The organism is Streptomyces sp. A0592 (assembly GCF_004795115.1).
Lineage (GTDB): Bacteria > Actinomycetota > Actinomycetes > Streptomycetales > Streptomycetaceae > Streptomyces > Streptomyces erythrochromogenes.
Genome location: NZ_SSBM01000009.1, coordinates 1 through 55,891 on the forward strand (window position 1 = coordinate 1; position 55,891 = coordinate 55,891).

54 protein-coding genes, 1 tRNA gene and 1 riboswitch (1 of these 56 cut by a window edge) are annotated in these 55,891 nt (G+C 71.9%); of the genes, 31 read left to right on the forward strand and 24 right to left on the reverse strand.

The features are described 5' to 3' along the window. The 7 genes from E6U81_RS40490 to E6U81_RS15255 form a co-directional block, all read left to right on the forward strand. Positions 1–263 (forward strand): hypothetical protein (locus tag E6U81_RS40490; protein ID WP_206309938.1); only part of this gene is annotated, 263 nt, incomplete at its 5' end. A 198-nt stretch (positions 264–461) separates the two neighbouring features. After that, positions 462–782, forward strand: a complete 321-nt coding sequence (locus E6U81_RS15230) for a hypothetical protein (protein WP_136230631.1) — start codon at positions 462–464, stop codon at positions 780–782. A 22-nt stretch (positions 783–804) separates the two neighbouring features. Continuing rightward, positions 805–2,016 (forward strand): acyl-CoA dehydrogenase family protein, encoded by a 1,212-nt coding sequence (locus tag E6U81_RS15235; protein WP_136230632.1) that lies wholly within the window; start codon positions 805–807, stop codon positions 2,014–2,016. Further along, on the forward strand, positions 2,013–2,912 hold the full coding sequence (locus tag E6U81_RS15240) for a hypothetical protein (protein WP_136230633.1): 900 nt from the start codon (positions 2,013–2,015) through the stop codon (positions 2,910–2,912). Before E6U81_RS15235 ends, E6U81_RS15240 begins: the two co-directional genes overlap by 4 nt. Then, positions 2,909–3,904 (forward strand): ThiF family adenylyltransferase, encoded by a 996-nt coding sequence (locus E6U81_RS15245; RefSeq protein ID WP_136230634.1) that lies wholly within the window; start codon positions 2,909–2,911, stop codon positions 3,902–3,904. The genes E6U81_RS15240 and E6U81_RS15245 overlap by 4 nt, the downstream gene beginning before the upstream one ends. 30 nt (positions 3,905–3,934) lie before the next feature. Then, positions 3,935–4,981: a TauD/TfdA family dioxygenase gene (locus E6U81_RS15250; protein WP_136230635.1), complete on the forward strand. Its 1,047-nt coding sequence runs from the start codon at positions 3,935–3,937 to the stop codon at positions 4,979–4,981. 101 nt (positions 4,982–5,082) lie between these two features. Further along, positions 5,083–5,454, forward strand: coding sequence for a VOC family protein (locus tag E6U81_RS15255; RefSeq protein WP_136230636.1), 372 nt, complete (start codon positions 5,083–5,085; stop codon positions 5,452–5,454). Between the two features lie 57 nt (positions 5,455–5,511). Here E6U81_RS15255 and E6U81_RS15260 read toward each other — a convergent pair whose 3' ends face one another. Both E6U81_RS15260 and E6U81_RS15265 read right to left on the reverse strand, forming a co-directional pair. Then, entirely contained in the window at positions 5,512–5,745 is a 234-nt protein-coding gene (locus E6U81_RS15260; protein WP_031146059.1) for a ferredoxin, read from the reverse strand. Next, positions 5,745–7,208: an aldehyde dehydrogenase gene (locus E6U81_RS15265; RefSeq protein ID WP_136230637.1), complete on the reverse strand. Its 1,464-nt coding sequence runs from the start codon at positions 7,206–7,208 to the stop codon at positions 5,745–5,747. Before E6U81_RS15265 ends, E6U81_RS15260 begins: the two co-directional genes overlap by 1 nt. A 181-nt stretch (positions 7,209–7,389) precedes the next feature. Between E6U81_RS15265 and E6U81_RS15270 the strand changes: the two genes are divergently transcribed. From E6U81_RS15270 to E6U81_RS15300, 7 genes are all read left to right on the forward strand, one after another. After that, positions 7,390–8,439: an MBL fold metallo-hydrolase gene (locus E6U81_RS15270; protein WP_136230638.1), complete on the forward strand. Its 1,050-nt coding sequence runs from the start codon at positions 7,390–7,392 to the stop codon at positions 8,437–8,439. A 98-nt stretch (positions 8,440–8,537) separates the two neighbouring features. After that, a riboswitch (cobalamin riboswitch) is annotated at positions 8,538–8,618 on the forward strand. 128 nt (positions 8,619–8,746) lie between these two features. Beyond that, positions 8,747–10,021 (forward strand): prenyltransferase/squalene oxidase repeat-containing protein, encoded by a 1,275-nt coding sequence (locus E6U81_RS15275; protein WP_136230639.1) that lies wholly within the window; start codon positions 8,747–8,749, stop codon positions 10,019–10,021. Next, on the forward strand, positions 10,021–10,677 hold the full coding sequence (locus E6U81_RS15280) for an SCO2322 family protein (RefSeq protein ID WP_136230640.1): 657 nt from the start codon (positions 10,021–10,023) through the stop codon (positions 10,675–10,677). Before E6U81_RS15275 ends, E6U81_RS15280 begins: the two co-directional genes overlap by 1 nt. Further along, complete coding sequence (locus E6U81_RS15285) at positions 10,650–11,951, forward strand: energy-coupling factor transporter transmembrane protein EcfT (RefSeq protein WP_136230641.1); 1,302 nt, start codon at positions 10,650–10,652, stop codon at positions 11,949–11,951. Before E6U81_RS15280 ends, E6U81_RS15285 begins: the two co-directional genes overlap by 28 nt. Continuing rightward, a complete protein-coding gene (locus E6U81_RS15290; RefSeq protein WP_136230642.1) occupies positions 11,948–13,888 on the forward strand; it encodes an ABC transporter ATP-binding protein in 1,941 nt (646 codons plus the stop codon). The genes E6U81_RS15285 and E6U81_RS15290 overlap by 4 nt, the downstream gene beginning before the upstream one ends. Next, positions 13,885–14,766, forward strand: a complete 882-nt coding sequence (locus E6U81_RS15295) for an ECF transporter S component (RefSeq protein ID WP_136230643.1) — start codon at positions 13,885–13,887, stop codon at positions 14,764–14,766. The genes E6U81_RS15290 and E6U81_RS15295 overlap by 4 nt, the downstream gene beginning before the upstream one ends. A gap of 311 nt (positions 14,767–15,077) precedes the next feature. After that, entirely contained in the window at positions 15,078–15,482 is a 405-nt protein-coding gene (locus E6U81_RS15300; protein WP_136230644.1) for a transglycosylase SLT domain-containing protein, read from the forward strand. 144 nt (positions 15,483–15,626) lie between these two features. Here E6U81_RS15300 and E6U81_RS15305 read toward each other — a convergent pair whose 3' ends face one another. After that, positions 15,627–16,796, reverse strand: coding sequence for a steroid 3-ketoacyl-CoA thiolase (locus E6U81_RS15305; RefSeq protein WP_136230645.1), 1,170 nt, complete (start codon positions 16,794–16,796; stop codon positions 15,627–15,629). Positions 16,797–17,037: 241 nt separating this feature from the next. Between E6U81_RS15305 and E6U81_RS15310 the strand changes: the two genes are divergently transcribed. Continuing rightward, positions 17,038–18,282, forward strand: coding sequence for a cytochrome P450 (locus E6U81_RS15310; protein ID WP_136230646.1), 1,245 nt, complete (start codon positions 17,038–17,040; stop codon positions 18,280–18,282). 205 nt (positions 18,283–18,487) lie between these two features. On the opposite strand, the gene E6U81_RS15315 is transcribed toward E6U81_RS15310, so the two are convergent. Further along, a complete protein-coding gene (locus tag E6U81_RS15315; protein ID WP_136230647.1) occupies positions 18,488–19,021 on the reverse strand; it encodes a PaaI family thioesterase in 534 nt (177 codons plus the stop codon). 107 nt (positions 19,022–19,128) lie between these two features. On the opposite strand from E6U81_RS15315, the gene E6U81_RS41710 reads away from it, so the two are divergent. Next, complete coding sequence (locus E6U81_RS41710; protein ID WP_136230648.1) at positions 19,129–20,070, forward strand: helix-turn-helix domain-containing protein; 942 nt, start codon at positions 19,129–19,131, stop codon at positions 20,068–20,070. A 46-nt stretch (positions 20,071–20,116) separates the two neighbouring features. On the opposite strand, the gene E6U81_RS15325 is transcribed toward E6U81_RS41710, so the two are convergent. Further along, on the reverse strand, positions 20,117–22,195 hold the full coding sequence (locus tag E6U81_RS15325; RefSeq protein WP_136230649.1) for a phosphatase PAP2 family protein: 2,079 nt from the start codon (positions 22,193–22,195) through the stop codon (positions 20,117–20,119). A 107-nt stretch (positions 22,196–22,302) separates the two neighbouring features. Here E6U81_RS15325 and E6U81_RS15330 point away from each other — a divergent pair, with 107 nt between their 5' ends. Beyond that, a complete protein-coding gene (locus tag E6U81_RS15330; RefSeq protein WP_136230650.1) occupies positions 22,303–22,659 on the forward strand; it encodes an antibiotic biosynthesis monooxygenase in 357 nt (118 codons plus the stop codon). 70 nt (positions 22,660–22,729) lie between these two features. Here E6U81_RS15330 and E6U81_RS15335 read toward each other — a convergent pair whose 3' ends face one another. Continuing rightward, complete coding sequence (locus tag E6U81_RS15335; protein ID WP_136230651.1) at positions 22,730–23,125, reverse strand: nuclear transport factor 2 family protein; 396 nt, start codon at positions 23,123–23,125, stop codon at positions 22,730–22,732. Positions 23,126–23,232: 107 nt separating this feature from the next. Here E6U81_RS15335 and E6U81_RS15340 point away from each other — a divergent pair, with 107 nt between their 5' ends. Beyond that, a complete protein-coding gene (locus tag E6U81_RS15340; protein ID WP_136230652.1) occupies positions 23,233–23,787 on the forward strand; it encodes a GNAT family N-acetyltransferase in 555 nt (184 codons plus the stop codon). Here the strand turns inward: E6U81_RS15340 and E6U81_RS15345 are convergent. Further along, complete coding sequence (locus E6U81_RS15345; protein WP_136230653.1) at positions 23,784–25,853, reverse strand: MFS transporter; 2,070 nt, start codon at positions 25,851–25,853, stop codon at positions 23,784–23,786. The genes E6U81_RS15340 and E6U81_RS15345 overlap by 4 nt on opposite strands. Before the next feature lie 191 nt (positions 25,854–26,044). Between E6U81_RS15345 and E6U81_RS39820 the strand changes: the two genes are divergently transcribed. Beyond that, on the forward strand, positions 26,045–26,947 hold the full coding sequence (locus E6U81_RS39820; protein ID WP_168714636.1) for a peptidoglycan-binding domain-containing protein: 903 nt from the start codon (positions 26,045–26,047) through the stop codon (positions 26,945–26,947). 159 nt (positions 26,948–27,106) lie between these two features. Continuing rightward, entirely contained in the window at positions 27,107–27,817 is a 711-nt protein-coding gene (locus E6U81_RS15360; protein WP_136230656.1) for an HAD-IA family hydrolase, read from the forward strand. A 24-nt stretch (positions 27,818–27,841) separates the two neighbouring features. Here E6U81_RS15360 and E6U81_RS15365 read toward each other — a convergent pair whose 3' ends face one another. After that, complete coding sequence (locus E6U81_RS15365; RefSeq protein WP_136230809.1) at positions 27,842–28,363, reverse strand: DinB family protein; 522 nt, start codon at positions 28,361–28,363, stop codon at positions 27,842–27,844. Positions 28,364–28,558: 195 nt separating this feature from the next. Beyond that, on the reverse strand, positions 28,559–29,140 hold the full coding sequence (locus E6U81_RS15370) for a TMEM165/GDT1 family protein (protein ID WP_136230657.1): 582 nt from the start codon (positions 29,138–29,140) through the stop codon (positions 28,559–28,561). Positions 29,141–29,682: 542 nt separating this feature from the next. Here E6U81_RS15370 and E6U81_RS15375 point away from each other — a divergent pair. The 4 genes from E6U81_RS15375 to E6U81_RS15390 all read left to right on the forward strand — a co-directional run bounded on the left by E6U81_RS15375 (position 29,683) and on the right by E6U81_RS15390 (position 33,729). After that, positions 29,683–30,327 carry an HNH endonuclease family protein gene (locus tag E6U81_RS15375; protein ID WP_136230810.1) on the forward strand — a complete coding sequence of 215 codons (645 nt, stop codon included), beginning with the start codon at positions 29,683–29,685 and terminating at the stop codon, positions 30,325–30,327. Positions 30,328–30,445: 118 nt separating this feature from the next. After that, positions 30,446–32,116, forward strand: a complete 1,671-nt coding sequence (locus E6U81_RS15380; RefSeq protein ID WP_136230658.1) for an alkaline phosphatase D family protein — start codon at positions 30,446–30,448, stop codon at positions 32,114–32,116. A 206-nt stretch (positions 32,117–32,322) separates the two neighbouring features. Next, on the forward strand, positions 32,323–32,964 hold the full coding sequence (locus E6U81_RS15385) for a VTT domain-containing protein (protein WP_136230659.1): 642 nt from the start codon (positions 32,323–32,325) through the stop codon (positions 32,962–32,964). 234 nt (positions 32,965–33,198) lie between these two features. Next, a complete protein-coding gene (locus tag E6U81_RS15390) occupies positions 33,199–33,729 on the forward strand; it encodes a hypothetical protein (RefSeq protein ID WP_240803825.1) in 531 nt (176 codons plus the stop codon). 95 nt (positions 33,730–33,824) lie between these two features. Here E6U81_RS15390 and E6U81_RS15395 read toward each other — a convergent pair whose 3' ends face one another. Both E6U81_RS15395 and E6U81_RS15400 read right to left on the reverse strand, forming a co-directional pair. Continuing rightward, positions 33,825–34,049, reverse strand: a complete 225-nt coding sequence (locus E6U81_RS15395) for a DUF2277 domain-containing protein (protein WP_046775049.1) — start codon at positions 34,047–34,049, stop codon at positions 33,825–33,827. A 16-nt stretch (positions 34,050–34,065) separates the two neighbouring features. Then, a complete protein-coding gene (locus E6U81_RS15400) occupies positions 34,066–34,728 on the reverse strand; it encodes a hypothetical protein (RefSeq protein ID WP_240803826.1) in 663 nt (220 codons plus the stop codon). A gap of 400 nt (positions 34,729–35,128) precedes the next feature. On the opposite strand from E6U81_RS15400, the gene E6U81_RS15410 reads away from it, so the two are divergent. Continuing rightward, entirely contained in the window at positions 35,129–35,791 is a 663-nt protein-coding gene (locus tag E6U81_RS15410) for a DUF4389 domain-containing protein (RefSeq protein WP_136230660.1), read from the forward strand. A gap of 18 nt (positions 35,792–35,809) precedes the next feature. On the opposite strand, the gene E6U81_RS15415 is transcribed toward E6U81_RS15410, so the two are convergent. Together E6U81_RS15415 and E6U81_RS15420 are read right to left on the reverse strand one after the other, a co-directional pair. Continuing rightward, a complete protein-coding gene (locus tag E6U81_RS15415) occupies positions 35,810–36,100 on the reverse strand; it encodes a hypothetical protein (protein WP_206309939.1) in 291 nt (96 codons plus the stop codon). 583 nt (positions 36,101–36,683) lie between these two features. Beyond that, entirely contained in the window at positions 36,684–38,003 is a 1,320-nt protein-coding gene (locus tag E6U81_RS15420) for a UDP-glucose/GDP-mannose dehydrogenase family protein (protein ID WP_136230661.1), read from the reverse strand. Positions 38,004–38,433: 430 nt separating this feature from the next. Between E6U81_RS15420 and E6U81_RS15425 the strand changes: the two genes are divergently transcribed. Together E6U81_RS15425 and E6U81_RS15430 are read left to right on the forward strand one after the other, a co-directional pair. Next, on the forward strand, positions 38,434–39,678 hold the full coding sequence (locus E6U81_RS15425) for a glycosyltransferase family 2 protein (RefSeq protein ID WP_240803827.1): 1,245 nt from the start codon (positions 38,434–38,436) through the stop codon (positions 39,676–39,678). Continuing rightward, positions 39,671–40,813: a glycosyl hydrolase gene (locus E6U81_RS15430; RefSeq protein WP_240803828.1), complete on the forward strand. Its 1,143-nt coding sequence runs from the start codon at positions 39,671–39,673 to the stop codon at positions 40,811–40,813. The genes E6U81_RS15425 and E6U81_RS15430 overlap by 8 nt, the downstream gene beginning before the upstream one ends. 168 nt (positions 40,814–40,981) lie before the next feature. On the opposite strand, the gene E6U81_RS15435 is transcribed toward E6U81_RS15430, so the two are convergent. The 3 genes from E6U81_RS15435 to E6U81_RS15445 form a co-directional block, all read right to left on the reverse strand. Continuing rightward, on the reverse strand, positions 40,982–42,100 hold the full coding sequence (locus E6U81_RS15435; RefSeq protein ID WP_240803829.1) for a glycosyl hydrolase: 1,119 nt from the start codon (positions 42,098–42,100) through the stop codon (positions 40,982–40,984). 281 nt (positions 42,101–42,381) lie between these two features. After that, entirely contained in the window at positions 42,382–43,383 is a 1,002-nt protein-coding gene (locus E6U81_RS15440; protein WP_136230663.1) for a hypothetical protein, read from the reverse strand. A 560-nt stretch (positions 43,384–43,943) separates the two neighbouring features. Beyond that, positions 43,944–44,018: transfer RNA gene (locus tag E6U81_RS15445), tRNA-Val, on the reverse strand. Between the two features lie 65 nt (positions 44,019–44,083). On the opposite strand from E6U81_RS15445, the gene E6U81_RS15450 reads away from it, so the two are divergent. The 3 genes from E6U81_RS15450 to E6U81_RS15460 all read left to right on the forward strand — a co-directional run bounded on the left by E6U81_RS15450 (position 44,084) and on the right by E6U81_RS15460 (position 46,656). Further along, positions 44,084–45,367 carry a hypothetical protein gene (locus E6U81_RS15450; RefSeq protein ID WP_136230664.1) on the forward strand — a complete coding sequence of 428 codons (1,284 nt, stop codon included), beginning with the start codon at positions 44,084–44,086 and terminating at the stop codon, positions 45,365–45,367. Positions 45,368–45,691: 324 nt separating this feature from the next. Further along, positions 45,692–46,243 carry a DUF4383 domain-containing protein gene (locus E6U81_RS15455; protein ID WP_136230816.1) on the forward strand — a complete coding sequence of 184 codons (552 nt, stop codon included), beginning with the start codon at positions 45,692–45,694 and terminating at the stop codon, positions 46,241–46,243. Between the two features lie 188 nt (positions 46,244–46,431). Continuing rightward, positions 46,432–46,656: a zinc ribbon domain-containing protein gene (locus tag E6U81_RS15460; protein ID WP_031145967.1), complete on the forward strand. Its 225-nt coding sequence runs from the start codon at positions 46,432–46,434 to the stop codon at positions 46,654–46,656. Between the two features lie 21 nt (positions 46,657–46,677). Here the strand turns inward: E6U81_RS15460 and E6U81_RS15465 are convergent, their stop codons facing one another. The 4 genes from E6U81_RS15465 to E6U81_RS15480 are packed head-to-tail and all read right to left on the reverse strand — an operon-like array spanning position 46,678 to position 51,942. Next, entirely contained in the window at positions 46,678–47,337 is a 660-nt protein-coding gene (locus E6U81_RS15465) for an O-methyltransferase (RefSeq protein ID WP_136230665.1), read from the reverse strand. Then, the gene (locus E6U81_RS15470; protein ID WP_136230666.1) at positions 47,334–48,164 is read right to left on the reverse strand and encodes an HAD family hydrolase; all 831 of its coding nucleotides are present in this window, start codon (positions 48,162–48,164) and stop codon (positions 47,334–47,336) included. Before E6U81_RS15470 ends, E6U81_RS15465 begins: the two co-directional genes overlap by 4 nt. Beyond that, on the reverse strand, positions 48,161–50,758 hold the full coding sequence (locus E6U81_RS15475) for a phosphoribosyltransferase (protein ID WP_240803830.1): 2,598 nt from the start codon (positions 50,756–50,758) through the stop codon (positions 48,161–48,163). Before E6U81_RS15475 ends, E6U81_RS15470 begins: the two co-directional genes overlap by 4 nt. An 8-nt stretch (positions 50,759–50,766) precedes the next feature. Further along, on the reverse strand, positions 50,767–51,942 hold the full coding sequence (locus tag E6U81_RS15480; protein ID WP_136230667.1) for an HpcH/HpaI aldolase/citrate lyase family protein: 1,176 nt from the start codon (positions 51,940–51,942) through the stop codon (positions 50,767–50,769). Between the two features lie 194 nt (positions 51,943–52,136). Here E6U81_RS15480 and E6U81_RS15485 point away from each other — a divergent pair, with 194 nt between their 5' ends. Further along, positions 52,137–52,898 carry a TerD family protein gene (locus E6U81_RS15485; protein WP_136230668.1) on the forward strand — a complete coding sequence of 254 codons (762 nt, stop codon included), beginning with the start codon at positions 52,137–52,139 and terminating at the stop codon, positions 52,896–52,898. A gap of 30 nt (positions 52,899–52,928) precedes the next feature. Here E6U81_RS15485 and E6U81_RS15490 read toward each other — a convergent pair whose 3' ends face one another. The 4 genes from E6U81_RS15490 to E6U81_RS15505 form a co-directional block, all read right to left on the reverse strand. Further along, entirely contained in the window at positions 52,929–53,669 is a 741-nt protein-coding gene (locus E6U81_RS15490; protein ID WP_136230669.1) for a Tellurium resistance, read from the reverse strand. Between the two features lie 122 nt (positions 53,670–53,791). Beyond that, a complete protein-coding gene (locus tag E6U81_RS15495) occupies positions 53,792–54,904 on the reverse strand; it encodes a DUF475 domain-containing protein (RefSeq protein ID WP_136230670.1) in 1,113 nt (370 codons plus the stop codon). Positions 54,905–54,937: 33 nt separating this feature from the next. After that, complete coding sequence (locus E6U81_RS15500; RefSeq protein WP_136230671.1) at positions 54,938–55,513, reverse strand: TerD family protein; 576 nt, start codon at positions 55,511–55,513, stop codon at positions 54,938–54,940. Positions 55,514–55,640: 127 nt separating this feature from the next. Then, on the reverse strand, positions 55,641–55,891 hold the 3' end of the coding sequence (locus E6U81_RS15505) for a TerD family protein (RefSeq protein ID WP_030657021.1). 325 nt of this gene lie beyond the right edge of the window; the window shows 251 of its 576 coding nt (coding positions 326–576); the start codon falls outside the window, past its right edge — the gene reads right to left on this strand; its stop codon occupies positions 55,641–55,643.

Sequence of the window (55,891 nt, forward strand, 5' to 3'; positions counted from 1 at the left end):
CGGGAACCGGCGTACGCACCCCGGTTCCCGCCGCGAACAACCACACATCCCCTGAACGTGGGCTTGCAGACACCCCCGACTGCAAGCCCACTTCGCGTTTTCCGGAAACCTTGCGCACGACGCCCCGCGAGTGGCCGCGCATTCCGTTCCACCAGCCGTTTCCAGCCTCCGATGGACGGCCGATTACCGCCCGCTGGACCGTCCGTTCCATTCGCATGGAGCGGCAATTGAATTCTTGGACAAGGCATCAGGAATATCTGTAGCTTGATGATCACCGCACGGCCGGCGCCGCGAACGAAGAAGCCCGAGCCGAATCCACCCGGCTCCCCTTCGGAAACGCTTTCATTCCCCACGGATCATGTTTCCGACGGTAACCCCGCAGATTCGCCGCACATTGCGCTCACCGGCCCGCCGTCCGGCACTCACACACCATTTCGACCCCGAACGCGAAGGAAATCCGCATGGCCCTCTCGTCCGAAGAAATCCCGACCGCGCTGGCCGCCGCCGCGCAGTCCGCTCCCGCCTGGGAGGCCGCGGGTGCCACAGTCCGCTTCGTGGTCACCGAGCCCGCGGCCGAATTCACGCTGGACCCCCGGGGCGCCCTCACCGACGCGAAGCCCACCCACGTGTTCCGCATCGCCTCCGCGGACCTCGACGCCCTGACCGCGGGACGCCGCACCTTCCTGCGGACCGTCACCAGCCGCCGCGTCGCCGCCCATGGCCCGGTCATGCAGACGTTCGCCGTCGGGCAGGCCCTGACGACCTTCGCCATCCAGCACTGACCCCATCGGACAAGGAACCACCATGACGTACGCGCACAACCCCGCCGCCCACCCGCTGCTCGACTCCGTCGAGGCCGCCTTCCTGGAACAGGTCGTCGCCTTCGCCCGCGAGGAGGTCGCCCCCGGTGCCGCCGAGCGCGACCGGATCGAGAAGGGCCAGATCGACTGGGACACCGTCCGCCAGGGCCACGCGCTCGGCCTGCTGCGGATGGCCATCCCGCGCGACTTCGGCGGCCTCGGGCTGAGCCAGCTCGCCATCGCACTGACCCTGGAGGAGCTGGCCTCCGCCGACCCGGGCATGGCCCTGGTCTTCGGTGCCACCGGCCTGTTCCAGACCCCGCTGCTGATCTGCGAGAACCCGCGCCTCCAGGAGAAGTACCTCCCCGCCTTCCTCGGCCCGGAGCCGGTCCTCGCCTGCAACGCGGTCGCCGAGGAGCGCAACGGCACCGACCTGGTCCTGCCGCAACAGGCGGCCCACGCCCAGGACATGACGGTCGCCCGCCGGTCCGGCGGCGAGTACCTGCTGACCGGCACCAAGCGCTACATCACCAACGCCCCCGTCGCCACGTACGCCACCGTCATGGCGAACCTGGACGGCGCCCCCGGTTCGACCGGACTGACCTGCTTCGTCACCGAGCTCGAACAGGACGGCGTCACCCGCGGCGAGATCCACGACAAGGTGGGCTACCGCACCGCCCCCGCCGGCGAACTCATCCTCGACAACGCCCGCGTGCCCGAAGAGAACGTCATAGGTGACGAGAACGGCGGCTGGGACCTCAACGTCGCCATCGGCAACCTCACCCGCGTCACCTGCGCCGCGGTCGCCACCGGCATCGCGCGCCACGCCCTCGACCGCGCCGTCGCGTGGGCCGGCACCCGCCGGCAGGGCGGCCGGCTGCTCTTCGAGCACCAGATGTCCGCCCGCAAGCTCGCGGACATGTCCGCGCGGGTGTCCGCCGCGCGCGCCCTGTACCTGGACGCGGTGCTGAAGGCCGACACCGTCATCCCGACCCCTGCCTACGAACCCGCCGTCGCGAAGCTGGTGGCCGACCGCGCCGCGATCGACAACGCCGACGCCGCCATGAGCCTCATCGGCGCCGCGGCCTTCCAGCGGGAGGACGGGATGGACCGCGTCCTGCGCGACGCCTACGGCCCCCGCATCTACGAAGGCAGCCCGGAAGCGCTCGCGCTGGTCATCACCGGCGAGCTGTTCGGCGTCCCGGAGGTCCGGTGACCACAGCCACCCCCACGGGGTACGCCACCGCCTCCTACCGGGAGCGCGTCCTGCGGGACACCGCCGCGATCCGGCTGCCCGACCTCGACAGCCGCGTGGACGGCGAACCGCTGTTCCGCTCCGCCAGCCCCGAGGGCCTGCTGACCCTCACCGTGCGGGGCGCGCAGCTGCCCCCCGCGTACCTCCACGACATCTACCGGTTCCGGCTGGCCCAGTACCTCAAGCGGGGCTGGCTCAACGAGGGGCTCGCCGCCGCCGCGGACCTCGCCGCCGAGCCGTACGACGCCCACGCCCTCCAGGACCAGCACACCCTGGTGGTGGAGGAGGACACCTGGCGGCTGCGCGGCTACGGCACCCTGGCCCGCACCCGCAGCCCCGAGCACACCCTCCTCGGCGACGACGCCCACCGGCCGTTCGTCGTGGAGCGCGACTACGGCCTGCGGCTCGCCGACGAACTCGGCCCGGCCACCCCGGCGGACCGGGTCTGGGAGGGCAAGCGGCTCATGCGCGACTACGCCATGGACCGTTCGCAGGCCGCCGTCTCCGTCCCCTGGTGGGTCTACCGGGGCTGGGCCGAGGGCTGTCTGCAGGCGCTGGCCGTCGACGGCGCGGCGATCGTCGGCGACGGCAAGCCGAACGGGGCCGTCCTCCAGCTGGCGATGCTCGGCTTCCGCACACGGACCCTCGACGTACCCGCACTGCCGGCCGACCCCACCGACCTGTTCGCACCCATGTGGGACCAGCAGCAGCGCTCGTACCCCTTCGTCCTCACCCACGGGGACGCGCTGCGCCCCACCATGAACCACCTCGACGCGATCCTCGCCTCCGGGGAGACCGGATCGGTCGCGGCCCGGCTGAGCGCGTTCCAGGAAGCACGGAAGGAGCCACGGACATGAGTACGGGCATGAGCACGGACCCGAGCGGCCCGCCCGACGTGGGCACCCCCTCGGAAGCGCGCGAACTGGGCGAGGAGCTCTACTACGCCTCCCTCACCCAGCGCAACCGCGGCCTGATCCCCGCGGCGCTCCAGGAGCAGATCCGGCACACCCCCCTGCTCATCGCGGGGTGCGGCTCCATCGGCGGCGCCACCGTGCAGCCCCTGGGCCGCATGGGGTACCGGGACTTCGTCCTCGCGGACGTCGGCACCTACGAGCTGAACAACCTCAACCGGCAGAACGCCACGGTCGACGACCTCGGCCGCAACAAGGCCGAGGTGGGCGCCGACGCCCTGCGCGCCATCAACCCGCACGTCCGGGCCGAGGTGGTGCCCGTCGGCATCACCCGGGACAACGTCCGGGAACTGGTCCGCCGCGCCGAGGTCGTCATCGACGGGGTCGACGTGACCACCCCGTCGGGGCTGCGCGCGAAGATCGCCCTGCACCAGGAGGCGTGCCGCCAGCGCAAGCCCCTCGTCACCGGCTGGGACATGGCCGGCATGCTGGCCGCCCAGTGCTTCGACTACCGGCTGGTCCGCAGGATCTTCGACGGCCAGCTCCTGGCCGAGGACGCCGACGTGCTGAGCACCTGGGAAGTGATCTTCCGTATCGCCCCCAGGTCTCACATCCCGGGCGAGATGTACCGCGAACTCCGCAGGGGCCTCGGACGTCCCGACTACAGCGTGCCGCAACTCACCGAGGCGGCGACCCAGTTCGGCTCGCTCGCGGTCCACATGGTCAACCAGCTGGTGGCGGGCGAGGACGTGCCGCGCACCGTCGCCGTCGACGTCCACCACATCGCCCTGAAGCCGGGGCGCCGGGTCGTGGACCGGGTCGCCCGGCACTGGGAGCGGGCCCGCTTCCTGAACCACCTCCCGCGCGAGCAGGCCTGGCGCGGCTTCAGCCCCGCCGCCGTCTACCGCCTCGGCCGCCGTCCCGCCCCGGCCGCATAGCCGAGCCGACCCGCTGAAAGGAAAGCCCTCATGAGAAAAGAATTCTCGTACGCCGACGCGCGCCCGTCCGGGATCGTGCTGAGCGAGACCGAGTCCGACATCATCGAGGCCGCCGCACTGAAGCTGGCCGCCCAGTACGCGGACTACTCACTGCACAGCACCGACCTCCTCCACGCCGTGGAACTCGCCGCCGCGGCCCTGCCCAGCCGGGTCCGGCGCGCGCTGATCGCCTTCCGCGACGCGAGCAACACCGCCGGCACCCTCCTGCTGCGAGGCCTCCCGCTGGGCAGCCTGCCGGCCACCCCGGACCGCGTGGAGGACGAGCCGGCCTGGAGCGAGGTCCCGGTGGCGACGCTCGGCCAGCTGATGGTGATGTCGGTCCTGGGCCGGTCGATCTCGTACAGCGACGAGAAGAGCGGCAACCTGGTGCAGGACGTCAGCCCCAAGCGCGGGGCCGAGACACGCCAGGAGAACAGCGGCTCCATCCTGCTGGAACTCCACACGGAGGACGGCTTCCACCCCGCCGCCCCGCACTTCCTGAGCCTGATCTGCCTGCGCGGCGACCGCGACGGACGCGCCGCCACCGTGACCGGCGGGATCGGGGACGTGCTGCCGCACCTGGACGGGGAGACCGTCGCCGCCCTGCGCCGGCCGGAGTTCAGGACCAGGTTCAGCACCTCCTTCGTCCACGACACGGACGAGGAGGTACTGACCCCGCCCGTGCCGGTGCTCTCCGGCCCGGTGGGCCGGCCCGACCTCCGGGTGGACTTCCACGGCACGGTCGGCACCACCCCGGCGGCCCGGGTCGCGCTCGCCGAGTTGGAGGACGCCGTACTCGGTTCCCTGCGCGGCATCGTGCTGCGGCCCGGCGAACTGATCATCCTCGACAACCGCCGTACGGTGCACGGGCGGACGGGCTTCACCCCGCGCTACGACGGCGCGGACCGCTGGCTGCGCCGCTCCTTCGCCCTGGCCGACCTGCGCCCGGTCCTCGACGACCTCGGCGAGGGCCGCAGCCACAACGCGATCACCGCGCGGCGGCCCGCCCGCGGGCTGGCAGCGGCGGCTGCGGCCTGACGGACGCCCGGGGTCCGGCCCGGCCTCCCCGGCCGGCCGGACCCGGACCGGCCCCCATTTTCGGTGGACAGCGGTCACTGGCGCGTTCGATAGTGCGCCCCATGGCTTCTCTCGTACGACACATCACAGTTGACTGTTCCGACGCCTACCGACTGGGTCAGTTCTGGGCCGCCGTTCTGGACGGCTCGCTCGCCGACGACGACTTCCCCGGGGACCCCGAAGCGCTGGTCACGGCGCCCGGGTCGACGCTGCTGTTCGTGACCGTTCCCGACGCCAAGAGCGTCAAGAACCGCGTGCACGTGGACCTTCAGCCGCAGGACCGCACCCGCGACGAGGAGGTCGAGCGCATCCTCGCCCTCGGCGCCACCGTCGCCGGCGACCACCGCCGGCCCGACGGCACCGGGTGGGTGACCCTCGCCGACCCCGAGGGCAACGAGTTCTGCGTCGAGCGGAGCGCCGCCGAGCGGAAGTGATCGGCAGCGGCCGGGGGCGGGGCCGACGACCCCGCCCCCGGCTGCTCCTCTACTCCCCTACTCCTCCGGCGGAAAGACCGGTTCGCCGGTGACGGCCAGCGTGATCATGATGGCCTCCACCGGGCAGCCCTCCGCCGCCGTGAGGACCGGTTCGCTCGCGTCCGACTGCGGGCTGCGGGGGTGGGACTGGCGCGCCGAGTCCAGGACGAAGCCGTCCGGGGCGTGGTTCACGCACATGCCCGAGCCGATGCAGACCCCCCGGTCCACCTCGACCTGCCAGCGGTCGCCCATCAGGCACCCGCCTCGTAGCCCGCCGGCAGGTGGATCATCTTGTGCTCCAGGTACTCGCCCAGCCCCTCGGGGCCGAACTCCCGTCCGAGACCGCTGTTCTTGTAGCCGCCGAACGGCCCCAGCATGTCCAGGCTGAAGGTGTTCACGTTGAAGGTGCCGGTGCGGATCTGCCGGGCGAAGTCGATGCCGTGCTCGACGTCGCCGGTCCAGACGCTGCCGCTGAGGCCGAACTCCGAGTCGTTGGCGACCCGTACGGCCTCCGCCTCGTCCCCGTAGGGGATCAGGCAGACGACCGGGCCGAAGATCTCCTCGCGGGCGATCCGCATGGAGTTGTCGACGTCGCCGAAGAGCGTGGGCTCCACGTACCAGCCGCGGTCGAGGCCGGCCGGGCGGCCGCCGCCCGCCAGGACCTTCGCGCCCTCCTCCTGACCGATCCGGATGTAGTCCAGGGAGCGCTGCTGCTGGCGCTGCGCGACGAGCGGGCCGAGCTGCGTCGCCGGGTCGAGCGGGTCGCCCACGACGAGCGCGCCGGCCGCCGCCGCGAGGGCCTCGGCGACCTCCTCGTACCGGCTGCGGGGGGCGAGGATCCGGGTCTGCGCCACGCAGGCCTGGCCGTTGTTCATCCAGGCGGCAGGCACGATCCCGGCGACCGCGGTCTCGATGTCGGCATCGGGGAGGACGACGGCGGCGGACTTGCCGCCGAGTTCGAGGGTGACCCGGGTGAGGTTGCGCGCGGCGACCTCCATCACGCGCCTGCCGGCGGCCACGGAACCGGTGAAGGCCACCTTGTCGATGCCGGGGTGGCCGACGAGGTACTCGCTGACCTCGCGGTCGGCGGGCAGGATCGACAGCACGCCCTCGGGCACTCCGGCCTCGCGCGCGATGTCGGCGAGGATGTAGGAGTCCAGCGGCGCTTCCGGGGAGGGCTTGAGGATCACGGTGGAGCCGGACAGCAGGGCCGGGGCCAGCTTGGCGGCCGCGACGAACTGCGGGACGTTCCACGGGATCACGGCGGCGACGACGCCCACGGGCTCGCGGCGCACCAGGATCGGGCCGAGCACGCCCTGGCGGTGCTCCTCGTACGGGTAGGCGCGCGCGACGGTGATCGCGGCGTCGTAGACCATCATCGGGCCGAGCGCCTGGGCCAGGACGCTCCAGGAGTACGGGGAGCCGTTCTGGGAGCTGATCGAACGGGCTATCTCCTCGTGGCGGACGGCGATGGCGTCCTTGATGCGGGAGACGACCGCGATGCGCTCCTCCAGCGTCATCCGCGGCCAGGGTCCTTCGTCGAAGGCCTTGCGCGCGAGCGCGACGGCGCGGTCGACGTCGGCCTCGGAGGCGTGCGGGACGGAGCCGATGACCTGCTCGGTGTGGGGGGAGACGATCCGGATGGTGTCGGTGCCCAGCGGATCCGTCCACTCACCGCCGATGAACAGTTTTCCGTGTTCCACGAGCTCCGTCATGGCTGAGGCCTCCTGCGGCTTGGCGTTCCCGAACTGATACCAGTTCTAGTTCCAGGAGTCCACGGCCAGGACGGAAGAGTGGAGAAGATCCAACGACTAGCCAGAAAGCCGCCCAGATGGTCGACTTGGGCTACTACTGGAACGCGTTCTCGTCCGAGGACGGCCGACAGGCGGAGGGCTCATGCCGCAGGACACGTCACAGGTCACCGATCACGGCGGAGGCGTGTGGGGGATCAAGGTGCCCATCCCCGACAACCCCCTCGGCCACACCCTCGTCCACGTCCTCGACACCGACCGCGGCCCGGTCCTCGTCGACACCGGCTGGGACGACCCCGAATCCTGGGACACCCTCGTCGCCGGCCTCGACGTGCTCGGCATCGCGATCGCCGACATCCACGGCGTGGCCATCACCCACCACCACCCCGACCACCACGGACTGTCCGGCAAGGTCCGCGAGGCGTCCGGCGCATGGATCGCCATGCACGCCGCCGACACCGAGGTCGTCGTCCGCACCCGCTCCTCCGAGCCCGGCGTGTGGTTCGACTACATGAGCGCGAAGCTCGCCGCCGCCGGAGCCCCCGAGGAGCACATCGCCCCGCTGCGCGCCGCCCGCGCGAGCGGCCGTATGCGGACCCTGCCCGGACTGCGCGCCGCCGTCCCCGACCGGGAGATCGTCCCCGCCGAGCTGCTGCCCCTCGCCGGGCGCCGGCTGAGGGCGATCTGGACCCCCGGCCACACCCCCGGCCACGTCTGCCTGCACCTGGAGGAACAGCATCCGGCGAACCTCCCCGGCAACGGCCGCCTCTTCTCCGGCGACCACCTGCTGCCCGGGATCTCCCCGCACATCGGCCTCTACGAGGCGCCCGAGGACACCCGCGTCACCGACCCCCTCGGCGACTACCTCGACTCCCTCGAACGCATCGGCCGCCTGGCACCGGCCGAGGTGCTCCCGGCCCACCAGCACGCCTTCACCGACGCACCCGCCCGCGTACGGGAGCTCCTGGACCACCACGAGGAGCGCCTGTCGGGGCTGTGGGAGCTGCTGGCCGAGCCGCTGACCCCGTGGGGCCTCGCCGAGCGGATGGAGTGGAACCGGCCCTGGGCGCAGATCCCGTACGGCTCCCGCAACATCGCCGTCTCGGAAGCGGAAGCGCACCTGCGGCGGCTGGTGAAACAGGGCCGCGCCGAGGCGGTCCCGGGGACCGACCCGGTGACGTACCGGGCGCTGTGACGGCGGAGGGGCGGAGCCCCGGCATGATCCGGCGCACACCGCCCGGACCCGGGAGCTACGGGCCGGTAGAGTGAGGCGGTCGTCCACGCCCCGCGCGGGGGGAAGCCGGTGCGAATCCGGCGCTGACCCGCAACCGTGACCCGCCCCCGGCACCAGCCCGGCGGGGAGCCGGAATGCCCCGTACCGGAGTGAGCGGCTCGTGCCGCCGGACCTTCCCGGCGGCCGGCACCGTCGAGGAAAACGGAGCCGGAGCCCGGTGCCCGCGCGTGCCTGCCCCGGTTCCCCAGCAGGAGAGGCACCCTCCCCCATGACCGTCCGCCGCAGCGCCGCCGCGCTCGCCGCCTCCGCCGTGCTCTGCGTGGGTGTCGCCCCCGCAGCCCTCGCCGACACCGCGCCGCCCTCCCCCTCCGCACCCCCGGTCATCCCCTCCGGGCTCTACGGCAAGAACGACCCCACCTACGACGGCGTGTGGCGGCAGTCCTTCGCGCTGCTCGCCCAGGACACCGTCGGCGTCAAGCCCGCGGCGCAGGCCGTGGACTGGCTGGTCGGCCAGCAGTGCGCGAACGGCTCCTTCCCCGCCTTCCGCGCGGACACCACCAAGGACTGCGACGCGACGGCGTACATCGACTCGAACGCGACGGCCGCGGCCGTTCAGGCGCTGACCGCCCTCGGCGGCCACGACGACAGCGTCAAGAAGGCCGTGGGCTGGCTGAAGTCCGTACAGAACGAGGACGGCGGCTGGAGCTCCAACCCCGGCGGCGCCATGGACAGCGGCACCGACGCCAACTCGACCGCCATCGTGATCAGCGCCCTGACCACGGCGGGCGTGAAGCCGGCCGAGACGAAGTCGAAGGCGGGCAAGTCCCCGTACGAGGCTCTCCTCTCCTTCCAGCTGGGCTGCGACGCCGAGCCGGCCGCGGACCGGGGCGCCTTCGCGTTCCAGCCGGTCGGCGGCAAGCTCGTCGCCAACGCCGACGCCACGGCCGCGGCGACGCTGGCCGGCCTCGGCAAGGGAACGGCCGTCGTCCCGTCCGGTACGGACACCCCCGCGACCGCGCTGGCCTGCCCGGCTCCGGCCGCCGCGGACCCGGCGGCCGGAGCCGCGGCCGCCGCCCAGGGCGCTGCCGGCCACCTGGCCGAGGCCCTCAAGAAGGACGGCCACCTGACCGCCCTCACCCCGGGTGCGGACCAGCCGACCGCGGACACCGGCAACACCGCGGACGCGGTGATCGCGCTCGCCGCGGCCGGGCACAAGCAGTCGGCGGCCAGCGCGCTGGAGTGGCTGAAGGGCAACTCCGCCGACTGGGCCAAGGGCTCCCCGGCCGCCCTGGGCACCCTGGTCCTCGCCGCGCACGCCACGGGCACCGACCCGAAGGCCTTCGGCGGCACCGACCTCGTGGCCGCGCTGAACGCGACGGGCCCGGCCCCGCAGGGTGCGGACACCGCCGCGACGGAGGTGGACGGCGAGAAGGAGGAGCCGTCCGGCGGCCAGAACCTCTGGTGGATCATCGGTGCGGGCGCCGCGGCCGGTATCGGCATCGGCATCCTGCTGAGCGGCCGCCGGAAGAAGAACCAGCTCTGATGCGCCGCCGCCTGCCCGCCGCGGCCCTCGCCCTCGGCATCGTCCTGGCCCTGCTGGCCGCCGCTCCGGCGCTGGCGGCCGGCTACCGCTACTGGTCGTTCTGGGACGGCGCGGCGGGCGGCCAGTGGTCGTACGCCTCGCAGGGGCCGTCGCTGGCCCGCCCCGCGGACGGCTCCGTCCAGGGCTTCCGCTTCGCGGTGAGCAAGGACGCGGCGACGGAGGCGGCGAAGCCGCGGGCCGCGGCCGATTTCGAGGCCGTGTGCGGGGCGACCGCCCCGGCGGAGGGCCGCAAGCGGGTGGCCCTCGTCATCGACTTCGGTGTGCAGGCGGACGCCCCGTCGGGCGAGGTGGTCCCGCAGGAGGCCCCGCGCACGGCCTGTGCGCAGGTGGCGCCGGAGGCCACGACCGCCGAGGCGCTGGCGGCGGTCGCGAAGCCGCTGCGCTACAACAGTGCGGCGCTGCTGTGCGCCATCTCGGGCTACCCGCAGCACGGTTGCGGGGAGCAGATCGCGGAGACCGGCGCGGCGCAGGCGTCCGCCGAGCCGTCCGGGTCCGCCCCGGGCGGCGGCCCGTCCGCCGGCCTGCTGGTGGGCATCGCCGCGGTCGCCGTCCTGGCCGCCGCGGGCGTGTGGCAGTCCCGCCGCCGGGGCCGATGACCCACCCCGCGTCCCGCCCCACGTCCCTCCGCGCCGGAGCACCCGCACCAGCACCCGCACCCGCACCCGCAGGAGCAGGCACGGGAGCGCCCACCGGAGCCGCACCCGGCGACGTGCCCCCGGCCCGGCGGAGCGCGCCCGGGGCGGCTGACGCCCCGCGCCGGTCGGCGTACGAACGCTTCAGGCCCCCGCAGGCCGGCCGGGCCACCGCCCTGCACGCGGGGGCCTGGTGGCTGTGGGCCCTCGGGCTCGCCACCGCCGCGTCCCGCACCACCAACCCGCTGCTCCTCGGGCTGATCGTCGGCGTCGCCGGTTTCGTGGTGGCGGCCCGCCGCACGGACGCGCCCTGGGCCCGCTCCTACGGCGCCTTCCTCAAGCTCGGCCTGGTCGTCGTCGGCCTGCGCCTGGTCTTCTCGATGCTCCTGGGCTCGCCCATCCCCGGCTCGCACACCCTCTTCGTCCTCCCGGAGGTCCCGCTGCCCGCGTGGGCGCAGGGCATCCGGTTCGGCGGGAGGGTCACCGCCGAACAGCTCGTCTTCGCCTTCTACGACGGCGCCAAGCTGGCCGCGCTCCTGGTCTGCGTGGGCGCGGCGAACGCCCTCGCCAATCCGGCCCGGCTGCTGAAGTCCCTGCCGGCCGCCCTGTACGAGGCAGGGGTGGCCGTCGTCGTCGCCATGACCTTCGCGCCGAACATGGTCGCCGACGTCGTGCGCCTGCGCACCGCCCGCCGGCTGCGGGGCCGCCCCACCGGCGGGGTCAAGGCCGTCCTGCAGATCGGCCTGCCGGTACTGGAGGGCGCCCTGGAGCGCTCGGTCGCGGTCGCCGCCTCGATGGACGCCCGCGGCTACGGCCGTACGGCCGAGGTCCCGCCGGCCGTCCGGCACACCACCACCGTCCTCACGCTGGGCGGCCTGCTGGGCATGTGCGCCGGCACGTACGGGCTGCTGGCAGCGCAGGGCGCCGCGTATGGGCTGCCCGTGCTCGGCATCGGCGCGGCCCTGGCCCTGGCGGGCCTGCGGCTCGGCGGGCGCCGGTCGGTGCGCACCCGCTACCGGCCCGACCGGTGGGGTGTGCGCGCCTGGCTGGTCGCCGGTTCCGGGGCGGCCGTCGCCGGCCTGCTCATCCACGCCGGCAGTGTCGATCCGGCCGGTCTGCATCCGGGGGTGGTCCCGCTGGTGGCCCCCGCGCTGCCGTTGTGGCCGGCGGCCGCGGTCCTGATCGGCCTGCTGCCCGCCTTCGTGGCACCCGTACCGCCCAAGGAGGCGTCGCTGTGATCCGCTTCGAGCAGGTGTCGGTCACCTACGACGGCGCCTCCGCCCCCTCGCTGGCGGGCGTCGACCTGGAGATCCCGGAGGGCGAGCTGACGCTGCTGGTCGGCCCGTCCGGGGTCGGCAAGTCCACCCTGCTGGGGACGGTGAGCGGGCTGGTCCCGCACTTCACGGGCGGCACCCTGCGCGGCCGGGTCACGGTCGCGGGCCGCGACACGCGTACGCACCGGCCGCGGGAGCTCGCGGACGTGGTGGGGACGGTGGGCCAAGACCCGCTGGCCCACTTCGTGACGGACGTGGTGGAGGACGAGCTGGCCTACGGGATGGAGTCGCTGGGCCTGCCGCCCGCGGTGATGCGCCGCCGGGTGGAGGAGACCCTCGACCTGCTGGGCCTGAACGAGCTGCGCGACCGGCCGATCGCGACGCTTTCGGGCGGCCAGCAGCAGCGGGTGGCGATCGGCTCGGTGCTGACGACGCACCCGAAGGTGCTGGTGCTGGACGAGCCGACGTCCGCGCTGGACCCGGCGGCGGCCGAGGAGGTCCTGGCGGTCCTCCAGCGGCTGGTCCACGACCTGGGCACGACCGTGCTGATGGCGGAGCACCGGCTGGAGCGGGTGGTGCAGTACGCCGACCGCGTCCTGCTGCTGCCCGCGCGCGGCGCGGCGCCGGTCCTGGGCTCCCCGGCCGAGGTGATGGCCGTCTCGCCGGTCTGCCCGCCGGTGGTCTCCCTGGGCCGCCTCGCAGGCTGGTCCCCGCTCCCCCTCTCGGTCCGCGACGCCCGCCGCCGGGCCGCGCCGCTCCGCAGCCGCCTCTCGCCTGCGGCGGGCTCCGCACCGGGCAACCCCTCGCCCCCTCTGACCGGGCCCGCCATCCCAGCCCCGCCGGCGTTTGAGGCGCGGGGGTCCGCCATTCCAGCCCCGCCGGCGTTTGAGGCGCGGGGGTCCGCCGTCCCAGCCCCGCCGGCGTTTGAGGCGCGGGGGTCCGCCGTCCCAGCCCCGCCGGCGTTTGAGGCGCGGGGGTCCGCCATTCCAGCCCCGCCGGCGTTTGAGGCGCGGGGGTCCGGGGGCGGCGCCCCCGGCAGCGGCGCCGCACCCGGTCTGCTCGGCCGCCTGCTGCGCCGCGGCAGGCCGGAGCCCGCCGAGCCCGCCGCAGGCGACTCCGCAGGCGACACGACAAAAGACACCGCCCGCACCCGGAACCTCGGCCTCCGCCGCGCCCGCACCGAGGTGCTGCGGGGCATCGACCTCACGGTGGCGCCCGGCGAGACCATCGCCCTGATGGGCCGCAACGGCGCCGGCAAATCCACGCTGCTCTCCACCCTCGTCGGTACGCTCGCCCCCACTACCGGCGAGGTGACCGTCGGCGGCCGGACCCCGCACCGCACGGCGCCGCCCGAGATGGTGCGCCATGTCGGCCTCGTCCCGCAGGAGCCCCGCGACCTGCTCTACGCCGACACGGTCGCCGCCGAGTGCGCCGCCGCCGACGCGGACGCCGGAGCGGCTCCCGGTACCTGCCGCGACCTGGTCTCCGGGCTGCTGCCGGGCGTCCCCGACGACACCCACCCCCGTGACCTGTCCGAGGGCCAGCGCCTGGCCCTGGCCCTGGCGCTGGTCCTCACCGGCCGGCCCGCCCTGCTCCTGCTCGACGAGCCGACCCGCGGCCTGGACTACGCCGCCAAGGCCCGCCTGATCGACATCCTGCGCGGCCTGGCCGCCGACGGGCACGCCGTCGTGCTGGCCACCCACGACGTGGAGCTGGCCGCCGAGCTGGCCGACCGCGTGGTGATCCTGGCGGGCGGGGAGGTCGTGGCGGACGGCCCGACGGCGGAGGTCGTGGTGTCCTCACCGGCCTTCGCGCCGCAGGTGGCGAAGGTGCTGGCGCCGGGCCACTGGCTCACCGTGGGCCAGGTCGCCGAGGCCCTCGACGCGGCGGCGGGCCGATGACCGGCCCGGCGGACCGCCCGACGAGACGCCCGGTCCGGATCAGCCCCCGGGCCGCCGCCGCCCTCGCGCTGGTGACCCTCATCGGCATCGCGGCCTTCGGCTGGCCGCTCCTCGCCGACCGGCAGTCGGGGCTGCTCGCGCACTCCCAGGACGCGCCGTGGCTGTTCGCGGCGCTGCTGCCCCTGCTGGTCGCCGTCGTGGTGGCGACGATCGCCGACAACGGCATGGACGCGAAGGCGGTGGCGATGCTCGGCGTGCTCGCGGCCGTCGGGGCGGCGCTGCGACCACTGGGCGCGGGCACGGCCGGCCTGGAGCCGATGTTCTTCCTGATGGTGCTGGCCGGCCGGGTGCTCGGACCGGGCTTCGGGTTCGTCCTGGGATCGGTGACGATGTTCGCCTCCGCCCTGCTGACGGGCGGCGTCGGGCCGTGGATGCCGTTCCAGATGCTGACGATGGGCTGGTTCTCGCTGGGCGCGGGCCTGCTGCCGGGCCCGGAGCGGATCCGCGGCCGGGCGGAGCTGCTGATGCTGGCCGCGTACGGCTTCGCGGGCGCCTTCGCGTACGGCGCGGTCATGAACCTGCAGGGGTGGACGATCATCCCGGGCATGAACGACGGCATCTCCTTCCATGCGGGGGAGCCGCTGGCCGCGAACCTGGCGCGGTTCGTCGCGTACTACCTGGCGACCTCGCTGGGCTGGGACCTGGGCCGGGCGGTGCTCACGGTCGTCCTGACACTCACGCTCGGCGGCACACTGCTGAGGGCGTTGCGGCGGGCGACGCGCAAAGCCGCGTTCGATGCGCCCGTGTCCTTCGCATCCGGGGGCCCGGACGTCCGTGAACCTGCCACGGACGGGTGCCCGTCCGGCCACCGAGGGTGAGTTCGGGGGCCGTCTCCGGTGAGGCGGCCCACAGGACCCAGGTCACATACGAGGGTGGGTAGTAGACCTTTCGACGACCCATAAGGGCCTGCTTGTCCCTTTTGAGGTGCGCTCGGTGGGCCGGGGTGTGCGAGGCGGGCTAGTAGACGGGGCCTTTGCCAGGGCGTCGGGGCGTCTGTAGAACTGAATGTGTCGCAAGGCGGCAGGGGTGCTTCACCCCCCGCCGACGAACCCCTCTCCCTCGCGTGAGTGGCTCACGCACGTCTTCGGCATGCGTGCGACCGCCCTTGTCCCCTTCGGAAGGTTCATCCGTGTCCAACGCTGTCATCCGCCGCATCGCCGCTTCCAAGAAGACCCTCGTCGGTTCCGTCCTCGCCCTGGGCGTCGCCGGTTCCATGCTGGCCGCGGTTCCCGCGCAGGCCGCCCCGACGGGTGCGAAGGCGATCGCGCAGCAGATGATCAAGGACCCGGCGCAGTTCGCGGCCTTCGACAAGATCGTCTCGCACGAGAGCGGCTGGAACCACACCGCGACCAACTCTTCTTCCGGCGCGTACGGCCTGGTCCAGGCCCTGCCGGCGTCGAAGATGTCCTCCGCGGGCGCCGACTGGAAGACCAACCCGGCCACCCAGATCAAGTGGGGTCTGGACTACATGAACGAGCGCTACGGCAGCCCGGTCCAGGCCTGGAACTTCTGGCAGGCCAACCACTGGTACTGAGCCGCGGCACCGCCTGCAGCAGTAGCAGCAAGACATTCGAAGGCCCCGGTGGCCGGCCTCCCCAGGTCCGGCCACCGGGGCCTTCTGCATCCCATCCCACGGGATCACTTGCACCCTGCGCGCGGGGTGTGCGCGCGGGCGCGGTCAGAGGCGCTGGATGATCGTCCCGGTCGCCAGTGCGCCGCCGGCGCACATGGTGATCAGGGCGAACTCCTTGTCGCGGCGTTCCAGCTCGTGCAGTGCGGTGGTGATCAGGCGGGCGCCGGTGGCGCCGACGGGGTGGCCCAGGGCGATGCCGCCGCCGTTGACGTTGACCTTCTCCAGGTCCTGGTCGAAGACCTTGGCCCAGCTGAGGACGACGGAGGCGAAGGCCTCGTTGATCTCGACGAGGTCGATGTCCCTGAGGGACATGCCGGCCTTGCCGAGCACGGCCCGCGTCGCGTCGATCGGACCGTCGAGGTGGTAGTGGGGGTCGGCGCCGACGAGCGTCTGGGCGACGATCCGGGCGCGCGGCTTGAGCTTGAGGGCGCGGGCCATCTTGCGCGAGGCCCACATCACGGCGGCGGCGCCGTCGGATATCTGCGAGGAGTTGCCCGCGGTGTGCACGGCGGTGGGCATGACCGGCTTGAGCCGGGCCAGCGCCTCCATGCTCGTGTCGCGCAGGCCCTCGTCCCGGTCGACCAGGCGCCACATGCCCTGGCCGGCGGCCTGTTCCTCCTCCGTGGTCGGCACCTGCACGGCGAAGGTCTCGCGCTTGAAGCGCTCCTCGGCCCAGGCGGCCTGGGCCCGTTCCTGCGAGAGCAGCCCGAGGCGGTCGACGTCCTCGCGGGTCAGGCCCCGGTTGCGGGCGATGCGCTCGGCGGCCTCGAACTGGTTGGGGAGGTCGACGTTCCACTCGTCCGGGAAGGGCTTGCCCGGGCCGTGCTTGGAGCCCGAGCCCAGCGGTACGCGGCTCATGGCCTCGACCCCGCAGGCGATGCCGATGTCCATGACGCCGCCGGAGATCATGTTGGCGACCATGTGGTTGGCCTGCTGCGAGCTGCCGCACTGACAGTCCACGGTCGTCGCGGCGGTCTCGTACGGGAGTCCCATGGCGAGCCAGGCGTTGCGGGCGGGGTTCATGGACTGCTCGCCGGCATGGGTGACGGTGCCGCCGACAATCTGCTCGACGCAGTCCGGCTGGATTCCGGTACGGGCGAGGAGTTCGCGGTAGGTCTCACCGAGCAGGTAGGCGGGATGGAGGTTGGCGAGCGCGCCTCCACGCTTGCCGATGGGGGTGCGTACGGCTTCGACGATGACGGGTTCCGCGGCCATGAGCTCGTCCTCTCCTGCACAGCGCCAGCGCGGCGGGCCGTCCCGGCGCCCCGCCCCGAACTAGTACGCGTTCTAGTTCTATCCGCAGTCTTATGACCTGGGGCCCCGCACGCAAGGGTCTTGCACGCGCCCTGCACGGATTCCACACGCAACAGTTGGCGCTTCGACCCTTGTCACTTCTGGAACTCGTTACTACCTTCAAGCCAACTTCTGATGGTCCGTCAGACTTTGGAGTTGCCCGATGTCCTGCCCCGCGCTCCCCGATGGCTTCGACGCCACCGACCCCGACCTCCTCCAGAGCCGGGTCCCCTACCCGGAGTTCGCCCGGCTGCGGCAGACCGCCCCCGTGTGGTGGTGCCCGCAGCGGCGGGGGGTCACCGGTTTCGACGACGAGGGCTACTGGGCCGTGACCCGGCACGCGGACGTCAAGTACGTCTCCACGCACCCCGAGCTGTTCTCCTCGACCACCAACACCGCGATCATCCGCTTCAACGAGCACATCCAGCGTGATGCGATTGATGCCCAGCGGCTGATCATGCTGAACATGGATCCGCCGGAGCACTCCCGCGTACGCCAGATCGTGCAGCGCGGTTTCACCCCGCGGGCCATCCGCGGACTGGAGGAGGCCCTGCGCGACCGGGCGCGGAAGATCGTCGAGGAGGCCTCGGCGGCAGCGGCCGACGGAAGCTTCGACTTCGTCACGCAGGTGGCGTGCGAGCTCCCGCTGCAGGCCATCGCCGAGCTGATCGGCGTACCGCAGAAGGACCGCTCCAAGATCTTCGACTGGTCGAACAAGATGATCGCCTACGACGACCCGGAGTACGCGATCACCGCCGAGGTCGGCTCCAACGCCGCCATGGAGCTCATCGGCTACGCGATGAACCTCTCGGCGCAGCGCAAGGAGTGTCCGGCCCAGGACATCGTCACCCAGCTGGTGGCCGCCGAGGGCCAGGGCAACCTCGGCTCCGACGAGTTCGGCTTCTTCGTGCTGCTGCTCGCGGTCGCGGGCAACGAGACCACGCGCAACGCCATCAGCCACGGCATGCACGCCTTCCTGACCCACCCCGAGCAGTGGGAGCTCTACAAGGCGACCCGGCCGTCCACCGCCGCGGAGGAGATCGTCCGCTGGGCCACCCCGGTCGTGTCCTTCCAGCGCACGGCCACCCAGGACACCGAGCTGGGCGGCCAGAAGATCAAGGCGGGAGACCGGGTGGGGATGTTCTACTCCTCCGCCAACCACGACCCCGAGGTCTTCGAGAACCCGGAGGTCTTCGACATCACCCGCGACCCGAACCCGCACCTCGGCTTCGGCGGCGGCGGTCCGCACTTCTGCCTCGGCAAGTCCCTGGCCGTGATGGAGATCGACCTGATCTTCAACGCCCTGGCCGATGCGCTGCCCGACCTGCGGCTGGCCGGCGAGGGCCCTCGCCGGCTGCGGGCCGCCTGGCTCAACGGCATCAAGGAGCTGCGGGTCAGCCACGGCTGACCCGTGACCCAGGACGGCAGGGGCCGCTTCTCCCACGCCCCGGCCCCTGCCGTCCGCCGGCCGCTCCCGACCCCCCGTTCGAGTGGCGGCCCCACCCGAACGGGGTGATCCTTACTCACAGCGGCGATCCAGCCGAAGGGGCGCCGGGGCGATGTGCGCCCCGGCGCCCCTTCGGCCTGCGCGGCCCGCAGCGGGCCGGCGCGCGTCAGGCCGCGCGCAGGATCGCGCAGGTCGTGGTGGCGTGGGCGTAGAGCTTGCCGTCGTGCGTGCCGGTCACCCGGGCCTCGGCGGTGGCGGTGGTCCGGCCCACGTGCAGGGCGGTTCCCTCGCAGCGCAGGGTGGGGGTGTCCGCCATGACCGGCCGGATCATGTGCACCCCGAGCTGCACCGTGGTGTAGGCGGTGCCGGCCGGGAGCAGGGTCATCACGGACGAGCCGAGCGCCGAGTCGAGCAGGGTGGCCAGGAAGCCGCCGTGCACCGTCCCCATGGGGTTGAGCAGGTGGTCGCCCGGGTCTCCCTCGAAGACGGCGACGCCCTCGGCGGCTTCGGTGAGCCGGAAGCCCAGGGTGCTCATCATCGACGCGCCGGGCAGTTCGCCCTTGAGGCTCGCCCGGAGGATCTCCAGTCCGCTCATGCCGAGGATCTCCGGGGTCGTCTCCGGGCGCGGCTGCCAGGTGTGCGTGCGGCTGCGGAGTGCGGCGCCGGTCGCGGGCGGGGCGCTGGTCTCATACGTGGTCATGCCAACGACCCTAGGCAGGGTCCGGGCCGATCGGGAGTGTCGGATCCGGCAGCTTCCGCACGGATTCCGACAACCGTGCCGAGGCCGTCCGGCGCTACCGTGGAGCGGTGAAAGTCGCCGTACTGGCCCTCGACGGGGTCTTCGACTCGGGCATCTCGGCCGTCCTGGACGTGCTGCACACCGCCGACGTGCTGCGCGGCCGGGTGGCCGGCGCCCCGCCGCCCGCCTTCGACATCCGTACGGTCGGCGTGCGGCGGCGGGTGCGCACCGGGCTCGGCCACCGCATCGACACCGAGCCGGTCTCCGTCGCCGAGGACGCCGACCTGCTGGTGGTGCCCGCACTGATGGAGCGCCGCCCGGAGGCCCTGGTCGAGGCCGTCGCGTCGGCGGCGTACCGCCCGGCCCGCCGGGTCCTGGACGGGGCCCGCGAGCGCGGCACCCCGCTCGCCACCTCCTGCACCGGAACGTTCCTGCTGGCCGAGGCGGGGGTGCTGGACGGCCGGCGGGCGACGACCAGCTGGTGGCTGGCCCCCATCTTCCGGGACCGCTACCGCCGGGTCACGCTCGACGAGACCCGGATGGTCGTCAGCTCCGGCGGGGTCACCACGGCGGGCGCCGCGTTCGGCCACCTCGACCTGGCCCTGTCCATCGTCGGTACGCGCAGCCCCGCTCTCGCGGACCTGGTCCGGCACTACCTCGTCGTCGACGACCGGGCCTCTCAGGCGGCGTACGCCATTCCCAGCGCCCTGGCCCGCCACGACCCGCTCGTCGCGGCCTTCGAGCAGTGGGCGCGGACCCGGCTCGCGGACCCGGCGCCGATCGCGGACGCGGCCCGGGAGCTCGGCGTCAGCGAGCGGACCCTCCAGCGCGCGGTCGCCCGTACCCTCGGCCGCACACCCGTCGGGCTCATCCAGGACCTGCGGGTGGAGCAGGCCGAACACCTGCTGCGCACCACGGACCTCCCCCTGGCGGACGTCGCCCGCCGGGTCGGGTACGAGAGCCCGGGACCCCTGCGAATCCTGCTGCGCAGGCGGCGCGGCGGGAGCTGACGGGGGCAGCGACGGGACCCCGGCTGGCAGCGGCGGGGACCCCGGCTCAGGGGCGCGACCGCGATCCTGCGACGGGCTCGACCGTCGTCGCCGTCACCGGGACGTCGGCGGCCGAGGCCGGTTCCCCGCCCTCCCCGCTCTGTTGCGCCGGGAGGTGCAGCTGCAGGCGGCGCGGCCCGGACAGGACGTGCACGAGCCCGAAGCCCGCGGTCACGACGACCGCGCCGCCGACCGCGTCCAGCACCCAGTGGTTGGCGGTGGCGACGATCGCGCACACCGTGATCAGCGGGTGCAGTGCCCCCAGCAGCTTCTGCCAGCCCTTCGGGGCGAGCACCACGATCACGATCCCGCACCACAGCGACCAGCCGAAGTGCAGCGAGGGCATCGCCGCGTACTGGTTGGAGATCGCGGTCATGGCCCCGTACGACGGGTTGGCCAGGTCCTGCGGGCCGTGCACGGTGTCGACGAAGCCGAGGCCGGGCATCAGGCGCGGCGGAGCGAGCGGGTACAGCCAGAATCCGGCGAGGGCGAGGACGGTGGCCAGGCCCAGGGAGGCCCGGGCCCAGCGGTAGTCGCCGGGGCGCCGCCAGTACAGGACCGCCAGGATCGTCAGCGGGACCACGAAGTGGAAGGAGGTGTAGTAGAAGTTGAAGAAGGCCTCCAGCCAGGGCGTCGCCACCACGGCGTGGTTCACGGCATGCTCGATGTCGAGGCCCAGCGCCTTCTCGATCCCGAGGATCTGGCTGCCGTTGCCCTCGGCGAGGGAGCGGCTGGTGGGGGCGGCCGCACGGATGTGGGAGTAGAGCGAGTAGCCGACCCGTATCAGCAGCAGCTCCAGCAGCAGGTTCGGGCGGGACAGCACGCGCCGCCAGAACGGCAGCAGTGGCACGCGCGACCAGCGGGCCGCCGCCGGCCGCCCGTAGTCCGTCGGTACGGGATCGCGCCAGTACGGGGACGAGCGGGGCAGGAACGGCACCGCGCAGGCCGCCGCCACCGCGGTGAGCAGCAGCACGTTGTCGCGTACGGGCGCCAGCGCGCTCATGTTCGGCAGCAGTACCGCGCTCGGCAGGGTCATGGCGAGGACCACGGCCACCGGCCACACGCGCCGGTCGGCGGCGCGCTCGCCCACCTTGCCGGCGACGGCGAGCAGCACCCACAGCAGCTGGTGGCGCCAGCCGGTCGGGGACACGGCGACGGCCACGCAGCCGGTGACGGCGACGGCGAGCAGCAACTGGCCGTCGCGGGCGTAGCGGACCGCGCGGCGCAGGCCGAACCAGACGATGGCGCCCGCGAGGGCGGCGTAGAGCAGGACTTCGGCCGGTCCGGTCAGGCCGAGGCGCAGCAGCGCGCCGTGCACGGACTGGTTGGCGAGGCCGTCGGGGGCGCCGCCGAGGCCGGTGCCGGCCAGGTGGTGCACCCAGTACGTCCAGGAGTCGCGCGGCAGGGCCGCCCACGACAGGGCGGTGGCTGCGGCGAAGGTCACGGCGGCCGTTCGGGCGGCGGGACGGCGTCCGGTCAGCCACAGCAGCGGGGCGAAGAGCAGCAGCGCCGGCTGGAGCGCGGCGGCGAGGCCGGCGAGGAGGCCGGCGGGCCGGTCGCCGGGTACCCGGAAGACCGCGAGGAGCAGCAGCAGGACGGGGACGACGGCCGTCCGGCCGGGTGAGGCGGCCTCGCGGACGGGCAGCGAGACCATCATCAGGGCCGTCAGGACGGGCGCGGCGAGCAGCGCGGTGCGGCGCGGCACGGGGTCGGGCAGGCCGCGGGCGGCGACGAGCCCGATGGCGGCGACGAACAGCAGCGTCACGCAGGTCCAGGCGACCTCCAGGGAGGGGGCGGCGAGACCGGCGAGGGGCTTGAGGACCAGCCCGGCGAAGGGGGTGCCGGCGAACTGTCCGACGTCGTAGACCGAGCCGGCGGCCGGGCCGCCCGAGCCCGGGAGGGTGCCGGGGAGGTGGAAGCCGCCCAGCCACTCGGCCGGCGGCACGCGCAGCACCGCGACGGCCTGTCTGACGGCGAGGGCGCCGGCGAGCGCCCACAGGACGAGCCGCGCCGCGCCGAGCCTGCTGCTGCCGCCTATGACCCCGGCATGTCCGTTCGCTGTGCTGTGCTCCGCCGCGTCAGCCACGCCTCGCCGGCCTCCCACCCTGTTGACCGCAACCCCGACTTCGCCTGGCTGCCGCGCTCCATTACCCGCACGACGATATCCCCCGCAGGATCCCTAGGATGGCTCCCATGAGCATCGTGAAGATCAACGCACTGACGGTTCCCGCCGAGCAGCGGGAGGTCCTGGAGCGGCGCTTCGCCTCGCGGGCCGGCGCGGTGGAGGGCTCGGACGGGTTCGAGTGGTTCGAGCTGCTGCGCCCCGTGGAGGGCACCGACCAGTACCTCGTCTACACGCGGTGGCGTTCGGAGGAGGACTTCCAGGCGTGGATGGAGGGGCCGATGAAGGCCGCTCACCAGGGTGGCGGCGGCGAGGGCGGGGCGGCCGGCGCGGCCGGCGCGGGCGCGGAGCGGCCGAAGCCGGCGGCCTCGGCCTCGACGGTGTGGTCGTTCGAGGTCGTGCAGCAGGCGGCGCCGAAGAAGGCCTGACCGGTCAGCGCTCGGACCGGGCCCCGGGCGTTGTCCCGGGGTCCGGACGGCGGGGGCGATCGGAGTCGGGTCAGCTCCAGAAAGCGTCTTCCTCGTCGATGTCCGCGGTGCACTGGTCGATGTCGGTGATCTTGTGGCCGACGATCGTGAAGAAGAGGCCCTGGCGGATCTCGATGCCGCGGTCGCCGCGGTCACCGCGTGCCGTGTGGAAGCTCATCACGTGCCCCCGCCCGTCCACGAGCACCGATTCCAGGTGCACCTGGAAGGTCCCCTTCGTCTCCTCGCCGAGCCGGCGGTAGAAGTCGAGGACGTGCTCCCGGCCCTTGTGGTGGCCGGACATGGGGTTGCTGCCGGGTACGTGGTGGATGACGTCGGCGGTCATGAGCGCGCCCAGCGCCTCCATGTCGCCCTTGCCGAAGGCCTCGTAACCGCGGCGGATCAGGGCACAGTCCGGATGCTCTGCCATGGCGTTTCACACCCTCCGGGTAGGCGGGATGGTCGTTTTTCCTATCATCAGCCCGCCCATGTGGATATTCCACGCGGGAGTTCGCGCGCCGACTCCACAATGACGCCATGACGACACACAGCGAACACCGCACACCACAGTCCACGCCCTCTCCCGCTCCCGCTCCCGGCCCCGCGGTCGCCAGGTCGTGGAGCGTGTGCCCCGAGCCGTTCACGACGGGCGACGCCACCCGGCTGCGCCGCGCCTACTACGCCGAGGTCGCCGGCCGGTACTGGAAACGCGAGGTCACCGAGGCCGAGATCGACCAGGGGCTGCTGGACTTCCCGGACGACGGCCTGGCACCGCCGACGGGGCAGTTCGTCGTGGGCCGTCTCGACGGCGCGGCGCTCGCGTGCGGCGGGGTCCGGCTGCTCGACGGGGTGACCGCCGAGCTCACCAGGGTGTACGTCGACCGGCGCGCCCGCGGTACCGGCGGCGGGGCGGCTCTGCTCGGGGCTCTGGAGGCGGAGAGCCGTGCGCTGGGCGCCGAGCGGGTCCGGCTGGACACCCGGTCGGATCTCGTGGAGGCCCGCGCGTTGTATGCGCGTCACGGCTACGGCGAGATACCCGCGTACAACTCCGGCCCGTATGCGGAGCACTGGTTCGAGAAGCGCCTGGTCTAGGGCGCGGCGTGGTCGCGCCGCGGCTCGGCGTCGTAGGGCTCTTCGGCGTCGGATCCGCACAGCTCCGTGTTGATCTCCTCGACCAGCTTGACCAGGTCGGTCGGCCGGTCCGGCCCCCACCAGTCGCCGAGGAGTTCGGCGAGGGATTCCTGGCGGGCCGCGCTGAGCTTCGCGGCGGCCTCGCTGCCCCGCTCGGTCAGCACCAGCGGCAGCCCGTCCCGGACGGCGAGCCCGCGCTCCTCGACCTGGCGGGCGGCGTCCGTGATCACCTTCACCGGCACGTTGACGCGTTCGGCGAGCAGTGCCGGTTCCGCCGAGCCGTATTTGTTGATCCGCAGCAGCAGCCAGCTGGAGGCGGGCAGCAGGTCGTAGCCGGCCTTCTCGGTGATCTTCTCGTAGACGTGGCGTCGGCCCTCGCGGGTGCCGAGGACGGACAGCGCGCGGGCGACCTCGTCGTGGGAGGAGCGCTGGACGGGGTTGGAGGCCAGGGTCTCGGTCACGTCGGGTGCGGTGACGGAGGCGCGGAGCTTGTCCTCCTTCAGGAAGCAGGCGAGGACGAAGGCGACCAGGACGACGGGGACGGCGTAGAGGAAGACGTCGGTGATGGCGGTGGCGTACGCATCGAGCACGCGGGGGCGGAGGTCCGCGGGGAGCGCGCTGATGGCCCGGGGATCCGCCTCGAGCTGGGGGATGCCGGCGTCGGCGGGCAGGCTGACGCCGGCCAGGGAAGCGGCCAGTTTGTCGTCGAGCTGGTTGGTGAAGACCGTGCCGAAGATCGCGACGCCGAAGGAGGCGCCGATGGAGCGGAAGAAGGTGGCACCGGAGGTGGCGACGCCGAGGTCGGCGTAGCTGACGGCGTTCTGCACGACGAGGACGAGGACCTGCATGACCAGGCCGAGTCCGGCGCCGAAGACGAAGAAGTAGACGCTCATCTCCCAGGTGGAGCTGGTGCGGTGCAGCTGGTGGAGGAGGAGCAGGCCGATGGCGGTGACGGCGGTGCCGGCGATCGGGAAGACCTTCCAGCGGCCGGTCCGGCTGACGATCTGGCCGGAGGCGGTGGAGGAGATCAGCATGCCGATGACCATCGGCAGCATGTGGACGCCGGACATGGTCGGTGAGACGCCCTGGACGATCTGGAGGAAGGTCGGCAGGTAGACCATCGCCCCGAACATCGCGAAGCCGACGACGAAGCTGATCGCCGAGCAGAGGCTGAAGGTGCGGATCCGGAAGAGCGTCAGTGGCAGGACGGGTTCGGCGGCCTTGCGCTCGACGAGGAGGAAGGCGGCGAGCAGCACGACGCCGAGGACGGCGACCCCGATGATCCGGGCCGACGCCCAGCCCCAGGTGGCGCCGAGGGAGGCGACGAGGACGAGGCAGGTGGCGACGCACGCGATGAGGAAGGTGCCGAGGTAGTCGATGGTGTGCTTCGAGGGGCGCGCCGGGATGTGGAGTGCGGCGGCGATGACGACGAGGGCGACGAGGCCGATGGGGAGGTTGATGTAGAAGACCCAGCGCCAGGAGAGGTTGTCGACGAACAGGCCGCCCAGCAGGGGGCCCAGCACGCTGGTGGCGCCGAAGACACCGCCGAAGAGGCCCTGGTACCGGCCTCGGTCGCGGGGCGGGACGATATCGCCGACGATCGCCATCGACAGCACGATCAGTCCTCCGCCGCCCAGGCCCTGCAGGGCGCGGAAGCCGATGAGCTGGGGCATGTCCTGGGCCAGTCCGCACAGCGCCGACCCGATCAGGAAGAGGACGATGGCGTACTGGAAGAGCTTCTTGCGGCCGTACTGGTCGCCGAGCTTGCCCCACAGGGGCGTGGCTGCGGTCGCGGCGAGCATGTAGGCGGTGACGACCCAGGACAGGTGGGCCATGCCGCCGAGGTCGCTGACGATGGTCGGCAGGGCGGTGGAGACGATGGTCTGGTCGAGCGCGGCGATCAGCAGGCCCAGGAGCAGGGCGCCGATGGGGACGAGCACCTCGCGGGAGTTGTGCTCGCCTGCGGGGCCGGACTTCTGCGGGCCGGGGACGGGGTCCACGGCACCTTTGGTCGCATCCTGAGCCATCGATTCCTCCTCCGGCCGGATCAACATTTCCATCCTGAGCGGTGTGTCCGGTTATGGCCTCTCGGGCGGTTGGGAGGGTTGCGGCGGGTCTGCATAATCGCAGGCAATGGCCAGGGAGGGAGTCCCCAGTGAACGGTGAGCACTGTCCGAATTGCGACGCTGCCGGCGCCGCCTGCGGGTGTGCACCGGGTGTGGCTTTCAACCCTCTGCGCATCCGTCCGTACGTGACGTTGCCCGATCCCGGCGAACTTGCCGCCGAGCCCGCGCCGCCGTCCCCGCAGCCGGTGTCCGGGGTGGTCACCCCCTCGCCGGCCGCGCCGCAGCCGGCGGACGCGGAGGACGACACCCCGGCGTACGGGATACCCGTGGCGCCCGCGGCCGGGCCGTGGCAGGACGGCCCGTGGCAGGCAGGACCGGCGCACGCGCCGCAGCACCCTGCGGAGACGGTCCGGCTCCGCGCGGTCGCGGCGCCCGCACCTGCGACCGGAGGAGGAGGGGGCGGGGGCGGGGGCCCGGAGGAGCGGTCCGGCTCGGCTTCCCGCCGCCGGCCCCTGGCCCTGCTGGTGGGGGCCGCGGCGGCGGTGGCCTTCAGCGGCACGGCCGTGGCGGTGTGGGTGCTGCCCGCTTCCCCGGAGAGCGACACGACCCTGCTGGACGCGAAGGCGTCGGCGCCCGCGGTGAGCGCGGCTCCGGTCGCGCCGTCGGGCAGCCCGAGCCGGGGCAGTGCGTCCCCGTCGGCTTCCGCGTCGCCGAGCGCCTCGAAGTCGCCGTCTCCCTCCGCGTCCCCGTCGCCGAGCGCGTCACGTTCCCCTTCCTCGGCGCCCCCGTCGCCGAGCGGGTCGCCCAGCGCGAGCCGTTCCGCCAGTACGCCGCCGCCCGCGCAGGCCCCGGTCCTGCGCTACGGGGATTCGGGTCCGGAGGTGGAGAAGCTCCAGCGGCTGCTGGCGGGACAGGGTCTCTACCGGGGCAGGTTCCACGGAAAGTTCGACTCGAAGGTCGAGAACGCGCTGTCGACGTTCCAGTACTACAACGGCATCGACCACGAGGAGTGGGGCGTGTACGGGCCCCTCACCCGCCAGGCGCTGGAGGGATAGGGGTGACCGGGCGGCGGGGCGACGGGGGTCACACGTCCGCGAGTGGCGCAGACCGCCCCACGTTTTGTATCGTGAGGGAACAAAGTGGTTCCGTCCTCTCTCCCTGACCGGTGGACGGAACCACTTGTTCTCTTTTCCCGCCCGTCTGGAGCCCCGTCAATGTCGGCCAGCACCTCCACCGCCACCTCCGAACGCGTAGCCCTCACCGCCAAGGCCCTGCTCCTTGACATGGACGGCACGATCGTCAACTCCGACGCGGTGGTCGAACGCTGCTGGCGCGACTGGGCCCTCTCCCACGGGCTGGACCCACAGGAAGCCCTGAAGGTGGTCCACGGCCGCCAGGGCTACGCCACCATGGCCGTGCTCCTGCCCGAGCGCCCCATGGAGATCAACCTCGCCGAGAACGCGGAGATGCTGGCGCGCGAGACGGCCGACACCGACGGCGTGGTCCCGGTCGCGGGCGCACCGGCCTTCATGGCCGCGATCGGCGGTCTGCCGCACGCCCTGGTCACGTCCGCCGATGCCGCGCTGGCCACCGCCCGGATGACGGCCGCCGCGCTCCCGATGCCCGAGGTGCGGATCACCGCCGAGTCCGTCGGAGCCAGCAAGCCGGACCCCGAGGGCTTCCTCAAGGGCGCCGCCACACTGGGAGTGGACCCGGCCGACTGCATCGTCTTCGAGGACTCGGGCGCGGGCATTACCGCCGGCCGGGCGGCGGGCATGCGCGTGATCGGCGTGGGCCCCCGCGCCGCGGCCCACGGCCCCACGGTGCACGTCCCGGACCTGACGTCCCTCGACATCACGACCGACGCCGACGGCTCGATCCGCATCACGCTGCGGCCGGAGCCCCAGGACGCGCCCGCGCAGTAGCGCGCACCCGAAGGCCCGGGGCCCCTACTGCCCCACGCGCCCGTCGATGCGTTCCCGCAGGAAGTCCGCGTGGCCGTTGTGGCGGGCGTACTCCTCGATCATGTGGACCAGCACCTCGCGGAGCTCCATCGGCTCACCGGCGCATTCGCCCGTCACGTCCACGCCGAGAGCCTGCGCGACGAGCTGCTCCGCGAAGGCGACCTCGGACCGCCAGGTCGCCCACGCGTGCGCGACGAGCTCCGGGTCGGCCACCGCGCCCGTGAACTCCCCGGCCGGCTCCTCCTCCGAGCGGTAGTGCCGGCGTATGTCCTGGCCCGCCATCACCTGCCGGAACCAGTACTGCTCGACACCCGCGAGGTGGCGCAGGAGTCCCAGCAGGGACAGGTCGGACGGCTCCACGGAGCGGCGCGCGAGGGCTTCGGCGTCGAGGCCCTGGCACTTGAGCTCCAGGGTCAGCCGCTGGTCGTTGAGGTAGCCGACGAGCACGTCCCGCTCACCGCGGAAACCCCCGTCGGTGCGCGGGTCCGCGTCCGGGTCGACGAACATGTTGGACCAGCCGAAACGACGGTCCGGGGCGGGCGCGGAGCCGGAGCCGGTGGCGGAGGGGGCGGCGGGGGAGGTCGAATCGATCACGCGCCGAGCGTGCCGCTCGGGCGCACCGCCCGCAACGGAGTATCCACCGCCGGAGCCCGGGCCGCCCCCGCACCCCCTCCGCTCCCCTCCCTCCCCCTCCCCTGCCGATCAGCCCGCGATCGCCTCGTACAGCGAGAACACGGCCAGCGCTGCCATCACGGCGGCCGCGATCTTGGTGATGAGCCGCAGCGGCACGTACTTCATCAGGGTGCGGCCGCCCAGGATGCCGATGCCCGCGACCGCCCACAGCGCCAGGACGGCGCCGATGCCCACGGAGACGGGGTCGTCGTACCGTGCCGCCAGGTTGGCGGTCATGATCTGGGTCAGGTCACCGAACTCCGCCACCAGGATCAGCATGAAGCCGGCCCCGGAGACCTTCCAGAAGGACTGGTCGGCGGGCGGCTTGACCTCCTCGTCCCCGTCGTCCTTCTTCAGGAGCAGCATGGCCGCGCCCAGGAGGAAGAGGACGCCGACGACCGCCTGGACGAGGCGGTGCGGGAGCAGGGTGAGCACGCTGCCGGCGGCGATGGCGAGGGCGACGTGCACGGCGAAGGCGGCGGCGACGCCCGCGAAGACGTAGGAGGCGCGGTAGCGCGTGCCGAGCATCAGGCCGGCGAGGGCCGTCTTGTCGGGGAGTTCGGCAAGGAAGACAACGCCGAAGGCGATTGCCGTGATGCTGAAGCTGAACACGGAGGTGGAACCTCAATCGGTCGGGCAGGACGCCGTCGGTACCGAGAGACCTGGGGTGCTTCAGGGGTCGCTTCGGCTCAGCGGCGCCCTGGCGTGCGCGTGCGCGTACGGAACGCGCCCACGACGGGACAGGACACTGCGGCCGAAGGTCTCGCTGGCCGACCGCTGCTACGCGGCCTGCCTCCGGGCGCCGGCTGGGTGACCCAGCAGTATGTCGACGGTCCGGCGAAGAGCTACTCCCCTTCTGCTCCGAACAGACTACGCGACGTCGACGGCCGGCCGGAATGGGCCTTTGGTCCCGCCCTGTGCCGCACTGCCCCAGCCCCCGCCCCTGCCCCGCCTCCGCCTCACCCGCCCCACGACTGCGGAATCTCAACTTCCATTTAAATCAGGGGCCTTGTGTGGCTTGATGTGACGTGCCCATGTCGCCAGGCTGTCACCCAGCGCCCATCCCCTCGCAACCCGGTGGCGCCAGCATGGCCACGCCCCGCCGGGGCGAATCGGCCTGACCCCCCGCACCCAGGGAGCCCCTCATGGCACTCATACCCAACGTCTACGCGCGTCGAATTGGCGTGCTCGCGTCAGCAGCCGCGCTGGCCGCGCTCACCTCCCTCCTCAACGCCCCGACCGCCCAGGCGGCCCCGCCCGCCCCCATGAGCGCCTCGGCCGCCCGCGCGTACCTCGCGACGGTCACGCCGAAGACGGAAGGCTCCACCAGCGGGTACAGCCGCGACCTCTTCCCGCACTGGAGCACCGTCTCCGGGTCCTGCAACACCCGCGAGACCGTGCTGAAGCGGGACGGGGTGAACGTCGTCCAGGACTCCTCCTGCGCGGCGGTGAGCGGAAGCTGGTACTCGGAGTACGACGGCGCCACCTGGACGGCCGCCTCCGACCTCGACATCGACCACGTCGTCCCGCTCGCCGAGGCCTGGCGCTCCGGCGCCAATTCCTGGACCACGAGCAAGCGCCAGCAGTTCGCCAACGACCTCACCCGCCCGCAGCTCATCGCGGTCACCGACAACGTCAACCAGGCCAAGGGCGACCTCGACCCCGGCAAGTGGCTGCCCTCGCGGACGTCCTACCGCTGTACGTACGCACGGATGTGGGTCAACGTGAAGCAGTACTACGGTCTGAGCATGGACTCCGGCGAGAAGACGGCGCTGGTCAGCGTCCTGAACGGCTGCTGACCGGCTCCCGACCGGCCGCCGACCCGCTGTCGGCCGATCTTTCCCCCGTCAGGGGGAGGCGTGGCTCCCCCTCCCCGTCGTACCGTGATCGAAGGGGATACGGAGGAGGGGGAGTTGCATGGCCGGACTGCGTCTGGGGCCGCTGCTGCGCCACGTCGACTGGGACACGGGCGCGGCGGCGACGATATGGGTCGAGGCCGACCGCCCGTGCACGGCCGAAGTGCGGTGTGCGGGCGGGGCCGGCGGCAGCGCGCGGACCTTCCAGATAGCCGGACACCACTACGCGCTGGTGCCGGTGACCGGACTGACCCCGGGCGCCTCGACGCCGTATGAGGTGCTGCTCGACGGCCGGCAGGTGTGGCCCCTGCCCGACAGCGGCTTCCCGCCGAGCACGATCACCACTCCGGCCGTGGCAGGAGCGGGCAGGCCGGCGCCCGGGCCGGGGCCGGGGCTGCGCGTCACCTTCGGCTCCTGCCGGCAGGCCGCGCCGCCCGCGGGCCGGCACGGGCCGCACGGGGCGGACGCGCTCGACACCCTCGCGGCGCGGCTGGCCGCCGACCCGGAGGCGGAGCGCCCGGACCTCCTGCTCCTGCTCGGCGACCAGGTGTACGCCGATGCCCTGTCGCGGGAGACCCGGCAGTGGCTGGCCGCCCGCCGGGATCTGCGGGAGGCGCCCGGCGCCCAGGTCGCGGACTACGAGGAGTACACCCGGCTCTACTACGAGTCGTGGCTCGACCCGGAGATCCGCTGGCTGCTGTCGACGGTGCCGAGCCTGCACATCTTCGACGACCACGACGTCATCGACGACTGGAACACGAGCGCGGCGTGGCTCGCCGAGATGCGGGCGACCCCGTGGTGGCGGGAGCGCGTGCTCAGCGGCCTGATGTCGTACTGGGTGTACCAGCACCTGGGCAATCTCTCGGCCGCCGAGCTGGCGGCGGACGCGCTGTACCGAGCGGTCCGCGAGGACCCCGACGGCACGGACGCGCTCCGGGCCTACGCGTCCGCGGCGGACGCCGATCCGGCCACGGTGCGCTGGAGCTACCGGCGCGACTTCGGGCGGACCCGGCTGCTGATGGTGGACACCCGGGCCGCGCGGGTACTGGCCGAGGACGGGCGGGCGATGCTCGATCCGGCGGAGCAGCAGTGGCTTCGGGAGAACGCCCTCGCCGGGCACGGGGGCTACGACCACCTGCTCATCGGGTCCTCGCTGCCCTGGCTGATGCCGCCGCTCATCCATGACGCGGAGACGTGGAATGCGGCGCTGTGCCGCGGGGAGCGCGGGCCGCGGTGGGCTCGGATCGGTGAGAATCTGCGGCGGCGCAGCGATCTGGAGCACTGGGCGGCGTTCCCGGCGTCGTTCGCGGCGCTGACGGATCTGATCGAGGAAGTGGGGACGGGGCCGCGGGCGCCGGCGACGGTGTGCGTGCTGTCGGGGGACGTGCACCACGCGTATGTGGCCGAGCCCCGAATACCGAGTACCGCGCGGGTGTTCCAGCTGACGTGCTCGCCGGTTCACAATTCCATTCATACCGTGGTGAAGTGGGGCTTCCGGCTGGGCTGGTCACGGACCGGCCGGTGGCTGGGGCGCGGTTTCTCCCTGCACGGGCGGACGGGTCGGCCGCCGCTGAACTGGCGGCGTACGGGCGGTCCCTGGTTCGGGAACCAGCTGATGACGCTGGCGCTGTCCGGGCGGACGGCGCGGTTGCGACTGGACCAGGCGCGCAAGAGGCGCGGGCGGGCGCGGTTGGTGACGGTGCTGGACCGGGAGCTCACGGCTGCGGAGTAGGGGCGAGGCCGGTGGCGCGGCCGGGGCGATGGCCTGGCGCGTTGGGCGGCAGCGGAGTTGGCGCCGCTGTGGTGTGCGATGCGCCCCGGGCGCCCGGGGCGGGAGTGCCGGGCGTACGCTGTATGGCTGTCAGCCGCCCCTGCCGCTCCCCGCGACGTCGCGGCGCTTCATGCCGCAGCACGTCAACCGGACTGGGGAGTCCCACTTTGTTTGAGACTTTGGGGTCGCTGACGGCGAGCCCATGGATCTACGCCCTGGTGGCGTTGTCCGTCGTGCTCGATGTCTTCCTCCCGGTACTGCCGAGCGGGGTCCTGGTGATCACTGCCGCGGCGGCAGCGGCAGCCGCCGGGGCGGCCGGCCCGGTGCCGGTTCCGGGGCCCGAGCAGGTGCCGGACATCCTGCTGCTGCTCGTGATCGCGACGACGGCATCGGTGCTGGGCGACATGGCCGCGTACCGGCTGGGCCGGCGCGGCGGGGCCCGGCTGGACCGGGCCATCGCCCGCTCCCGTCGGCTCACGCGCGCCCAGGAGCGCCTGGGTGCGGCCCTCGCACGCGGTGGCGGCGCCCTCGTGGTGATCGCCCGCTTCGCCCCGGCGGGCCGCTCGGTGGTGTCCCTGGGTGCGGGCAAGACCCAGCGCAAGGTCGCGGAGTTCCTGCCGTGGTCGGTCCTGGCGGGTATGGCGTGGGCGGGCTACAGCGTGGCCCTCGGCTACTTCGGCACCCAGTGGCTGGGCACCCAGTGGCTCGGCACCGCGGTGTCGATCGTCGCCCTCTTCGCCGCGGGTGCCCTCGCGGCCTTCCTCGTACGCCGCCCGCCCTCGGCCCCGGCCGCGACCCCCGCCGCGTAGGAGGAGCCCCGGACCCGACCCGACGGTCCCGGCGGTCCCGGCGGTCGCCGCAGGCTCGGCGGTCCCGACAGGCCCGGCGGGCTCACCCGGGTGGAGCAGTGGCTCACCCGTTCACCCGGCCCCGATCGCCGCTTGCGGGCCCGGCTCCTAGCGTCCGGAGAACGGTGCGCAACCGAATCCGCGTCACACCCGTGGCCTGGCCGCGCCGTTTCGAGGAGCCGAGGAGTTCTCTCCATGCCCGCCACGCCGCTCGCCCAGCCGCCGGCCACCGCACCCCGCTCGCGGTCCGCCGCTCCGCGCCGTCTGATGACCGCCGCGGCCGCCACCCTCATCGTCGCCGCCGTCACGCCCGTCACGCTCGCCCACGCCGCCCCCTCCGCCAGCGTCTCCCCCACCACGGTCGCCCCGGGCGGCCGGGTCGCCCTGAACGTCGAGGGGTGCGGGACCAAGGTCGCCAGGGTCACGTCGACCGCGTTCAACGAGGTACGGCTGACTCCCGGAAACCTGGAGGCCACCAACCTCTTCGGCAACGCCACGGTCTTCTCCAACGCGAGCCCCGGCGCCCACCGGGTCACCTTCGAGTGCGGGGGCCCGGGAGGCCAGAGCGTCACCGTCTCCCTCCAGGTCACCCCCGGGGCCGCGCGCGGCGGAACGGGCGGCAGCATCGGCTCGATGAGCACGACCCAGATCGCCGTCGGCGGCACCCTCGCCGCAGCCGCCCTGGTGGGCGGGGTGTGGGTGCTGCGCCGGCGCGCGGCTGCGTAGACCGGGCCGGACATGGCCCCGGGCCGGGCGGGGCGGGGCCTGTCGGGCCGGACATGGCCCCGGGCCGGGCGGGGCGGGGCCTGTCGGGCCGGGGATCACGCGGGGGCGGCCTGCCCCCGTACGTGCACCCCGTCGAGCAGGGCCGCGGTGGCCTCGGCGACGGCGTCCACCGCCGCGTCGAAGACCTCCCGGTTGTGTGCGGCGGGCACCCGGAACCCGGACACCTTCCGTACGTACTGCAGGGCGGCGGCCCGGATCTCCTCCTCGGTCGCCTTCTCGGGGATGGCGGGCGGACGCAGGGTCTTAATGGATCGGCACATGCCTCCACTATCCCGCTCACCGGGGCAGTTCGGCCCCGGAAAGCTTCATGATCAGACCGGCCTGGAGGCGGGACCTCAGCTCCGGGTCGTCGACCGTTTCCAGCAGCCCGATGGCCTGCTGGGTCGTCTCTGCGGCCCGGCGGTCGTCGCGCAGCGCGGCGGTCTGGTCGGCCATGTGCTGCAGGGCGATGTCGGCCCGGCGGTGGAAGAGCTGCCCGATCAGGGTCGTGACCAGGCCCGTCGCGCTGGTGACGATGCCGAGGTACAGCTCCCCGCCGGCCTCCGCCTTCCGGACGGCGAGCCCGATGCCGAGGAGCAGGATCGCCGCGCCGGCGCCGGCGAAGCGCTGGCTCGTTCCGAAGCTGCTGCGCGCCTGCGTGAGCCCGTAGGCGTAGTACTCCACGAGGATCGGGGTGAAGTCGTCCCGCCGGTCACCGAGTTCCGCCTGCGGGGGCGGGTGCGGGTGCCGGATGCCGCCGACGTCCTCGAACTTCCGGGGGCCGGGTAGGGCGATGCTCGGTCCGGCGGCTTCGGTTGCGAGGTGGGCGAGCAGCCGCTCCCGCTCCTCGTTCCGTTTCCGCTCGAAGCCCCCGCCCAGGGAGCGCTCCGTAACCACCACTACCAGCGCGGCCGCGACCACCGCCGCGGCCACCGCACCCCATGCGAGCCAGTCGCCCATCGTCCGACGATCCCACGCCGTGCTGCGTCGGCCAAGGGTGCGCGGGGCGGCGCTGGTGCGTATGCCCCCGCCCGCGCCTAGACTGGCGGCGTCATGAAGGTCACCGAGAGTAGGGAGACTGTCACCATGGCCAAGCGAGGCAACAAGAAGCGGGCCCGCAAGAAGAAGAAGGCCAACCACGGCAAGCGTCCCAACGCCTGAGCCGACCGAAAGACCCCCGACCCCCACTGGGCCGGGGGTCTTCGCATGTCAGGAGAGAGCACGCCCGTCAAGTCACGGATTTCCCTGTCACGCGATCCAGTGACATGACCCGCATCTGCATTCCGGGGCCTAATGGCGGAAAAGCAATCCGCCCGCAGGCCCTGCCCGTGCGGCCCGCACACGAAATGATGTGACCGTCATGCTCTCCACCTCCGCCTACCCCCTGCGCGTCGAGGCGACGCTGGACCCCCGGCTCACCCGATGGATGTGGCTGGTGAAATGGGTATTCGCCATCCCGCACTACATCTGCCTGTTCTTCCTGCAGATCGCTTTTCTACTGGTGAGCCTGGTCGCTTTCTTCTGCATCCTTATCACCGGCCGATATCCACGACCGCTATTCGATTTCAACGTCGGCGTCATACGCTGGAACACGCGCGTGTACTACTACTGCTCCATGGTGCTCGGCACCGACGAGTACCCGCCGTTCACCCTCAAGGACGTGCCCGAGTACCGGGTGCGCGTGGACGTCGCCTATCCCGAGCGCCTGTCCCGCTGGCTGGTGCTGGTGAAGTGGCTCCTGGTCATCCCGCAGCTGCTGGTCATCGGCGTGCTGGCCACCAGCAGCTGGACCACATACCGGTACATCGACGACTACAACCCGTTCACCGGCCTCATCGGCCTGCTGTCCCTGGTCGCGGTGGTGATCCTGGCCTGCACCGGGCGCTACCCGCGGGGCCTCTTCGACTTCCTCATGGGGCTGTTCCGCTGGACGCTGCGCGTCCTCGCCTACGCGTCCCTGATGACCGACAAGTACCCCCCGTTCCGCCTGGACTCCGGCGGCCCCGACCCCAGGCCCGCCTGACACGCCGGACTGGCGGGCTCACTCGTCGTCGGCGCGCTCCAGGACCAGGCCGACGGAGCCGCCCGCCAGTCCGTTGCCGTCGTCGAGATGCAGATGGGCCCCATCCGGAACCCCCTCGCCGGCCAGCACCAGAAGATGCCCGGCAAGCGTTCTGAGACCCGCGGCATTCGCCTCGATGACGACTTCGCCCCCGAGGTCCCGCACCTCGATCCGCGCGTCGGCATCCCACGCGAAGACAAGCGCGGCGCCGTCGGCGACGGCCGTGACCCGTGTGCTCTCGATCGGCCCTGAGCCGGTTCCGGAATTCATGGCTCTCATGATGCCGCCGCCCCCGACGGGGGTGCATGCCCCCGTGCACCCGTGCGTGCCCAGGAGGTGCAGGTCCGCGTTCCGCTCGCGCAGGGGAGGGCGTCACGCCGCGAGTCCAGCGACAGAATGGGCCGTCGAGCTGTTCGGTGCCATGGCCGGGCAACTGGCCGAGACCGTCCCGCCGTGCCTCGTGGAAGCCCACGGCAGAGCGCGCTGGAGGCCTACGGTCATGGGCTCCACGCCACGCAGTACGAAGCACGCGCCGCCGGCCTGACACCACGAAGCACGCGCCGCCGGCCTGACACCCCTGGAAGGTGTGACGCCGCCACGAGCCGCTCCGCCCGCCGGCAGCGCCTCGCGCCGCGTAGGTCGGCAGGTCGCAACGAGCACCGCTGGGAGGGCGCTCTACCGCACCTCGCGTTCCAGGACGGCGATCGCCTTCCGCCGCCGGCGCACCGCGGCGCCCACCGCTGCCGCACCGACAAGCAAAGCGACAGCGGGCGCACCCCGGACCAGGGCACTGAACGCAGACCCGAGCGAATCCACAAGTGTCCCCCGAGCCTGCGCAGGTGGCAGGCGTGTGTCAGGGCCGGCCGAGTGCCCGATAGGTCCATCCGGCCTGACGCCACTGCGCGGGATCCAGTACTCCACGGCCGTCGACGACGCGCGGTACGGCGACCACGTCGCGGAGCAGCTCCGGATCCAAGGTGCGGAACTCGTCCCATTCGGTCAGCAGAAGGACGAGATGCGCCCCCTGCAGGGCGTCCTCCAGGCTCTGGGCGTAGCCGAGGCTCGGGAAGGACTTGCGCGCATTGTCCATGGCCTTGGGGTCGTAGACCGTGACGTCACCCCCCATCAGCTGGATCTGGCCCGCCACGTTGAGCGCGGGCGAGTCCCTCACATCGTCGGAGTCGGGCTTGAACGCGGCGCCGAGCACGGTGATCCTGCGCCCCAGGAACTGCCCGTCGCACTGTTCCCGCGCCAGTTCGACGGTACGCGTACGGCGGCGCATGTTGATGGAGTCCACCTCCCGGAGGAAGGTGAGCGCCTGATCGACACCGAGCTCTCCGGCCCGGGCCATGAAGGCCCGGATGTCCTTGGGCAGGCAGCCGCCGCCGAATCCGACACCGGGACGCAAGAACCGGCCGCCGATGCGTTCGTCGTGGGAAAGCGCCTCTGCAAGCTTGCTGACGTCGGCTCCGCCGGCCTCACAGACCTCTGCCATGGCATTGATGAAGGAGATCTTGGTGGCCAGGAAGGCGTTGGCGGACGTCTTGACCAGCTCTGCGGTCGGGAAGTCGGCGACGACGACCGGGGTCCCCTGGTCGATTACCGGCCGATAGACCTCTTCGAGGGTCTTTCGCGACGTGTCGGACCGCACGCCGAACACCAGCCGGTCGGGACTGAGGGTGTCTTCGATCGCGAAGCCTTCGCGCAGGAACTCGGGATTCCAGGCCAGCTCGGCGAGTTCGCCGACCGGTGCGATTTCAGCCAGCCGATCGGCGAGGCGAGAGGCCGTACCCACCGGCACGGTCGACTTGCCCACCACCAGGCACGGCCGCTTCAGATGGGGCGCGAGTTCCTCGATCACCGCGTCGACGTGGCGCACGTCCGCGGCGTAGCCGTCCTTGGCCTGCGGCGTTCCCACGCAGGAGAAGTGCACGTCGCCGAATGCGGCCGCTTCCTCGTAGGAGGTGGTGAACCGCAGGCGACCGCCGGCCACATGCTTGGCGAGGAGAGCCTCCAGGCCGGGCTCGTAGAAGGGCGCCCGGCCGGCCTGCAGCGCGGCGACCTTCTCCGGGTCGACATCGACCCCGAGCACCTCGTGTCCGATCTCGGCCATGCAGGCCGCGTGTGTGGCACCGAGGTAGCCGGTGCCTATTACTGTGACGCGGAAAGGCATGCGGCCCCCTCGGTCAGCCGCCCTGTGTGCGGTTGTTTCTCTGTTTGGATCAACACCTTAAACCCACAGAACGCCCCCGAATTCACCCGATGACCTACAGTGGCGACGCGAGAAGGTTGTAACGGATCGGGCATCTTTTCGACATCAATCCTGGAACGATTGGGACTCACAGTCGAGGATTGAGCCGTAATGACCGAATTGAGGCAGTTCAGGGACTCGTTAGCTCCCCTAGCTTGACCGGGTCCTGAGAATTCGCTCGACGGAGCCTTCGCGGTCTCTTCACTCGTTCTACACACAGACGGGACATGTGCGGTCACGCGCCCTGCGCCTGACGGCCCGGTTCCGGGGATGGCACATGCTCGCGTTTCTGCTCGAGATCAGAGAATGGTGGAATCACGGGAGTGTCTACCCGTTCGCCGTTTTCATGACGATGATCTGGTCACTCTGGGTGCTCCGCATCCTGCTGGCCCGCCGCTACAAGCCCTGGACCCGGACCTACAGCACCTCGACCTCCGTCATCATCCCGGTGGTCGACGAGCCGGAGGACCTGTTCAGGTCCGTTCTCCAGCGCATCATCGACCAGCAGCCGACGGAGATCATCGTCGTGATCAACGGTCGGCGGAACACCGAGCTCGAACGGATCTGCAACGACGTCGGCGTGATGTGGCTCTGGACCGAGATACCCGGCAAGCGCAATGCCCTGCGCGTCGGCCTGGAGCACGCCACGGGTGAGATCGCGGTGCTCGTCGACTCGGACACCATCTGGACCAAGGACACCCTCTCCGAGCTGCTCAAGCCGTTCCGCCACCGCAGGGTCGGCGGCGTCACCACCCGCCAGCGCATCCTGGACCCCAGCCGTTCCGTCCTGACCCGCTGGGCGGACTGGCTGGAGAGCGTCCGGTGCCAGTATTCGCTGCCCGCCATGAGCGTCGTGGGCACCGTCGGCTGCCTGCCCGGCCGCACCATCGCCTTCCGCAAGCACATACTCGACACGTGCATGGAGGACTTCCTCAGCGAGAAGTTCCTGGGAGTCTTCCTCGAAGTGAGCGACGACCGGACCCTGACGAACTACACGCTCAAGGCCGGCTACAAGTGCGTCTACCAGTCCACGTCTCTCGTGTACACGGACGCTCCCCTGGAACTGAAGAAGCTGGCGAAGCAGCAGTACCGCTGGGCGCGCGGTTCGCAGTACAACACGATGCGCATGTTCTGGTGGATGCTCCGGCACGCCAAGATCCTGTGGCTCTTCTACATGGCGGACATCCTCGTCCCGTTCGTCCTGCTCGGCACGTTCGCGTCGTGGGGCGTCTCCGCCTTCCAGCGGGACAAGCCCGGTATCTACAATGAGTTGCCGCTGCCCGAGGTGCACTGGCACGCACTGCTCTTCATCCTGGCCCTCGCGGCCGTCATGTCCGTCCTCTCCATGGCGGTCAGGTTCGGCAGGCACTTCGCGTACCGCCCTCAGGACATGCTCTTCCTCCCGGTCTTTATGCTGATCAACACGTTCCTCCTGCTGCCCGTACGACTGCTGGGGTTCTTCCGCATGGCACACAACGCGAGCTGGGGCACGCGCGCCGACAGCTTCGCCGGTGAGAGCGCCCGCAGCCCCCTGGTCGTCATTCCCTACCTCCTCGGCGGAGCCCTGCTGTTCGGATCGGTGATGATGAGTGTCTAGGGCCAGGGCCAGGGCCAACAGTCGGCGCCGCAAGCCCCTGCGCTGGTGGAACCGCGGTACCGGCGTCCGGCTCCGGCTGTGGATGGCCTTCAACCTGGTGCTGCTCTGCGGGCTCAGCTACGGCGTCTACCTGCTGGTGCAGTCCAACGCGACCCCGGCCTTCGCGGGTTTCGGACAGCAGGAGAACAGGCCGGGCATCACCGAGCGGCTCAAGCCGGGCTCGACCGTCAAGCCGATACCCGGTCGCGCGGACTTCCTCGCGCCGCAGGGCAAGCACTTCGGCGTCAGCACCTTCGAAGCACCGTGGTCCACCGCAGAGATCGACAAGGTGGCCACCGCAGCCGGCACCCGCCCCACCATGGTCGAGTACTTCGTCAAGTGGACGGAGGACTTCAAGCCAGAGGCGGTCGACGCCTCCTACCGGCAGGGCATGCTGCCCGTACTCTCCTGGGAGCCCTGGGCGGGCCCCAAGGCAGGGCTGGACCAGCCCGCGTACTCCCTCGCGTCCATCGCGGCGGGTGAGCACGATGCGTACATCAGTCGTTTCGCCAAGGGCGTCGGTGCACACAAGTGGCCCATCGCCCTGCGCTTCGCCCATGAGATGAACGGCAACTGGTATCCCTGGTCCGAGCAGCGCAGCGGCAACAAACCGGGCGACTACGTCAAGGCGTGGCAGCACATCCACGGGCTCTTCAAGGCCGCCGGAGCCGAGAACGTCATCTGGGTGTGGAGTCCGAACATCCTGCGCCCCGTACCGAAGGTGGGCCTTCAGGCCCTGTACCCCGGCAAGGAGTACGTCGACTGGGTCGGACTGGTCGGCTACGCGGCAGAAGAGAAGAGTGCGGCCCAGGTGTTCGACCCCACCCTGGAAGCCCTGCGCGAGTTCGCCGCCCACCCGGTGCTCATCACCGAGACAGGTGCCCGGCCGGGTCCCCTCAAGGCACCCTGGACCGCGGACTTCTTCACCTGGCTCAACAAGGAGCCCGACGTCATCGGGTTCATCTGGTTCGAGCGCAGTGAGAACGAAGGCGGCGGCGCCGACTGGCGCTTCACCATCGACGCGGCGACGACCGAGTCCTTCAGGACGGGACTCAGCGCAACCGACCTCGTGTCGACCGTCGGACGGTCCGGCTGACTCTCCCCGGAGAAGTCGCTCCGGGGCCGACGACCACGCTGAAGAGGCCCGCACCGGGAACCGTCCCCGGACACCGCCCGGGCGAGGCGGAGAGATCCAGCTGACCGGCGCATGGCGCCGCGCGCCGGGTCCGCCGGTGGCGGATCCGGCGGCGGACCCGGCGAGGGCTCAGCCCGACGGAATCGGCTCGCCGCCCGGAGCGTCCGCAAGCTCCAGGCCGGCGAGCCCCCCGCGGAAGGCGTTCTGCGTCTCGGCGGTCTCCGCGAACCGCCAGTCCTGCTTGCCCCCCTGCTCGGTGCTCCGTTCGAACCACACGAAGCCGATCACGTCGGGACGCCCCCGCACCCAGGTGAAGAAGTCCGCGATCCACAGGGCTTTGTCGTCGCCGGGCCGAGCACCGGTCTCGGCGATCAGGACGGGCCTCCGGGTGAACGCCTGCATCTCCTTGAGAGCCGGTTCGAAGACGTCCGCGGCCCGCGTCTCGTGCTTGCTGTAACCGCTCAGGCCGATGATGTCGACGTACTTGTCGCCGGGGTACAGCGGCTGCAGGCGGACCTTCTCCACCGTGCGCAGAATGTTCGGGCTCCACTGCCAGGCCACGTTGCGCACGCCGGCCTCGGTGAAGATGTCGTGGACGTGGCGCCAGGCCTCCACGTACTCGCCGGCGCTGTTCCCGTTGCGCCGCTCCGCCCACGGGAACCACGTGCCGTTCATCTCGTGCGCGAACCGCAGCACCAATGGCCGACCGTGTGCCTTCACGTCTTGGGCGAAGCGCCTGATGTAGGCGTCGTGGCGGCCGCTCGAAATCTCCGCCAGCGCGTACTCCGGCTGCTCGGTCCCGGCCGCCGCCGAGCCCCAGGGCTCCCACGTCAGCAGCGGGACGGCGCCTTGCTGGTAGGTCGCGTCGACGGCGTCCGGGCGGTAGTCCTCGGTCCACTTCGCGAAGTACTCCAGCAGGTTCGGCCGCACACCCGCCCGCTGCGCCACCATGTCCGTCTCCTGCGGCGACCACGGCGTCTTGAGCGTGCTGACTCCGAAGTACTTGCCCCGCCCCGGGATCAGCCGCTCGGCAGCCGGAGAGACGGCCGGCGCTGTGGGGGCGGGAGGGGCCGCGCTCTGCTCCGCAGGACTTTCTGCGGCCGAGCTCTCTGCCGACCGCTCGGGAGCTCCCGCGCCGGAACAGCCCGTCAGTACCGCCGACAGGGCCAGCAGCACCGCGGGAAACGCCCGGCGACCCGACCGGACGGCCGCGGGGCCGGCGAAGGCGGTTCTATGACAGGTAGACACACGCGAAACCTACCTGGTGGGCGCAGAACTCCGACTGCCGAGCCCACCGCCCACCCCGACAGCACCGAGGCGCCGGGTTCCGGTGCTGCGGTGCCGGTCGCGGGACAGCCTGGAGTCCATGGCAACCAGCGCCAGATCCGGCCCCCGACGCCCACATCGGGGGCCCTCCACACACATCACGCAGCACGTCACCGCGACCGGGCTGTTAGGCCAAGCGGCTCGCTGCCATGACGGCCGACCACGGGCGCCATGGCAGTGGCCCCCAGGCCCGGCGTCGGCTCTCAGGTCGCCAGGGGGAAGCCGGTGAAGCCGTCCTCGTTCTGGTAGACGAGGTAAACGTTCTGCGAGGCCAGCAGGTCCTTCACGTCCTTGCTCGGCTCGCTGGGCAGCAGTACAGCCGCCCTCAGTCGCTCCGGGTTGGGAAGGTGCCTGCGGTAGTCGGCCAGCTGGCCGATCGCCATGCGGATGTTGGTGCGGGTGGTCAGTCCCTTGGCTTCGTACAGCACGTGATCGGTCATGTCGTACAGGTCCGGGGTGAGGGCGCCCATCTCGCCGGCGATGGTGATCTGGAACGACTTGTGTACGTGGCCGGCGGCCTCGAGGTCCTTCTTGAACGCCTCCATCAGCAGGCCCTCGCGGCGCAGAACCGTGCGCGGCCCTCCGGGAACGTCAGCGATCGTCTCCGAGGTCGTGTGCTGCTCGGACTTCTTGTCCTTCACGCTGGTCTGCGCAGGGATCATAGGGACGGTGTCGACGTCTTCGACGTCGTTGCCTGCCGCCGGCTTGAGCCAGTCTTCTTCCCTCCAGGCCGGCGTCGACCCCGGAACCGGCCGCAGGCGAAACACCAGGGCGTTACGCATCTTGTGGTCCTGGCCCGGTCCTCGGCGGATCTCCACGGGGTTGATCGGGTCCACCATCATTTGCCCGATGTAGCGCTGGCGCATGGCTCCGCTACTTCCCGGCACCTTGCCGTGTGCGACGAACAGGTGCAGCTCGCGGCCGTCCTCGACGTGGTGGCGCAGGGACTTGTTGCGGCTCTTCATCTCCTGGTCACCGTTGGCGCCGTAGCCGGTGTACAGGTACAGCGGACCGTACTCATCGTCCTCGGCGCGGCCATCGAAGGTGTACCCATACTCCTCGCCCGCGGACGGGTCGGAGTAGACGAACACCTTCTTCGCCTCGTTGGCCGGCTCGATGCCTTGATACTTCCCACCGCCGAACGCTGCCACGACCTCATCACGCGTCGTGATCACCCCGGGCACAAGCTCAAACGTCGTCGTCATGAGCACGACCATAGGCAGCCCAACCGACATCCCGGCACCCCATTTCCGGGACTACGCAAACGGGCGGCCCCCCTCGTCAAAGACCGGGGCAGCTCTGTCCCCGCATCCACTCAAGACCTGGAGGTTTCCAGCAGCCCCTCCCCCAACTCCCAGCGAGACCGCGGTTGGCCCGTCTTCCCGCTCCGTACGGGATCGAAGGTCCCGCCCTCCACAGCGAGATCTGTTGCCCGCGCACCGGAGCCTGCTCCACAGGTCCTGCCGAGCCGGAGGCACGACCCGCCACGGACGCCGACCGGATCCGTACGGGGCGACCACTCAGCCTCGGATCACGGCCATCCCACTTCACGGGACGTCACAACACGCACTACCGGGTGACGACATGATCAGCCGCCGCTTACGCTCCCAGTGGAGAGCGCGTCCACGTGGCTGACGGCGGGCGGCGGGCGGCTATGGGGCACATGGACCGGCTGCTGCGCCGACGGCGGCCGAGCGCGTGAGGGACTGCCGTCACTTTTAGCCGTCAAAGGCCCCCAACCAAGATCGGTTGGGGGCCTTTTCGCTGGTGGGCGCGGACGGTTTCGAACCGCCGACATCTGCTTTGTAAGAGCAGCGCTCTACCCCTGAGCTACGCACCCGTGGATGAGTGGACAGCCTACATGGCGGGCGCACCCCCCACGCAAACCCGTTCCCGTGGGAGAGAATGGACCGGGGCATGGCGGACACGTACGGGAGAGGGACTGTGGCGACGGCATCCCGGCGGTGGTTCGGTGGGCGGGACGAGAGTCGGCGGGCGGATGCGCAGGCGGCCAAGGACGCCGCCGCGGCCGCGTTCTACGAGCTGGACACGGCGCAGCGGGATCTGCGGATCTCGATCGAGACCATCGCCGCGGCGGACGGGTCGCCCGCGGCGCGGCAGGCGACCGAGGAGTTCGCCGCGCTCGGGCAGCGCATCGACCAGGTCAGCCACGTCTACATCGACGCGGTCGACGCGCACGACCTGGACCGGGCGGAGTTGGAGGCCTCGGTGGCCACGCGTGCGCGGGAGGAGCTGACGCGCGCCCGGGATGAACTCGTGCGGGTCAAGGGGGAGCTGGACCGGTTCGCGCAGGGCCTGCAGCCGTTGCTGGACAAGGCCGAGACGCAGCTGGCGCGGGTCGCGCCGGCCCGGGAGCGGGCCAGGGCCGCGCTGATCGGGGCCAGTGACGCGCTGGACGCCGTACGGGCCGAGGGGATGCGGGCCGACGACCTGGCCGCGCGGCTGGCGGCGCTGGGGCCGGAGCTGACCAAGCTGAACCAGGGCGCGGCGCAGCACGGGGTGCAGGAGACGGTGCAGCGCGCCGACCGGATCCTGCGCGACGCGGAGGCCATACGGGCCGAGGCGGCTCGGCTGCCCGAGCGGGCGGCCGAGATCGACCGGCGGCTGGTGAGCCTGCGGACGCGGGCGCAGGCGTTGCGCAATCGGGCGGACCGGGTGGATCCGGTGCTGAGCGAGCTGCGGCGGCGGTTCAGCGCGGCCTGCTGGCAGGACCTCCAGCACGTGCCGGACGAGGCGGTACGGGACGTGTCGCGGGCCGAGGAGCAGCTGCGGGAGGCGGGCGTGGCCCGGGACGAGCAGCGCTGGGCGGACGTGGGGACGCTGATCGAGGCGGTCCGCGGTGCGCTGGACGCGACGGACGAGGCGGTGTCGGCCGCGCAGGACCGGCTGACGCGGCTGGAGGCGGTGGCGCGGGATCCGCAGGCGGAGGTGGAGCGGACCCGCTTCGCGATCCGGGACGCGCAGCGGCTGGCGATGGCGGGCCGCAGTGTGCCGGATCCGCGGCACGCGCGGCCGCTGGACGATGCGGTGGCGCGGGTGGGCCGGGCGTTGGAGGGGCTGGAGGAGCGGCACCCGGACTACTGGGCGTTCCTCCGGGAGATGGAGGCCGTACGGGCTTCCGTGAACCGGGTGGTGACCGGGATCCGGGAGGAGCTCGGCCACGGGTGAGTCGTCCGGGCCGTCGCAGCCCCGGCACCGGCCCATGCCCCTGCTCCTGCTCCTGCCCCTGCCCCGCTGCGTGCCCTCGCTGGTTGTCGTGGGGCGTCCGGCGACGGATGCTGGAGGGTACGGGACGGAGCAGAGGAGGCCTCCATGGCTGCCCATACCTTCCACAAGCCGCGTGCGTCCCAGGTACCCCCGGTGTCCCACGCGCCGTATGCGCCCCACGCGGCTTACGGGTGCACCGAGCCCCACGAGCACTACGCGCCCTACGTGGCGCACGAGCCGTACGAGCCCCGCGTGCCGCAGGACCCGCACCCGGTGGCGCGGCGGATGCAGCGCGCCCTGCATCCGGTCAATGCACGGCTCGACGACCATCTGCCCACCGATCACAAGCTCAGCCAGGTGTACCGGGTCGGGGCGGGGCTGACCGGTGTGCTGCTGGTGGTCTTCGGGATCCTGGGCCTGGTCGACCGGATCGGGTTCTTCGACACGGGCGGCGACACGGTGCTCGCGCTGAACACCAATGGTGCGCTGAGCGTCCTGTCGATCTGCATCGGAGGCCTGCTCATCGCCGGGATGGTGATCGGCGGGACTTTCGCCTCGACGCTGAACATCGTGCTGGGCGTGTTGTTCATCGCGAGCGGGTTCGTGAACCTCGCGCTGCTCGACACGGGGTTGAACTTCCTGGCCTTCAGGATCCAGAACGTGCTGTTCAGCTTCGTCGTCGGCGTGATGCTGATGTGGTTCGGGATGTACGGGCGGGTGGGCAGCGCGCTGCCGCACGACAATCCGTACTGGCGGGCACGCCACCCCGAGCAGGCCGCCCGGGAGGACCGGGCGCGTCTGGCGCAGGGACGGCTCGCGCGACCCGACACCGTCTAGGAAGCCCGACGAGGCCCGACGGCGTCCAGGGGTCCGGCTCCGTCCCCAGGGACCAGGGACCAGGGGTCCGACACCGTTCAGGGGTCCGACACCGTTCAGGGGTCCGACACCGTTCAGGGGTCCGACACCGTTCAGGAGCCGTTCGGGATGCGTAGCGCGCGGGCGGCGGGCGCGCTTAGCCTGTGCGCATGCCTCGTTACGAATTCCGCTGCCGGACCTGCGACGACACCTTTGAGGTCAGCCGCCCCATGGCCGAGTCCTCCGCCCCCGCCGACTGCCCGGCCGGTCACGCCGACACCGTCAAGCTGCTGTCCGCCGTCGCCGTGGGCGGGTCGAGCAGCGCCCCCGCGGCCGCGCGCCCCATGGGCGGAGCGGGCGGCGGGGGCTGCTGCGGAGGCGGCGGCTGCGGCTGACCCCCCGCCGCGGACCCTGCTCTACCGCTTGCGCGAGAGTGTCAGGCCGTCCGAGATCGCCAGCAGGACGGAGTCCATGCGCGGGTCCGCCGCGACGTGGTCGTTGAAGGCGCGCACGCCCGCCGCCGAGCCGGTGGCCGACTCGTCGAGGACCGTGCCGTGGTACAGCGTGTTGTCCGTGACGATCAGGCCGCCGGGGCGCAGCCGCGGGACGAGTTCCTCCCAGTAGGAGATCTGGCTCTCCTTGTCGGCGTCCACGTACGCCATGTCGATGTGGGGTTCGGCGGGCATCGCGCGCAGGGTCTCCAGGGCCGGCGCGATGCGCAGCTCGATGCGGTCGGCGACGCCGGCCTCCTCCCAGGCCTGCCTGCCGTACGCCGTCCACTCCTCGGAGACGTCGCAGGCGATGATGCGGCCGTCGGCGGGCAGCGCCTGGGCCATCGACAGGGCCGAGAAGCCGGTGAAGGTGCCGACCTCGACGATGTGGCGGGCGCCGGTCAGGCGGACGAGGAAGGCCAGCAGCGGCCCCTGCTCCTCCGCGGACTGCATCCCGGCGACGTCCGGGAACGTGGCGTAGGTCCTCGCCACCAGCCCCCGCTGAACGGAGTCCAGCGGGGGGTTGTGGTCGAGCATGTACTGGTACAGCTCGTCCGTGATCTTCGTGCTGTTGCCTTTGCTCATGCGTCCAGTCTGCCGAGCCGCCCGGCCTCGCGGGCGAATGCGCGCACTATTTCCTCGCCGGCCACGACGCCCGCCTCGGTGAGGGCGGTCACCGAGGGTGCCGTCCAGCGCGCGTCGGCCAGTTCGCCGTGGCCCGGGCGCCAGCCGGCGTCTGCCGCGAGCAGCAGGTCGGCGTCGAGGAGGGAGTCGCCGGCGGCCAGGGTCGTGGTCGATCCGGTCCGGCGGGCTACCTCGTGCATGGCCGCGCTCTTGGTGAGCGGGCGCGGCACGGCGTAGATCTTCCGGCCCTGGAGGGAGACCGTCCAGCCGCGGGCCGCGGCCCACTCGGTCAGGGACTTGAGCCACTCGTCGGGGACCAGGGCGCGTTCGACGACGAGGTACGCGAAGAGGTCCTCCGCGAGCCGCGCCTTGCGCAGCCACGCCGGGTCGGCGGTGGCCAGCAGGTGCTCGTGGACCTCCGCCAGCGGGGCGCACTCCTCGGCCAGACGGGCCGCGACCTGCCGCCGCCAGTCGCGGTCCGGCACACCGTCGACGAGGAGCTGCCCGCCGTTGGCGCAGATCGCGTACCGGGCCGGGCGGCCGGGGAAGCGGATGCGCTGGTACTGCTTGCGCGTGCGGGTGGTGGTGGGGACGAAGACGACGGACGGGTCCTCGGTGAGCTCCGCCAGCAGCGCCGCGGCCGTCTCCGTCATGTAGGACAGCGGCTTGCTCTCGTGGACCTCGACGCACAGCAGCCGGGGGGCCTCCGGGTCGGGCATGGTCAGACCGAGGGCGGCCGCCGAGTAGATGAGCGTACGGTCGAGGTCACTGGCTACGAGGACAGTCACTTGGAGGCCACAGCCTTTCCGTCGGCGCCGGTGGCGCCGCGCGTGAATCGGGGGTGGATGAGGCCGACGCAGGTGTAGGGCAGCCCGTCGACCTCTTCCACCGGGACGCCGCGCTGCTCGGCGAGCAGGCGTACGTGGTCCAGGTCGGCCCCGGCGCCGCGCTGCGCCAGGATCTTCCACGGCACCCGGCGCAGGAGTACGCGGGTGGTCTCGCCGACGCCGGGCTTGACGAGGTTCACGTCGTGGATGCCGTACTCCTCGCTGATCCGCTCGACCGCCGCCCAGCCCTCCCAGGTGGGGGTGCGGTCGGCAGCGAGGAGTTCCTTGACCTCCTCGTCGACTGCGTCCGCCACGTCGTCGAAGTGGGCGGCGACGGCGTCGACGAACTCGACGGAGACGTCGGCTCCGGCGAGCTCGCGGTAGAACTTCGCACCGTGGAAGTCGGCGGGCCCGACCAGGTCGGACCTCAGAACCGTACGCGAGATGAGTCCGGAGACGGTGGAATTGAGACAGGCGGAGGGGATCAGGAAGTCCTCCCGGGTGCCGTAGGTGGGCACGCAGGAGCCGGGGTCGGCGAGGACGACGATCTCCGGGTCGAAGCCGGGGAACTCCGCGAGGGCTTCCTTCAGCTCGCGGGTGATGGCGCCCTTGCCGGTCCAGCCGTCGACGAAGACGACGTCGGCGGGGTCGTGGTGGGCGGCCAGCCAGCGCAGGGCGTTGGCGTCGATGCCGCGGCCGCGCACGATGGAGACGGCGTAGTGCGGCAGGTCCAGGCCGTGCCGGGCACGGGCCCAGCGGCGCATCAGGACGCCGACCGGGGTGCCGGCGCGGGCCAGGGAGACCAGGACCGGGGAGGGGGAGCGTTCGGCGAGGACGGTCTCGGTGACCGTGCCGACGGCGCGGGCCACGCGGGCGGCGGAGGCGGTCAGCGCGCTGCGGTAGAGCTCCTGGTACTGGGGCGAGGGCTGGTACTCGACGGGCAGGGACTCGGCGTAGTGCGCACCGCCTGCCTGGATGGCCTCCTCGCGCTCCTCGGTCGGGGCTTCGAGCTGGACGCCGGAGAGGTCCTGGAGCAGCCAGCCGACGTCCTCGGGAGCGTAGGAGGAGAAGGCGGGGCCGCGCAGGGGCTCGGTCATGATCGGCTCCTGCCGGTGGTCGCGGGTGCCGGCGGGCGTGCCGGACGGTATGGAGGACGTGGACGCCTTGGGCGGTACGTAGGACGGGACGACGGCCAGTACGAGGCGGCCGGTGTGGGGCGCGAGGGCCGCGAGGAGTCCCGTGTGCAGTTCGGGGGTGTCGCCGGCCGAGTCCACGACGGCGACGACGGTGTCGAAGCCGGCGCCGTCCGCCGGGCGGGCGACGTTGTAGGCGTAGCGGTCGCCGGGGCCGTCGGCGGGGGTGTCGTGGGCCGGGAAGACGAGCCGGGTGCGGATGGCGTAGCCGGGGTCGTCCACGGCGAGCACCGGGGAGCGGGTGGTGGTGGAGAAGCGGACCTCGGCGGCCGCGCCCGTCTCCTCCAGCGCCTTGGCCAGGCGCAGCGGCGCGTACATCAGCTCCTCGTTGCCGAGGACGAGGACCCGGCCGGGCTCGCTGCCGAGGGCGGCCGTGAGCCGGGCGGCGAGGTCCGGCAGGGCGGCCTCCAGGCGCTGCCGGTGCGCGGGGGTGAAGCCGTGGCGGCCGCCGTCCGGGAGGCCGCGCGGCCACTGCAGGTCGACGCGCAGGACGGGCCGCGGGGAGCCTGTCGGCGCGGCCGCACCCGCCGCAGCCGCCGGGTCCAGCACGCCCACCGCAGCCGCCGCGTCCGCCGCAGCCGCTCCGGCCGTCCGCTCGTACTCCTCGACCAGCGCCTGTCCCTTGGCGAGGACGCCGTCCGGGAGGGAGACCGTGCCCGAGGCGAGGGCGATCAGGTCCACCCGGGCGCCCAGCTCGGCGGTGAAGGCCGTGAGCCGCTCGCGGTCGGCCGGGGAGCGCATGTCCACGAGGGCGACGACCACGTAGCGCGAGCGGGGGTGGCGGGCGTGCAGGTCGCGGATGGTGTTGAGGACCGTGTTGCCGGTGGAGAACTCGTCGTCGACGAGGACGAGCGGCCCGTCGCCGGCGAGCAGCGCCGGGTTCTCGGGCAGCAGCAGGTGGGAGGTGGCGTGGGAGTGCGCCTCCTCGAAGCCGCCGGCCGTCGCCACGCCCGGCACGGGCCGGCGGGTGGAGTGCAGGTACGGGGCGGAGCCCAGGCCGTCCGCGACGCAGTGGCCGAGCCCGGTGGCGGTCTCGGCGTAGCCGAGGACCACGGCGGTTGCCGCGGCCTCGTCGCCGAGCAGCGCCCGTACGCGGGTCCCGAGCCCGTACCCGGCGGCGTACACCGTGTGCGGGGACTGCGGGACGTGCTTGCCCAGCACCTGCGAGACGAGCAGGTGTGCCCGCTTGGGATTGCGCCGCAGGGCCAGGCCCAGCAGCTCCGTCAGCCGCGGGCTCAGCCTCGGACCCGGCCGCGGACCCCCTTCGGAGTCGTGCAGGCCGACGCCCAGCCGGTCCGCGACCCAGGTACCCGACCACACCTCGTCGATCGTCTTGCCCTTCCTCGTCGTCTGCTGTGCCACCGGACCGCTCACACCTGGAGCCCGGCCGTGAGCAGGTCGACGAAGCCGACCTGCTCGTTCGCCACGCCGAAGACCTCGGCGCGCAGCATGGTGCGCTCGGCCCAGGCCCGGTGGGGCTTCACTTCATTCATTTTGTTCGTATAAGCAGAACGCATCACTCCGCCGCCGCCGCGCTCGGGCCGCAGGATGTCCTGGGCGTCGCAGAACTCCTCGTGGGAGACCACCGACAGGGCGTGCACGGGCGTGACGTGGGCGGGGTGGATGCAGGTCTTGCCGAGCAGCCCGTTGGCCCGGTCGAGTTCGATCTCGCGCAGGAGACCGTCCAGGTCGTGCTCGATCAGCGCGGTGCGCAGTTCCTCGACGCCCTCCTCCAGGAAGGGGCTGCGGCGCAGCTGCGGCTTGAAGAGGCGCTGCTGGCTGCGGAAGTACTCCCAGACCGGGCCGGTCACGGTGAAGCCGGTGCCGTCCGCCCTGCTCAGGACGTTGACGACGTCCGCGATGACCCCGGCGACGATCTTGACGTCGTAGGCGGTCATGTCGGGGGTGCGGCGCAGCCCGTAGGCGGAGCAGAAGTCGGTCACGCCGAGGCGCAGCGCCAGGACCCGCTCGCGGTGGCTGTTGACCGTGCGGGAGATGCCGGCGAGGGCTTCGACCCGGGTTTCGAGGTGGAGGAGCTCCGGGGTCTCCAGGACGGGCATGGCATACAGCCTGTCCCGTCCGCTCGCGGCCTCCGCGGCGGCGACGGCTTCGAGGAAGGGGATTCCGCGCCGCTCGTCGAACTTGGGGAGTACGAATCCGGCCAGGTGCCGCACCGAGCGGCCCAGGCGCCGCGCCAGGTCCGGAATCTGCTCGGGCGTGCGGACGCGGATGAAGAGCAGCGGGAGCTCGGCGGTGTCCGCGGCCTCGCCGTCGAGGTCGGCGAACTGCCGGACGAGGTTCTCCTCGGCTCCCACGACATCGGCGTCGCTGATGGAATCCTCCAGGCAGAGAACCATGGAGACGACTCCGCGACCGGCCTGTTTGCGGATGTCCGCGGCCAGCGCGGGGCGCGTGGCGGGGCTGTAGAGGGTGGCACCGAGGGCCGCCGCGAGGACGCGTGCGGGCGAGGCGCCGGTGAATTCCGCCGGTTCCTGGTGGAAGAGGTCCTTACGGACCGTGGGCGATACGTGCCCAAAGTGACGCATGTGCTTCCCCCGTACTGCCTCGGCGGCCCAACTGGCATGGCCGGTAATAGTACGTACGAACGTGAGTCAAGAGTTCCTCAAGCACATGAAGTTCAGGTAACCCTCTTGCACCATGCCCAGCTCTCGCGATCGGTACAAGGCCCTACGGGGGGCCGCATTGTCCCGCTCCACCCCGGGAGGGCAGGATGACGTGCATGACGCACGCGATGCAGAAGGGCTCGAACATCCCGGTGGCCCCCGTGGCGGTCCGGGCGGTGCTGCGCTGGACCGGCGGCCCCGAGGTGCCGGACGTGGACGCTTCGGCGCTGCTGGTGGGCCCGGACGGCCGGGTGCGTTCGGACGAGGACTTCGTTTTCTACAACCAGCCCCGGCACCCCTCGGGCGCTGTCTGGCGCCTCGGCAAGAAGCAGATCGGCGACGCGATCACCGATGCCGTCCAGGCGGACCTGCGCACGGTGACCCCGAGCGTGGACCGGATCCTGGTGGTCGCCTCGGCCGAGGACGTCCCCTTCGAGCGGGTCCGCGACCTGCGGATCCTGCTCTACGACGCCACCGCGACCGGTGGCTCCGAGCCGCTGGCCTACTTCGACGTACGGCCAGAGACCGGCGCGGAGACGGCGCTGATCTGCGGGGAGCTGTACCGCCGGGGCGACGGGTGGAAGTTCCGGGCGCTCGGCGAGGGCTACTCCGACGGCCTGGTGGGCCTGGCGACCGACCACGGGATCTCGGTCGACGAGAACGCGGCCGACCCCGACGCCGTCGCGGGCGCGGCGGCCTCCGCAGCGGGGCCGGCCTCGGAGCAGACCGCCCTGATGACCCCGCCGACGCAGGCTCCGCCGGCCTCCCAGCCCGCCTACGGGTACCCGCAGCCGGTGTCCCCGGCCCCGGTGCCGGGTCCGGGCGGCGACCCGTCCTTCCGGCTGCCGGCGCAGGGCCCTCAGTTCATCCGACGCTGAGGGCCCGGGGGCTCCGGTCGGGCTCCGCGGTCACCTCTTGGTGCTCTTGTAGCCCCGCCCCCACTGGAGCCCCCAGCCGTACAGCCGGTCCAGCTCGGACTGGAACCCGTACACGAACTTCACCTCGCGCTTGACGACCAGCTCGCCCTTGACCTTCTCCAGGGAGACGACGGCGCAGGAGCGGGCCTGCGGGTGCCGCTCGTCCAGCGGGATCTCGATCCTCGGGCCCGTCACGGGGTAGAGGGTGACCATGGCGTGCGTGCGGTCGAAGGCCGGGGTCTGGTCGTAGATGTAGACGAAGACCAGCAGCCGCTTGATCTCGTCGGCGTGGTCGAGGTTGATGTAGAGGGTCTCCCCGGAACCCGATCCGAACCGGTCGTCGCCGCTGAGCTTGACGTACGGCGGGTCGTTGAGGTCGCCCAGCAGATTGCCCAGCGGCTGGACGGCGCCGCGGGTGCCGTCGGTCAGCTCGTACAGGCAGCCCATGTCGAGGTCGACGTTGACCATGCCCTGGGTGTGCGCCTGCACCATGTCCGGCTTGAACAGCTTGAACGGGTGGCGGAAGAGCTGGCCGCTCTGGCCGGACCGGCCGCCGATGTCCGAGGTGCGCATGCGCCAGGACAGGTTGACGCGCAGGTTGCCGTGGACGGCGCCCTGCCTGCTGAGCGACACCGTCGCATGCCGCTTGGTCAGCTCGATCGCGTTCGACGAGGCACTGCCCGACTGGAACTGCACCGCCCGGCTGCCCAAGATGCCGTCGAAGAAGCCCATCCCCTACCCCCCTGGTCCTGATCCCCTGGTCCCCGCGAAGCCTACGGAAAACGGGGCGGCCCGCCGGGTCCGTGAACCCGGCGGACCGCCCCGCAATGGAGCGTTCCGCATTAACGCCGCGGTCATGCCTCGGCGGTGGAACCCTCCAGTTCCAGGCGCTTGTTGCGGCGCACCGAGGACCAGAACGAGGCGGCGATCAGCACCACGCCGATGAGGCCGGTGATGATCTCGCTGATCTCGTGCTGGATGGTGACCAGCAGGATGACGGCGAGCGCGCCGATCGCGTAGTGCGCGCCGTGCTCCAGGTAGACGTAGTCGTCCAGGGTGCCCTGGCGGACCAGGTAGACCGTGAGCGAACGGACGTACATGGCTCCGATACCGAGGCCGAGCGCCATCCAGAAGATGTGGTTGGTGATGGCGAAGGCGCCGATGACCCCGTCGAAGGAGAACGAGGCGTCGAGGACCTCGAGGTAGAGGAAGAGGAAGAACGCGGCCTTGCCGGCGAGGCCGACGGCGGAGACGGGCTTGCCCGCGGCCTTGGCCTTCTCCTCCTCCTCGTGCTCGCGCTCCTCTTCCTCCTCCAGCTTGTCCTCGAAGTACGAGGACAGGCCGCCGACGATCAGGTAGGTGATCAGGCCGGCGACGCCGGCGAGCAGCACGGTGGCGGACTTGTCCGCGTGGCCGGTGCTGGTGTGGGCGTTGACGGCGAACGTCATCGCCGAGACCAGCAGCGCGATCAGGGCGATGCAGACCGAGAGCATGTCGACCTTGCCGAGCTTGGCCAGCGGACGCTCCAGCCAGGCGAGCCACTTGTGGTCGCGCTCCTCGAAGATGAAGTCGAGGAAGATCATCAGCAGGAACATTCCGCCGAACGCGGCGATGGCCGGGTGGGCGTCGGTGACCAGGGCCTCGTACTGCTCGGGCTGGTCCAGGGCCAGCTCGATCGCCTCGATGGGGCCGACCTTCGCACTGATGGCGACGATCGCCACCGGGAAGACCAGCCGCATACCGAAGACGGCGATCAGGATGCCGACGGTGAGGAAGATCTTCTGCCAGAAGGCATTCATCTTCTTCAGGATTCCGGCATTGACGACCGCGTTGTCGAAGGACAGCGAGATTTCGAGGATCGACAGGATCAGTACGACCCCGAACGCCTCCCACCCCCACTGCCACGCGGCAAAGGCGAGGCCGAGCGCCGTGATGGCGAACGACCAGCCGAAGGTTTTCAGAACCACTGGCACCTGGCACCCCATGCGTCTTGTACGGCTTTACGAAACGTTGACCCCGAAGTCTAGAGCGATGCCCCGGAGCCCCGACGCGTACCCCTGCCCCACCGCCCGGAACTTCCATTCGCCGCCGTACCGGTAGACCTCGCCGAAGATCATCGCGGTCTCGCTGGAAGCGTCCTCGGAAAGGTCGTAGCGGGCCAGTTCCTGGCCGTCGGCCTGGTTGACCACGCGGATGAAGGCGTTGCTGACCTGGCCGAAGCTCTGCCGGCGGGTGTCCGCCTCGTGGATCGAGACCGGGAAGACGATCTTGTCCACATTCGCCGGCACCTTGGTGAGGTCGATGATGATCGACTCGTCGTCGCCGTCGCCCTCGCCCGTGAGGTTGTCCCCCGTGTGTTCGACGGAGCCCTCGGGGCTCTTCAGGTTGTTGTAGAAGACGAAGTACTCGTCCCCCAGCACCCGGCCGCTGTTGCACAGCAGCGCGCTGGCGTCGAGGTCGAAGTCGGCTCCCGTGGTCGAGCGCGCGTCCCATCCGAGGCCGATCAGAACCCTGGTGAGGTTCGGTGCGGCCTTGGACAGGGAGACATTGCCCCCCTTGGCGAGTGTGACGCCCATGTTGTGGTCCTCCCCGGACGACGGTGTGGCGATGTGACGGCGGAGCAGTGGTGCGGTGGTGCGGGTGAAGCGCGTCCGGCGCCGTACACACAGTGCACGGCGCCGGACGGACGAACTGCTCTCGGACTCAGACGTTGACGCCGAAGTCCTGCGCGATGCCGCGCAGGCCGGAGGCGTAGCCCTGGCCGATGGCGCGGAACTTCCACTCCGCGCCGTTGCGGTAGAGCTCGCCGAAGACCATGGCGGTCTCGGTCGAGGCGTCCTCGGAGAGGTCGTAGCGGGCGAGCTCGGTGTTGTCGGCCTGGTTCACCACGCGGATGTAGGCGTTGCGGACCTGGCCGAAGCTCTGCTGGCGGGTCTCGGCCTCGTAGATCGAGA

Excerpts from the sequence above, each read along its gene's own strand:
- E6U81_RS15230 (WP_136230631.1), top strand. The coding sequence starts at position 462 with ATGGCCCTCTCGTCCGAAGAAATCCCGACCGCGCTGGCCGCCGCCGCG.
- E6U81_RS15235 (WP_136230632.1), top strand. The coding sequence starts at position 805 with ATGACGTACGCGCACAACCCCGCCGCCCACCCGCTGCTCGACTCCGTC.
- E6U81_RS15245 (WP_136230634.1), top strand. The coding sequence starts at position 2,909 with ATGAGTACGGGCATGAGCACGGACCCGAGCGGCCCGCCCGACGTGGGC.
- E6U81_RS15250 (WP_136230635.1), top strand. The coding sequence starts at position 3,935 with ATGAGAAAAGAATTCTCGTACGCCGACGCGCGCCCGTCCGGGATCGTG.
- E6U81_RS15255 (WP_136230636.1), top strand. The coding sequence starts at position 5,083 with ATGGCTTCTCTCGTACGACACATCACAGTTGACTGTTCCGACGCCTAC.
- E6U81_RS15260 (WP_031146059.1), bottom strand. The coding sequence starts at position 5,745 with ATGGGCGACCGCTGGCAGGTCGAGGTGGACCGGGGGGTCTGCATCGGC.
- E6U81_RS15265 (WP_136230637.1), bottom strand. The coding sequence starts at position 7,208 with ATGACGGAGCTCGTGGAACACGGAAAACTGTTCATCGGCGGTGAGTGG.
- E6U81_RS15270 (WP_136230638.1), top strand. The coding sequence starts at position 7,390 with ATGCCGCAGGACACGTCACAGGTCACCGATCACGGCGGAGGCGTGTGG.
- E6U81_RS15275 (WP_136230639.1), top strand. The coding sequence starts at position 8,747 with ATGACCGTCCGCCGCAGCGCCGCCGCGCTCGCCGCCTCCGCCGTGCTC.
- E6U81_RS15280 (WP_136230640.1), top strand. The coding sequence starts at position 10,021 with ATGCGCCGCCGCCTGCCCGCCGCGGCCCTCGCCCTCGGCATCGTCCTG.
- E6U81_RS15295 (WP_136230643.1), top strand. The coding sequence starts at position 13,885 with ATGACCGGCCCGGCGGACCGCCCGACGAGACGCCCGGTCCGGATCAGC.
- E6U81_RS15305 (WP_136230645.1), bottom strand. The coding sequence starts at position 16,796 with ATGGCCGCGGAACCCGTCATCGTCGAAGCCGTACGCACCCCCATCGGC.
- E6U81_RS15310 (WP_136230646.1), top strand. The coding sequence starts at position 17,038 with ATGTCCTGCCCCGCGCTCCCCGATGGCTTCGACGCCACCGACCCCGAC.
- E6U81_RS15315 (WP_136230647.1), bottom strand. The coding sequence starts at position 19,021 with ATGACCACGTATGAGACCAGCGCCCCGCCCGCGACCGGCGCCGCACTC.
- E6U81_RS15330 (WP_136230650.1), top strand. The coding sequence starts at position 22,303 with ATGAGCATCGTGAAGATCAACGCACTGACGGTTCCCGCCGAGCAGCGG.
- E6U81_RS15335 (WP_136230651.1), bottom strand. The coding sequence starts at position 23,125 with ATGGCAGAGCATCCGGACTGTGCCCTGATCCGCCGCGGTTACGAGGCC.
- E6U81_RS15340 (WP_136230652.1), top strand. The coding sequence starts at position 23,233 with ATGACGACACACAGCGAACACCGCACACCACAGTCCACGCCCTCTCCC.
- E6U81_RS15345 (WP_136230653.1), bottom strand. The coding sequence starts at position 25,853 with ATGGCTCAGGATGCGACCAAAGGTGCCGTGGACCCCGTCCCCGGCCCG.
- E6U81_RS15360 (WP_136230656.1), top strand. The coding sequence starts at position 27,107 with ATGTCGGCCAGCACCTCCACCGCCACCTCCGAACGCGTAGCCCTCACC.
- E6U81_RS15365 (WP_136230809.1), bottom strand. The coding sequence starts at position 28,363 with ATGTTCGTCGACCCGGACGCGGACCCGCGCACCGACGGGGGTTTCCGC.
- E6U81_RS15380 (WP_136230658.1), top strand. The coding sequence starts at position 30,446 with ATGGCCGGACTGCGTCTGGGGCCGCTGCTGCGCCACGTCGACTGGGAC.
- E6U81_RS15390 (WP_240803825.1), top strand. The coding sequence starts at position 33,199 with ATGCCCGCCACGCCGCTCGCCCAGCCGCCGGCCACCGCACCCCGCTCG.
- E6U81_RS15395 (WP_046775049.1), bottom strand. The coding sequence starts at position 34,049 with ATGTGCCGATCCATTAAGACCCTGCGTCCGCCCGCCATCCCCGAGAAG.
- E6U81_RS15400 (WP_240803826.1), bottom strand. The coding sequence starts at position 34,728 with ATGGGCGACTGGCTCGCATGGGGTGCGGTGGCCGCGGCGGTGGTCGCG.
- E6U81_RS15410 (WP_136230660.1), top strand. The coding sequence starts at position 35,129 with ATGCTCTCCACCTCCGCCTACCCCCTGCGCGTCGAGGCGACGCTGGAC.
- E6U81_RS15415 (WP_206309939.1), bottom strand. The coding sequence starts at position 36,100 with ATGAATTCCGGAACCGGCTCAGGGCCGATCGAGAGCACACGGGTCACG.
- E6U81_RS15420 (WP_136230661.1), bottom strand. The coding sequence starts at position 38,003 with ATGCCTTTCCGCGTCACAGTAATAGGCACCGGCTACCTCGGTGCCACA.
- E6U81_RS15425 (WP_240803827.1), top strand. The coding sequence starts at position 38,434 with ATGATCTGGTCACTCTGGGTGCTCCGCATCCTGCTGGCCCGCCGCTAC.
- E6U81_RS15440 (WP_136230663.1), bottom strand. The coding sequence starts at position 43,383 with ATGACGACGACGTTTGAGCTTGTGCCCGGGGTGATCACGACGCGTGAT.
- E6U81_RS15450 (WP_136230664.1), top strand. The coding sequence starts at position 44,084 with ATGGACCGGGGCATGGCGGACACGTACGGGAGAGGGACTGTGGCGACG.
- E6U81_RS15455 (WP_136230816.1), top strand. The coding sequence starts at position 45,692 with ATGCAGCGCGCCCTGCATCCGGTCAATGCACGGCTCGACGACCATCTG.
- E6U81_RS15460 (WP_031145967.1), top strand. The coding sequence starts at position 46,432 with ATGCCTCGTTACGAATTCCGCTGCCGGACCTGCGACGACACCTTTGAG.
- E6U81_RS15465 (WP_136230665.1), bottom strand. The coding sequence starts at position 47,337 with ATGAGCAAAGGCAACAGCACGAAGATCACGGACGAGCTGTACCAGTAC.
- E6U81_RS15480 (WP_136230667.1), bottom strand. The coding sequence starts at position 51,942 with ATGCGTCACTTTGGGCACGTATCGCCCACGGTCCGTAAGGACCTCTTC.
- E6U81_RS15485 (WP_136230668.1), top strand. The coding sequence starts at position 52,137 with ATGACGCACGCGATGCAGAAGGGCTCGAACATCCCGGTGGCCCCCGTG.
- E6U81_RS15490 (WP_136230669.1), bottom strand. The coding sequence starts at position 53,669 with ATGGGCTTCTTCGACGGCATCTTGGGCAGCCGGGCGGTGCAGTTCCAG.
- E6U81_RS15500 (WP_136230671.1), bottom strand. The coding sequence starts at position 55,513 with ATGGGCGTCACACTCGCCAAGGGGGGCAATGTCTCCCTGTCCAAGGCC.